Here is a 55616-nt window from a genome sequence, read left to right on the forward strand (position 1 = left end):
CGCCCAACGCCCAACGCCCAACGCCCAACGCCCAACGCCCAACGCCCAACGCCCAACGCCCAACGCCCAACGCCCAACGCCGACCAAGGGTGGCACGGCGGAGCCGTGCAAGGCCGAGCGCCGGACCGCGTCAGGCCGCTGCTGGGGAGGGGTGGCGCAGGTCGACGTCGTAGCGGTTGCCTCGGGGTGAGTGGCAGGTGACGGTGTCGCCGACGTGCAGGCGCGGGTCGGTGGCGTAGAGGAGGGCCAGGCGGTCCTCGGGTGAGGAGTCACCAGCGTCGGATGCGACGAGCAACGAGGCGATCTCGTCGATCAGGGTGACGTCGCCGGAGTCCCAGGAGGGCAGGTCGGACCACGCTTCGGTGAGGGGGCGCCCGTCCAGGTCGGCGAGCATGGCGCGGTCGGCTCCCCAGAAATCCCACAGCAGGGTTTCGTCGCCCATCCGGTGGGCCAGCTCGGTGACGACATACTTCCGGATGAACAAGGGGCCGCCGAGGGGGATGCCGGGGCCCACACCGTACGTCTCGGGGTCGATCTCGCCGCGCCGGAAGGCGAGCCAGGACTGGGCCGCGGTGCGCAACCCGCCGGGGCCGAGAGGAACGTCGGCGGCGTCGACCGGGAAGCCGGCCGCCGGGTCGAGCTGGGTGTCGGTGGCGATCCAGCGGCTGCCGTCGTGGTACTCGGTGATGACGTGGTCGCAGTGGAAGCCGGGATGGAAGTAGTCGGCGAAGCCGACCCGGCTGCGGGCGGGAACACCTCCGGCCCGTAACGCCGCGACGGTGAGCAGGGTGAAGTCACGACAGCAGCCGACGATCCGCTGGTCGGCCGGGCGTGGCTCGTCGAGGGGCACGCCGGGCGGCAGAGTGTCGAGCATGGTCTCCACCCAGCGGCTGTCGATCTCGGCGAGCCGGTCAGGCGGGAAGTCGAGGCCGGACGCGCGGTAGTGCACGACAAGATTCCGGACAGCGGCACCGACCACGGCGACAACATCGGAACACCCGGCAGCTCCGGAAAGACCGGCACCCACAGAAGCGACACCGCCAGAAAGACCGGCACCCGCAGAGGCAGCACCGCCGAAAAGACCGGCACCCACAGAGGCAGCACCGCCGAAAAGACCGGCACCCACAGAGGGAGCGCCGCCGAAAAGACCGGCACCCACAGAAGTGGCACCGCCGGACGGAGCGGCATCCGACGGGGCAGCGCCACCGGGAAGAGCGGCATCCGGAAGGGCGGCGGTGCCGGAAAGGGCGGCAAGGCGGCCGAGGTGACGGCCGGGATCGGAGAAGCGGGTCTGTCGTGTGTAGTCCATCGGTCTCACCCTTCGAAAGGCTGGGCCACGTGCACGAACGGGTCGGTCGCGGCGAGTCTGTCCCAGCTGTCCAGATAGATCTCGCGCGGTGGCGCGGTGTGGATCAGGCCCGCGGCGCGGACGTGCTGGAAGACCGCCTCGTAGGCCTGGGTGATGCGGGGATAGAAGCAGTCATCGCGGGTGACCTCCGCATACGCCACCAGGCGGGCCGGCTCGATCCGGATGGTGATCCGGCCGGACGGCTCGATCGGGCCGGTGAACGGGACACAGACCTCGACCTGGGCCTCGCTGTCGGGGGTCACCTGGCCGTGGTAGATCACCCAGTGCTCACCGGTCGCCGCGGCGTCCTGATCCTCCAGGTGGCGGCGGATCTCCCACTCGGCGGCGCCGATCTCCGGCACGAGGTGCTCCTGGTCGACCTCGATGTGCAGGGTCGCGACCTTCCGCGCCGGGCGGGCGTCGATGTGGACGGCATATCGCCGTGGTGGCTCGTCGCCGTGTGCGAGCCGGGTGCGCAGCCAGGTGTAGCTCTCGCGCCGGGCCGCGGCCGCCGCCTCCTCGGCGGCCCACCACCGGTCGAGCCGGCGCACCGCTTCGGCATCGGGCAGGTCGAGTGTCTCGGCGATGACGGCGAGGGGCATGCCGAGCCGGCGCAGCAGGCTGATCCGGCTCGCCCGGTCGAGTTGACCGGCGGTGTATCGCCGGTAGCCGCTGGGATCCACCTCGGCCGGTGGCAGCAGACCGGACCCCTCGTAGAGCCGCAGCGCCTTGACGGAGAGCCCGGCCCGCCGGCCGAACTCCCCGATGGTCATGGCTCGACCCTCCACAGAACCGCTGTTCATGGATTCGATGGTGGAGCCTGCCCCAGGGGCCGAGTAAAGGGGGCACACTGATCGAATGCAGCTCCCGCTGAACCCACCGGTCAAGCCGATGCTCGCCAAACCCGTCGCGGACATCCCGCCCGGCCAGGTCTACGAGCCGAAATGGGATGGATTCCGGTCGATCGTCTTCCGGGACGGCGACGAGGTGGAGATCGGCAGCCGCAACGAGAAACCGATGACCCGGTACTTCCCCGAGGTGGTCGAGGCGATCCTCGCCGAGTTCCCGGAGCGCGCGGTGATCGACGGCGAGGTGATCGTCGCCGACACCGAGCGCAACACGCTCGACTTCGAGGCTCTCCAGCAGCGCATTCATCCGGCGGCGAGCCGCGTCAGACTGCTCTCCGAGCAGACCCCGGCCAGTTTCGTGGCGTTCGACCTGCTCGCGCTCGGCGACGAGGACCTGACCGAACTGCCGTTCCAGAGAAGACGCGAGATGCTGGTGAAGTGCCTGGAGAACGCCAAACCTCCGGTGTACGTGACACCCGCGACCGACGATCTGGAGACGGCCCGCCGCTGGTTCGCCGAGTTCGAGGGCGCCGGGCTGGACGGCCTGATCGCGAAGGCCCGTGATCTCACCTATCAGCCGGACAAGCGGGTGATGGCGAAGGTCAAGCACAAACGCACCGCGGACTGTGTGGTGGCCGGTTACCGGGTGCACAAGTCGGCGGAGAACCGGATCGGCTCGCTGCTGCTGGGCCTGCACGACGAGCGCGGCGTCCTGGTGAGCGTCGGGGTGATCGGCTCGTTCTCGATGAAGATCCGGGAGGAGCTGTTCGAGGAGTTGCAGCCGCTGGTCACCACGTTCGAGGGACACCCGTGGAACTGGGCGGCGCACGAGCAGGGTGAGCGGACCCCCCGGAAGAACGAGGTGAGCAGGTGGAACGCGGGCAAGGACCTGTCGTTCACGCCGCTGCGCCCCGAACGGGTGGTCGAGGTCCGCTACGACTACATGGAGGGCGTCCGGTTTCGGCACACCGCCCAGTTCGAACGGTGGCGCCCCGATCGCGACCCGCTGACCTGCACATATGAGCAGCTGGAGCGGCCGGTGCGGTTCGATCTGGCCGAGGTGCTGACCAGCCGCTGACGGAGCGCCGGGCGCGGACCGGATAGGGTCGTTGCGTGGATCGTCGCTCACGCCTGGCTGTCGCAGTCCTCTCCGTGCTGGTTCTGACGGCGGGGTGCACGCTGCCCGCGTTCGCCCCGGACGGCTCCGATCAGCCGGCGCGCCAGGGCGGCGCGAGCACTCCCGCCCCGGCCGAATCCGGCTCGGCGATCCGGTGGAAACCGTGCCCCGAGGTGCCTCGCGGGCTGGTCGGCCGGACGGCGGCGGGCATGACCTACGACTGCGCCACGGTTCCGGTGCCGAAGGACTGGGCGGCGCCGGTCGCCGGGGAGACGTACGGCATCGACATGATCCGCATCCGGTCGGACCGGCAGAAGGACCGGATCGGTTCGCTGCTGCTGAACCCGGGCGGCCCGGGTGGTTCCGGCATCGACGTGGCGGTCTACCTGTCCTTCGGGCAGGCGCTGGGTGGCCTGCCCACCGAGGTCACCGACCGGTTCGACATCGTCGGGTTCGATCCGCGTGGTGTCGGCGAGTCCGACCCGGTGAAGTGCATCTCCACGAAGGATCAGGACGCGAGTTTCGCCGCCGACCCGGATCCGGCCGAGCAGGCCGCGTTCGACGAGATCGCGGCGCTGAACAAGCGGATCGCCGACGGCTGCGCGAAGGAGTACGGGCCGAGCCTGCGCACGTACTCGACCGAGCAGGCGGCCCGTGACCTGGACGCGCTGCGTGCCGCGGTCGGCGACGAGAAACTGACATACCTGGGTTTCTCGTACGGGACGCTGCTCGGCGCGACGTATGCCCAGCTGTTTCCGAAGAACGTGCGGGCCCTGGTGCTGGACGGCGCGGTGGACCCGACCGAGAACTACGTGTCCGGCTCGGAGCAGCAGGCGAAAGGCTTCGAGCGGGCGTTCACCAACTTCACGAAATGGTGTACGCAGAACGCCGCCAAGTGCCCGATCGCGCCGGACGCCCGCGGTGCGGTGACCGACGCTCTGGCGAAGGCGGAGACGTCACCGGTGCCCGGAGCAGACGGGCGGGAGGCCACGCCGGGCTGGATCTTCCTGAGCGTGATCTCGTCGCTCTACACCGAGTCCGGCTGGACCAGCCTGGCCGAGGCGATCGACGCGCTGGCGGCCGGCGACGCCGAGGGTGTCTTCGAACTGGCCGACCAGTACGCGGAGCGCGAGGACGGCAAGTACTCCAACCTGTTCGACGCCAACCTGGCGGTGAACTGCGCGGACACCGACAAGGCGCCGACCGTGGCGGAGGTGCGGCGGCTACAGGGCGAGTGGCGCACGAAGTACCCGATGTTCGGCCCGGCGCTGGCGATCGGGATGCTGCCGTGCACCTACTGGGGCGGCCAGCGTGACCCGTACCCGGTGGGCAAGGCGGAGGGTGCGCCGCCGATCGTGGTGGTGGGCACCACCGGTGACCCGGCGACGCCGTACGAGAACACCGCCGACCTGGCGAACATGCTGGGTGTCGGGCACGTGCTGACGTGGGAGGGCGAGGGGCACACCGCCTACCCGTCGACCGCCTGCATCCGGGACGCCGTCGACGCGTACCTCATCGATCTGAAGGTCCCGCAGGAGGGTCTGCGCTGTCCGCCGAAGTGACGGTGATGCCCTGGCGGGCGGCCATCTCCTCGAGCAGGGCCCGGGTGACCCGCAGATTCTCCTTGAGTTCCTCCTGCTCCTCGTGACGGAACGCGTCGTTGTTCACGATGAGCTTGCTGGAGAAGTGGGCGGTGATCAGCGGGATCACCAGCAGCACCATGACCGAGATGAGGATCCCGGCCATCACGCGGCCCTGCCACGACTTGGGTGAGATGTCGCCGTATCCGACGGTGGAGGCGGTGACGACCGCCCACCAGACCGAGTCGCCGAACGACATGCCCTTCTCGAAACGGTCGTAGAGGGTCCCGCAGACGACGATCAGGATCGAGTACGCGAGCAGCAACTTCTTCGGTGAGTTGGCCAGCCAGACGAGCCCGGCGTAGAAGAGTCGTGGCAGCGTGAGCAGCGCATGCATGTCGTCATCGTGCCCGACGTGAAGGGTCCATGACAGCCCGTGACAAGCTTCCGATCATGCAGATCCGGATCGCCACCCGTGCCGACGTCCCCGCCGTCCTCAGCCTGCTCGCCGACGATCACATCAGCCGCGACCGGGGTTTCGGTGTCGTTCCCGAGTCGGTCGACGCCGCCGTGTGGGCCGCCTTCGAGGCGATCGACGCGGACGACCGTAACGAGCTGATCGTCGCCGTCGACGGCGACGAGGTGATCGGCACGTGCCAGCTCACCTTCATCCCGGGGCTGAGCCGCAACGGGGCCGAGCGGATGCTGATCGAGGCGGTCCGGATCGACGTGGGCCGGCGCGGGCAGGGGCTCGGCGGGGAGCTGATCCGGTGGACGATCGAGCGGGCCCGCGAACGTGGCTGCGCGATCGTCCAGCTGACCACCGACAAACGGCGCACCGACGCACACCGCTTCTACACCGCACTCGGCTTCGAGGCCTCCCATGAGGGCATGAAGCTGCTGCTCCGCGACACGAACCGATAGGACTACTTCAGGTCGCGGTCCTTGGAGGGCTGCACCCGCTTGGGCTCGCCCGGCATCTTCGGGTGGTCCGGCGGGTAGGGCAGGTCGCCGAGACCGTCGCGTTCGTCGCGCTTCACCCACTCCAGCAGCGGGGTGAGGTCGTGGGCGACGTCGTCGATGCCGGCGTGCGGGTCGCCGACGGCGGCGAACCGGGGCGGCATGGTCCGCAGATCGAAGTCGTCGGGTTCGGCGGAGGCCAGCTCGTCCCAGGTGACCGGGGCGGAGACGGTGGCGCGGGCGTTGGCCCGCAGCGAGTAGGCGCAGGCGATGGTCCGGTCCCGGGCCATCTGGTTGTAGTCGAGGAAGACCCGCTCGCCGCGCTCCTCCTTCCACCAGGAGGTGGTGATGCCGGCCGGGTTGCGGCGCTCCACCTCCCGGGCCAGGGCGATGGCGGCACGGCGCACGTCCACGAACGACCACTGCGGGGCGATCCGCACGTAGACGTGGACGCCACGGCCGCCGGACGTCTTCGGGTAACCGGTCCAGCCCAGGTCGGCGAGGACCGCACGGACCACTTCGGCGGTGGCGATCACGTCGGCGAAGCCGGTGCCCGGCTGGGGATCGAGGTCGATGCGTAGTTCGTCGGGCTCGTCGGGGGCGCCGGCGCGCACCGGCCAGGGGTGGAAGACCACGGTGCCCATCTGGGCGGCCCAGGCGACGTGCGCCAGGTCGGCCGGGCTGAGTTCGTCGGCCGTACGCATGCTGGGGAATCTGATCGTCGCGGTCCTGATCCAGTCGGGGACGCCGCGGGTGGGGATGCGTTTCTGGTAGAACGCCTCGCCCTCGATGCCGTCGGGGAAGCGCTGGAGGGTGGTGGGGCGGTCGCGCAGCGCCCGCAGGATGCCGTCACCGACCGCCAGGTAATACTCGAAGACGTCCCGTTTGGTGAATCCGCGCCCCGGAAAGACGATCTTGTCGGGGCTGCTCAGGCGCACGGTGTGCCCGGCGATCTGATGCTCTTCAGCAGCGGCTTTCGGCATGGCCCGAGCCTACGGCCCGGAACGCCGTAGGGCCGCCCGGCGCGGCCACAGCCGGAGAGCCGGAGGCCCGGAACGCCGTAGGGCCGCCCGGCCACAGCCGGAGAGCCGGAGGCCGGAACGCCGTAGGGCCGCCCGGCGAACCGGGCGGCCGTTGCGGGAATCAGGCGTTGCGACGGCGGCGCGTGTACCAGATGGCCGTGACGCCACCGGCCAGCATCAGGCCGCCGAGGGCCAGGATGCCGCCGAGCGGGGCGCCGGTGACCGCCAGCGTCGTGCCGACGCTGACGCCTTGGCCGTGGGCGCTGGTGGAGGGCCGGGGCCCGGCGGTCGCCGAGTTGACGCCGGTGCCCGGGGTGCCCGCGATGGTGCCGGTCGGCAGGCTCTGCGTCACGGACGGGGTCACGGACGGGCTCAGGCCCTGCGACGGCGTGTACCCGGGACGGCCGCGGGTGGGGCCGGTGGGTGCGGCGGTCGTCGTCTTGACGGCGGGTGCGGCCGGGGTGGTGGCCGTCGTCGCCGGGGTCGTCACTACCGGCGTTCCGGGCACCTGCTGGACGGTGCCGCCGTAACCCGGGTTGCCCCGCTGATCACCGGTGTCGGGACTCGGCGTCATGATCGCGTGAGCGGCCTTCTGCTGGACGTCAGCCGCCGTTGCGGGGGCTCCGCCGAGGGCCAGAGCAGCGAGAACAGTGGCACCGACCGTGGCGAGTCCAGCGGCCGGACGGCGCGAAAAGCTCATGAGGAGTATCCGTTCTGTTGCGGAAGGTACGTTCCATGGTCGCACGGGAGCTTAACGGTAATTGCCCGTTTTACCCGGAAACACCCCGGGGCGGGTCTTCAGCCCGGAAGACCACCGAAACGGTGACTCCGCCACAAATGGGACAGCGCGCACACCTTGAGCTCGAACTGGGGATCCGCGGCGAACAACCCACCGCTGTAGGGAGCGTGCAACCGCACGGTGGCGCCGGAGTCGAGATAGACCGAGACCACCGTCCGGCGCCCGCGCCGCTCCGCCCGCAGGTCCACGACGTGACTCCAGGGGGCCACCCCCTCTTCGAAGACCGAGGAGGTACGGATCCCGCCGTCACCCACCTCGATTCCGGTGCGGCGCCCGGCCAGCAGACCGGCGACGGCCCCGACCAGCAGCGGTGCCGCGATCAGCGCCGCCCACATCCAGGCGGGTGGCCGGGACCACAGCAACGCGGCCAGCACCCCCGTCGTGACACTCACCGCGGCGCCGAACACACCGAGATAGAGACCGTGGCCGACACCCTGCTGCCAGGTCGGCCGGAACGTCGCGGGAGATGCACCTTCCATGACCGCTCAACTCCGGGTGAACATCACTCCTGGCGGACCGGGCGTGCGACGTACGGTTGACAGCATGACGACCGATCTGCCTACCACTCAGGACGAGTGGCGCATCCGCCTGTCCCCGGAGGAGTTCTACGTGCTCCGCGAGGCCGGTACGGAGCCGCCCTGGAGTGGTGAGTACGTGGAGACGAAAACCGAGGGCGTCTACAACTGCCGGGCCTGTGGCGCGGCGCTGTACGAGAGCGGGAGCAAGTTCGACAGCCACTGCGGGTGGCCGTCCTACGACGACGCCCTCCCGGGCGCGGTCCGCGAGATCGAGGACCGTGGCCTCGGGATGGTCCGGACCGAGATCCGGTGCGCCAACTGTGATTCACACCTGGGTCACGTTTTCCGGGGCGAGGGTTTCACCCCGAAGAACACGCGGCACTGCGTGAACAGTCTGTCGATCAGGCTGGATCCCGCCGCCTGAGATCCTCGATCACGTAGGAGACACCGTTCTCCGCGGTGATCGTGCCGCTGGACCCGGTGACGACCCAGTCGTCACCGAGTTCCGGGGCCCAGGTGTCGCCGGCCACGTCGAGATCGATCCTGGTCCGCACGATGTGGCCGGCCCGCGGAAGGAAGGCGGCGTAGACGTCGCCGCCGCCCATCACCCAGAAGTCGTCCGCCGGCACGTCGTCGAGTGACCGCGCGACGGTCGCGCCGGGCGCCGCCCAGTCCGGCGAGCGGGTGAGCACGATGTTCTCCCGGCCGGGCAGCGGGCGGCGGGGCAGCGACTCCCAGGTGGCGCGGCCCATCACGACCGCGGCGCCCAGGGTCCGTTCCTTGAACGTCTTCTGCTCGCCGGGGACGTGCCACGGGATGGTGTTGCCGGCGCCGATCACCCGCCCACGGGCCTCGGCCCAGATCATGTGGACGCTCATACCGCGACGGGTGCCTTGATCAGCGGGTGGTGCCGGTAGTCCACCACGGTGAAGTCCTCGAACTCGTGCTCGAAGAGACTCTCCCGCGGCTTGATCTCGAGTGTGGGGAAGGGGTACGGCTCCCGGGTGAGCTGCTCCTTCACCTGCTCGATGTGGTTGGTGTAGATGTGCACGTCGCCGCCGACCCAGATGAAGTCGCCGGGCTCCAGGCCCACGTGGGCGGCGATCAGCTGGGTGAGCAGGGCGTAGCTGGCGATGTTGAACGGCACGCCCAGGAACAGGTCGGCGCTGCGCTGGTAGAGCTGGCAGGAGAGCCGGCCGTCGGCCACGTAGAACTGGAACAGCGCGTGGCACGGCGCCAGCGCCATGTCCGGGATGTCGGAGACGTTCCACGCCGAGACGATCATGCGCCGTGAGTCCGGGTTCGCCCGGATCGTCTCCACCACCTCGGCCAGCTGGTCGACATCACCCCGCGACGTCGGCCAGGACCGCCACTGCTTGCCGTAGACCGGCCCCAGAGAGCCGTCCGGAGCGGCCCACTCGTCCCAGATCGTCACGCCCTGCTCGCGCAGCCACCGGACGTTGGTGTCGCCCCGGAGGAACCACAGCAGCTCCACGGCGAGCGACTTGAAGTGCACCCGCTTCGTGGTGATCAGCGGGAAGCCCTGGGACAGGTCGTACCGGAGACGCTCACCGAAGAGGCTGAGCGTCCCCGTACCGGTGCGGTCGCTCTTGGGAGTGCCGGACTCCAGGACGCGCCGCAGGAGAGCTTCGTATTGGGTGTCGACAGCCATGCCGGTAAAACTAGCGGAGCTTCCCGCCGATGCTGACGATCCGCCGGGCGAGGTGATCCAGAGCGGCGTGCTGTGCGTCACCCAGGGGGGCGTCGTTGCTGCCACCGGTGACGTGCGAGACGCCGTACGGGTTGCCGTCGGCGAACTTCAGCGGATCGGTGTAACCGGGTGCCACCACCACACCACCGAAGTGGTAGATGGTGTTGTAGAGCGCCAGCAGCGTGGACTCCTGCCCGCCGTGCTGGGTCATCGAGGCGGTGAACCCGGCGTACGCCTTGTTCGCCAGCTGACCCTGCGACCACTGCGGGCCGAGCGTGTCCAGGAACTGCTTGAGCTGGCTGGCCACGTTGCCGTACCGGGTCGGTGTGCCGAACAGCACGGCGTCGGCCCAGACCACGTCGTCGGCGGCGGCCTTCGGCTCGTTCTTGGTCCGGTCGAAGTGCTGGCTCCACGCCGCGTTGGAGGCGATCGCCTCCGCGGGGGCCAGCTCGGCGACCTGGCGCAGCCGCACCTCGGCGCCGGCCTTCTCGGCGGCCTCGGCCAGTCGCTGAGCCATGGAGTGGATCGTGCCGGTCGACGAGTAATAGACGATCGCAAGTTTGACATCAGCCATGACTCAAGGAGATCTCCCCCGGGACCCGGCCGAAACGTTTATAGATGAATTTCACTGCCGTCCTCGTCGTCCAGCCAGACGCCGTCGGTGGCCAGGTAGCGGAACTTGTAGTCACCCGGGTCCAGCGACACGCTGACCGTCCGGGTGCCGTTGCGCCGCACCTGCAACTCGTGCCTCCCCGGCTCCCAGCCGTTGAAGTCGCCGACCACGCTGACGGTCCCGGCCGGCTCGTCGGCCGGCAGGGAGAAGGTCACCCTGGTCTTGGTACCGAACAGCTTGCTCTTCTTGATCATGACGTCCTCCAGCCTTCACCGGTACAACGTCGCACTGCCGCGTATGTTGTGCCGATGCATCCCGAACCTCACGACGAGCTGCGAGTGGCGTCCTTCCGCGACCTGGACACCACCACCCTCTACGAAATTCTCAAGCTTCGCAGCGAGGTCTTCGTGGTCGAGCAGGAATGTGCCTACCTTGATCCGGACGGACGGGACACCGAGCCCGGAACCCGGCATGTCTGGTTCGCCCAGGGCAAGAAGGTCCGGGCCTACCTGCGGATTCTCAGTGACCACGGGGTGGAGCGGATCGGCCGGGTGGTGACCGCCCCGGAGGCCCGCGGAGCCGGGCTGGCCGGGCGCCTGATCACCGAGGCGATCACCGTGATCGGCAATCGCCCCAGTGTGCTGGACGCCCAGGCCCACCTGGCCGGCTTCTACGGCAGGTTCGGGTACGTCGTGGACGGCCCGGAATTCCTGGAGGACGGCATCCCGCACGTGCCGATGGCCCGCGGCGCGGCGCAGCGGGAGCCGGCCGGCTAGGGAAGGTCGGCGATCAGCTCGGTGACCGATCGGCGGCGCCCGGTGTAGAACGGCACCTCCTCGCGGACGTGCAGCCGCGCCTTCGAGGCCCGCAGGTCACGCATCAGGTCGACGATCCGGTGCAACTCGTCGGCCTCGAACGCGAGCATCCACTCGTAGTCACCGAGCGCGAAGGACGCGACCGTGTTGGCGCGCACGTCCGGGTACGGCCGGGCCATCCGGCCGTGCTCGGCGAGCATCGCGCGGCGCTCCTCGTCGGGCAGCACATACCACTCGTAGGAGCGGACGAACGGGTAGACGCACAGGTAGGCGCGGGGGTCCTCACCGGCGAGGAAGGCCGGCAGGTGGCTGCGGTTGAACTCGGCCGGGCGGTGCAGCGCCATCTGCGACCAGACGGGCGCCAGGTGGCGGCCCAGCGCGGTGCGGCGGAACATCCCGTAGGCGTCCTGGAGCGCGTCCGGCGAGCCGGAGTGCCACCACACCATGATGTCGGCGTCGGCGCGCAGGCCGGACACGTCGTAGGTGCCGCGGATCGTCACGTCCTTGCCCGCGAGCTGCTCGAACAGCCCGTCGACCTCACCGGCCATCTCGTCGCGCAACGCCGGCAGGGGCGACGACACCCGGTACACCGACCACATCGTGTAACGGATCGTCGCGTTCAGCTCATTGATGCGGGAAGCATTGGTCTGCTCGGTCATCGATTTCCCTCCAGGTACTTGCTCACATCGTCCGCCGCACGCTCGCCACTGGCCACACACACCGGGATGCCGACACCGTCGAACGCCGCCCCGGCCAGGGCCAGACCCTCCGGCAGCCCGGCCCGCACCCGTGCCACCCGGCCGGCGTGACCGGGCGCATACTGCGGGAGGCCGCCACCCCAGCGCTGCACCCAGGAATCCACCGGGGTGGGCAGCGCGGTGCCGATCAGCTCGCCCAGCTCCCGGCGGGCCACGGCCAGCAGCGACGCGTCGTCGAGCTGCAGCCGATCCTCCTCGCCGGCGCGCCCCAGCGACACCCGCACGACCACCGGGCCGGGCTCCCGCGCCAGATGCGGCCACTTCGTGGTGAAGAACGTGGCCGCCTTGACCAGCGTGCCCTCCCCCGGCGGAACCAGGAAGCCGGACAGATCGGGCAGGGACGTCCCCGCGGGCAGAGCCAGCGCGGCGAGCGCGACGCTCGCATAATCCAGGGCCGCGATCTCCACCCCGGCGTCACCGAGCAGCCGCGCCGCCGGTTTCGCCGGGACCGCGAGGATCACCGCGTCCACCTCGTCCACCTGCGGCGCCGGCGTCGGCCCGAAGATCAACTTCCAACGGCCCCCGGTGGTACGGAGAAGCTCGCGCACCGGCAGCCCCAGCACCACGCGCGCGCCGGAGGCCGACACGGCGGCGCTGATCAGACGGCTCATCCCGCCGTCGACAGCCGCGAAGACCGGCCGGCCCGGTGTCCGCCGGCTGCGTGCCTGCGCGGCCCGGACCGCCCCGGCCAGGGTGTGCTCGGTCTCCGCCGTGGCCGCCAGCTGCGGCATCGTCACGCGCAACGACAGCCGGTCGGCCCGCCCCGCGTAGACCCCGCCCAGCATCGGGTCGACCAGCCGGTCCACCACCTCGTCGCCATACCGCTCGCGCACCAGCTCACCGACCGCCACGTCCGCGCCGGGGGCCAGCAGCGGAACGCCGCGGTCCACATCGGCGCCGTCGGCCGGCAGGGCCACGCCGTCCAGGGCGGACAGATCGCCGGGCACACCGACCAGGGTGCCACCGGGGATCGGGGTGAGCCGGCCGCCGATCGCCAGCGCGGCCGGACGCGCGGCCGGGTGCACCAGGGCGTCGCCGAGGCCGAGCCGGTGGGCCAGCGCGACGGCCGCGGACCCGCCGCCGTCCGGCCCGCTGTTCAGGAAGGACTCGGCACCCCGCTCGACCCGGCGCCCGCCCAGCTGACCGGTGTGGAGCTTGCCGCCCAGGGCGCTGCCCCGCTCATACACGACGATGTCGGCGCCGGAAGGGTGGAGATCCCGCAGCCGCACCGCCGCCGCAAGGCCCGCGATGCCGCCGCCGATGACCGCGATCCGCTTCCGCACGCTCTTCACACTCCCAGGTCGCGCCCGGCTCCGGCCACCGGGGGTCGGCCGCTGTGACGTCCGGCCGGCTGCATCGTCGCGCCGGCCGGGAGCGCCTTCCAGGGCCTTACGACCCGGAAACCTCGTGCACCAACGCGACCAGGCGGGTCAGGATCTCCGGGTCGGTCTCCGGCATGACGCCGTGGCCCAGGTTGAAGACGTGCCCCGGAGCGGCCCTGCCCTGCGCCAGGACGCGGCGGGTCTCCCGCTCGACGGTCTCCCAGCCGGCGAAGAGGATCGCCGGGTCCAGGTTGCCCTGCACCGCGCGGTCCGGGCCGATCCGCCGGGTCGCCTCGTCCAGCGGGGTCCGCCAGTCCACCCCGACCACGTCGGCGCCGGCCTCGCCCATCGCCTCCAGCAGCACGCCGGTGCCGACACCGAAGTGGATCCGCGGGACGCCGGCGTCGATCAGGCCGGTCAGCACCTTCGCCGAGTGCGGCATCACATGACGCCGGTAGTCGGCCTCGGAGAGCGCACCGGCCCACGAGTCGAACAGCTGGACCGCGCTGACCCCGGCGTCCACCTGAACGCGCAGGAACGTCAGCGTGATGTCGGCGAGGCGGGCGAGCAGGGCGTTCCACAGGTCGGGCGCCCCGTACATCATCGCCTTGGTCTTGAGGTAGGTCCGTGACGGACCGCCCTCGATGAGGTAACTGGCCAGCGTGAACGGCGCGCCGGCGAAGCCGATCAGCGGGGTCGCGCCGAGCTCGGCGACCAGCAGCCGGATCGCCTCGGTGACGAAGTCGACGTCGGCCGGGACGAGCGGGCGCAGCCGGGCCAGATCGGACTCGGCACGGATCGGCTCGGCCACCACCGGACCGGTGCCGGCCACGATGTCCAGATCGATGCCGGCCGCCGCGATCGGCACCACGATGTCACTGAAGAAGATCGCCGCGTCGACGTCGTGCCGCCGCACCGGCTGCAGGGTGATCTCGGTGACCAGGTCCGGTCGCCGGCACGACTCCAGCATGCCGACACCCTCCCGGATCTTGCGGTATTCCGGCAGCGAGCGCCCGGCCTGCCGCATGAACCAGACCGGGGTGTGCGTAACCGGCAGACCACGACACGCCCGGACAAAGGGGGAATCCTCAAGAACCGTCACCGAAACATCGTGCCACGCGAGCGATTCGTCCCGGCGGCGCGCCGAGCACGGGACGGCGGCGAGATCGGCATAGGCTGCCCCCATGGCGTCCCCCTCCGCTGCCCCCGAGGCGTTCACCCGCGCCGTCGCCGGGTTGCGCGCGGAGTCGCCGCGGCCGGAGATCCTGCTCGAGGAGATCGCCGCGCCCCAGCGGCTCGCGCCGTTCTCGTTCGCTCTCAGCGCCACCGTGCTCCGCGCCGGTGACGAGGTGGCGAGCGGCCGGCTCATCCTGCTGCACGACCCGGCCGGGCACGACGCCTGGCGCGGCGACCTGCGGCTGGTCACGCTGATCACCGCCGAGCTGGAGGACGATCTGGCCTCCGACCCGCTGCTGCCCGCGGTGGCCTGGACCTGGCTGACCGACGGGCTGGACCAGCACGCGGCGGCCTACACGGCGATCGGCGGCACGGTCACGCAGACCGCGTCCACCCGGTTCGGCGAGCTGGCCGGCCCGGACCCGACCGCCGACCTGGAGGTGCGGGCGTCCTGGACGCCCACCTCCGACGACTTCGGCGCGCACCTGCTCGGCTGGCTGGCGATGCTCGCCTCGACGGCCGGCCTGCCGCCGCCCGGAGTGGCCTCCATCAGCGACCGCCAGATGCGCGTCTAGCGAAGCCGGTCCGACCGAAGCCGGGCCGGTCTAGCCGTTGCCGCAGGCGCCCAGGGTCTCGCAGGCGACCTCGATCGGGATGGCCAGGCCGATGCCCTCGGCGTCGCGGGCCTTGGCCGTGGCGATGCCGACCACCTGACGGCTGGAGTTGACCACCGGACCGCCCGAGTTGCCCGGGTTGATCGGGGCGTCGAACTGGATCGTCGGCCCGTCCTCGGTGTTCCGGAACGCGCTGATCACGCCGGTGGTGACCGAGTCCTCCAGGCCGAGCGGCGCGCCCGCCACGAGCACCTGCTGGCCGGACTTCACCTCGCCGCCGGCGATCCCGAGCGCCTTGATCTCCCGGTTGGCCCGCAGCAGCGCCAGGTCCTTCTCCTGGTCCACCTTGACGATCGTCGCGTTGATCCGGGTGTTGCCGCGTTCCAGCGTCACCTGCCGGTCGCCGCCCTCGAACGTCTCCTCCACCACGTGGAAGTTGGTGAACAGGCTGGTCCGCCCGTTGGCCTCGCTGACCGCGAAGGCCGTGCCGGTGAACTCGCCGGCACGCACCCGGAAGACGCTGGGCAGCACGTCCTCGGCGATGCCCTCCGAATCGAAGGCGACCGAGGTCCGCTGCTTCTCCAGCTCGTCGACGCGGCCCTGCGACGTGTTGACCGCCTCGGTGAGGTCGTTGCTGCTCTGAATGATGGTCTCCACCCGGAACGCCTGCCAGCCCGAGACCAGGACCAGCGCGGCGACCAGGCCGAAGAGGATCGGCTTGGACCTGCTCCTGCGCGCCCGCGGCTCCGGCGGGGCGTAGGCCGGCTGCGAAGGCTGGTACTGCTGCGGCTGCTGGTACGTCTCGTAGACCGGCTGCCGGTACTGGGGCTCCTGGTACTGGGGCTCCTGGTACTGCGGTTCCTGGTACTGCGGCTGTTGGTACTGCGGCCGCTGGTACTGCGGCTCCTGCTGAGCCCACGGGTCCTGCGCCTGGTACTGCTCCTCCTGCCAGTTCCACTCCTGGGCACGGCGCCCACCGTCGGCTGGCGTGAAGGGCTGGAACGGGCTGGACATACGGCGCGGCCTCCCGGTGGTCTCGGCGCTGCGACAGGTGGTACGGACCGGAGCGGCAAACGGATGAACCCCCCGGAAGATCGAGAATCGACGCGCCGGGAGCCCTGCTGCGCACGGCGGGGGTGCTACCCCCGTACGGTTACGGAGTGACCGACGAAGCACCCCTGCGCCGTCGGGACTCGCCGGACACGGCAGGGGACGGACCGCACCTTGTGCCGCCCGACCCGACATCTGGCGGTCCCGAGGATTCCCGCCCCGCGACACCCCTGACCGCCCCACGTGACGGCACGCCCGCCCCGGTGGAGACCCCGGCCGAGTTGGCCGAGGTGGTCTCCCGGATGGCGGGCGGCACCGGCCCGATCGCCGTGGACGCCGAGCGCGCCTCCGGATACCGCTACACCCAGCGGGCCTACCTGGTGCAACTGCGCCGCGCCGGGTCCGGCACCGTGCTGATCGACCCGCTGCCGCTGGACGATCTGCGCACCCTGGACACGGCGCTCGCCGACACCGAGTGGGTGCTGCACGCCGCCAGCCAGGACCTGCCGTGCCTGGCCGAGCTGGGCATGCGCCCGCGGCGGCTGTTCGACACCGAGCTGGCCGCCCGCCTGGCCGGGTTCGAGCGGGTCGGCCTGGCCGCGCTCACCGAGCAGCTGCTCGGCTACTCGCTGGAGAAACACCATTCGGCGGCGGACTGGTCGACCCGTCCGCTGCCCGATTCGTGGCTCACCTATGCGGCGCTCGACGTGGAGATGCTCACCGATCTGCGTGACGTGCTCGCCGACGAGCTGGACCGGCAGGACAAGACGGCGTGGGCGGCCGAGGAGTTCGCCGCTCTGGTCGCCGGCGCCGACCGCCCGCCGCGGGTGCGGCCCGATCCGTGGCGCCGCACGTCCGGTATCCACCGGGTCCGTGGTGCCCGCGCCCAGTCCCGGGTCCGTGCGCTCTGGTATGCGCGGGACGGCGTCGCCGCCCGCCGCGACTCGGCGCCGGGCCGGGTCCTGCCCGATTCGGCGATCGTCGCGGCCGCCGAGGCCGATCCGAAGGACGAGCGCACGCTGCTGGGCATCCCGGGGTTCGGGGGCCGCTCGGTGCGGCGCCTGGCCCGGATCTGGCTGGACGCGCTCGATCAGGCGCGGGCCCTGCCGGACGACGCCCTCCCGGTGAACCAGCCGGTCGAGGGCCCACCGCCACCGCACCGCTGGGCCGAGCGCGACCCGGTCGCCGCGGCCCGGCTGGCCCGCTGCCGGCAGGTCGTCGTCGCCACCGCCGAGCAGCACAACCTGCCGCCGGAGAATCTGATCAGCCCGGACTTCATCAGGCGCCTGGCGTGGTCGCCCCCGGACGAGATCTCCGGACGGACGGTCGGTGACACGCTGCGCGGTTTCGGCGCCCGTAACTGGCAGGTGGGCCTGCTGGCCGACCAGCTCGCCGAGATCCTTCCCGAGCCGGCGTGACCTGACGACGGGAGCCCGGCTCGTGCGGGCCGGGCTCCGTTCGTACTGACGAAGGTCAGCTCTTGGTCTCGATCTGGGCCCGCAGCTTCGGGAACTCGGCCCGCACCTGCCTGGCCTTCTTGAAGTGCCACATGATCATGCCGATGCTGCCCTCGTCGGCCCAGCTGCAGACGGCCACCGCGACGCCGTCGGCGTCGGCGTCGCCGCATTTGGCGGCGCCCCCGAGTCGCCCGGTGCCGGCGTCGGTCAGGTTGGTCACCTTCAGGCCGCCGTTGCCGATGCCGGTGAAGATCCCGGAGAGTGCCACGCCGGGCAGCGGGACCTCGGTCTCGACGGCGATCGCGACGACGATGTTCTCCTTCTCGATGTCGCCGTAGAACGCGCCGAACGAGTCGCCGGCGCCGAAGTCGGCGGCGATGCTCCGCTGGAACTCCTCGGTGATGTCGGCGAACTCCTCGCCGGTGAGTTTGGGGCGGCCGCCGAGCCTGGCCGGCTCGGTGATCCGGACGGTGACCCGCGGCGCGTCGGTGGTCGGCTCGACCGCGGGCTCGGAGGTGGGCCCGGCCGTGGACCCGGTGCGCGGGCCCGCGGTACCGGCAGCGTCGACGGTCTCCTGGTCGGCGGCGTTCTTGCCGATCAGGTAGAGGGAGGTGAGGACGCCGACGCAGAGCACCAGCACGAGCGCCACCACGCTGACCACGATCGGCGTGTTCTTCGACTTCCGCGGCGGCGGGGGCGGCGGCGGGAAACCGGGCACGCCGTACTGCGGGACCGCACCGTACGGCTGGTGCGGGTCGTAGGCCGGCGGCGCGGGGTACGGCCGGGTGGGATCGGGCTGCTGCGGGTACGGCGGTGGCTGGGGTGGGCCCCAACCGGCGGGCTGCCCGCTCGTCGGATAGGCGGGGTTGTGCTCACCGGGGTGCGGCGGGTACGTCATCGACGCTCCAGGAATCGTGAAGTCGATGGATCTTATCGGTGCTCAGGGCCCCTGCACGGTCCCCCGACCGGTGACATCACACACCGCCGCGACCGGTCACCGGCATTTCCGTTCAGTCCCGGCCCGCGGCGCCGATCATGACGTACGAGCCGCGAATGTGACCTTTTCTCGGTGCCCCTGGCCGCTACTAGTTACTGGCGAGTAGCATTGCCGACACATTTGGGTTCACGCCCGCAAGGAGGCTTGCTGTGCCCCGTGAAGTACGCGAGGTCGTCTTCGTCGACGGCGTCCGCACCCCGTTCGGCAAGGCGGGCGGCATGTATGCCGAGACCCGCGCCGACGACCTGGTGATCCGCTGCATGCGCGAACTGCTCAAGCGGAATCCCAACCTCCCGCCCGAGCGGGTGGAGGAGGTCGCGATCGCGGCCACCACCCAGATCGGCGATCAGGGCCTGACCCTCGGCCGGACCGCCGCCCTGCTCTCCGGACTGCCGAAGACCACACCCGGCTACTCCGTCGACCGGATGTGCGCGGGCGCCATGACCGCCGTGACCAATGTCGCCGGCGGTATCGCGATGGGCGCGTACGACATCGCCATCGCCGGTGGCGTCGAGCACATGGGCCGGCACCCGATGGGTGAGGGCGTCGACCCCAACCCGCGGATCCTCGCCGAGAAACTGGTCGACCCGTCCGCCCTGGTGATGGGCTCGACCGCGGAGAACCTGCACGACCGGCTCCCGCACATCACCAAGGAGCGGGCCGACGCCTACGGCCTCAACAGCCAGATCAAGACCGCCAAGGCGTACGCCGACGGCAAGATCCAGCCGGACCTGGTGCCGGTCGCGATCCGCAGCGCCGAGCTGGGCTGGGGTCTGGCCACCGTCGACGAGGCCCCGCGCCAGACGTCGCTGGAGAAGCTGGCCACCCTGAAGACCCCGTTCCGCCCGCACGGCCGGGTCACCGCCGGTAACGCGGCCGGCCTGAACGACGGTGCCACCGCGGCGATCCTGGCCGACGAGGCCACCGCCCGGGAGCTGGGCCTGCCGGTCGCCATGCGGCTGGTGTCCTACGCGTTCGTCGGCGTCGAGCCGGAGATCATGGGTTACGGCCCGATCCCGTCGACCGAGAAGGCGCTGAAGAAGGCCGGTCTCACCATCGACGACATCGGCCTGTTCGAGCTGAACGAGGCCTTCGCGGTGCAGGTGCTGGCCTTCCTGGACCACTACGGCATCGCCGACGACGACCCGCGGGTCAACCCGTGGGGCGGCGCGATCGCCATCGGCCACCCGCTCGCGTCCTCGGCGATCCGCCTGATGACGCAGCTCGCCCGGCAGTTCGCCGAGCGCCCCGACGTCCGCTACGGCATCAACGCCATGTGCATCGGCATCGGCATGGGTGGCACCACCATCTGGGAGAACCCGTACTGGGAAGGCGCGGCCAAGTGATCGAGAACCCGAACGAGGTAGTCACCAAGGCGATCGTCCGCCTGGTCGCGGTACCGGGGCTGGACAAGCCGGCGGCGCTGATCACCCTCGACAACGGCTTCGACTACAAGAAGCCGAACAGCTTCGGGCCGGGCGGCCTGAAGTCGCTGGACGAGGCGATCACCACGGCCACCGCGGCGGAGCCGGCGTTCATCGCGATCACCGGTAAGCCGTACATCTTCTGTGTGGGCGCCGACATCACCGGCATGCCGCTGATCAACTCCCGCGAGCAGGCCGTCGCGCTCGGCGAGCTGGGCCACCGGGTCTTCGCGCGCCTCCGGTCCTCCACGATCCCGACCTTCGCGTTCGTCAACGGCGCGGCGATGGGCGGCGGCCTCGAGGTGGCGCTGCACTGCCACTACCGGACCGTCTCCACCGGCGCGGCCGCGCTGGCGCTGCCCGAGGTCGCGATCGGCCTGATCCCCGGCTGGGGCGGCTCGCAGATCCTGCCGAACCTGATCGGCATCGTCAACGCCGCCACGGTCATCCTGCAGAACCCGCTGACCCAGAAGCAGCTGCGGCCGAAGCAGGCCAAGGAGATGGGTGTCGCCGACGCCCTCTTCGAGGCCGCCGACTTCCTGGAGGACTCGCTGGCCTGGGCCGCCGGTGTGGTCAAGGGCGACGTCACCGTGGAGCGCCCGGAGGTCGAGCGCAAGGACTGGGACGGCGTCCTGGAGTTCGTCAAGGCGATGCTGGACGAGAAGCTGCACGGCGCCGTCCCGGCCGCCAACAAAGCCGTCGAACTGCTGGCCCTCGCCAAGACCGCCTCCTTCGAGGATGGCACCGCGGCCGAGACCGAGGCCCTCGCCGACCTCATCCTCGGTGACGAGTCGCGGGCCAGCCTGTACTCGTTCGACCTGGTGCAGCGCCGGGCCAAGCGCCCGGTCGGCGTGCCGGACAAGTCGCTGGCCCGCAAGGTCACCAAGGTCGGCATCATCGGCGCCGGCCTGATGGCCTCACAGCTGGCCCTGCTGTTCCTGCGCCGCCTCCAGGTGCCGGTCGTGCTGACCGACCTCGACCAGGAGCGGGTCGACAAGGGCGTGGGCTACGTGCACGCCGAGATCGACAAGCTGGTCGCCAAGCGCCGGATGGACGAGGGCACCGCCGCCAAGCTGCGCCAGCTCGTCAGCGGCTCGGTCGACAAGTCCGTCTTCGCCGACGCCGACTTCGTGATCGAGGCGGTCTTCGAGAACCTCGACCTCAAGAAGCAGATCTGGGCCGAGTTCGAGAAGATCGTCAAGCCCGAGGCGATCCTCGCGACCAACACCAGCTCGCTGTCGATCACCGAGATGGCGGCCGATCTGGAGCACCCGGAGCGGCTGGTCGGCTTCCACTTCTTCAACCCGGTCGCGGTCCTGCCGCTCCTGGAGATCATCCGGGGCGAGAAGACCGACGACGCCACGCTGGCCACCGCGTTCGAGGTCGGCAAGACCCTGAAGAAGTCGTCGGTGCTGGTCAAGGACGCCCCGGCGTTCGTGGTCAACCGGCTGCTCACCCGGGTCACCAGCGAGATCTTCCAGGCCGTCGACGCGGGCACCCCGCTGGACGTGGTGAACGTGGCGATGGACCCGCTGGGCCTGCCGATGCGCCCGATCGCCCTGCTCCAGCTGGTCGGCCCGGCCGTGGCGTACCACGTGGGCGAGACGCTGCACGCCGCGTTCCCGGACCGGTACGTGGACTCGCCGAACCTCAAGCGGATCGTCGACTCCAAGCTGCCGGTCATGGTGGACAAGGAGATCAACCCCGAGGTGGTGGCGCTTCTCCAGGTCGGCGACGCCCCGCTGACCGCCGACGAGGTACGCCAGAAGGCGCTCGACGGCCTGGCCGAGGAGATCCGGATCATGCTCGACGAGGGCGTGGTCGCGGAGGCACAGGACATCGACCTGTGCATGATCCTCGGCGCCGGTTACCCGTTCCACCTGGGTGGCGTCACGCCGTACCTGGACCGCAGCGGCACCGCGGAGAAGGTCACCGGCAAGCGGTTCCTGGCCGACGGGGTGGCGAACGTCCGCTCCTGATTCACATGGTGCACAACGAGTGCCCCCGCGCCCACTGAGGTGCGGGGGCACTCGTTTTCACCCGGTCAGCGGTCATCTCCCCCGCCGGTTCGTCGGTAGGATCCTCCGACATCTCAAGTTCTGGAGCATCGATGACGTACCCTCCTCACCCCGGTGAGCCGAACCCTTCCGAATACCCGCCGCCTCAGCCCCCGCAGTACGGCCAGCCGCATCAGCCCCCGCAGTACGGCCAGCAGCCCCCGCAGCCGCCGCAGTACGGCCAGCCCCAGTACGGTCAGGAGCAGCCGCCGTACGGCCAGCAGCCGCAGTTCGGCGCGCCTCCGCCGCCCGGGTTCGGCCCCGGCCCGGGTGGGTACCCGCCGGCCCCGTTCCCGCCGAAGCGCAAGTCGCGGGTCCTGCCGATCGTGCTGATCTCGCTGGGTATCGTCGCGGTCCTCTGCATCGGCGGTTTCACCGCGCTCTACCTGGTCGGCAAGAACGCGGTCGACGACGCGGCGGCGGTCACCATCACCGAGCCGTCGACGCTCGGCGGCCGGCCGAAGCTGGAGAGCCAGGAGTTCGCCGCGATCACCGCGGACATGGAGAAGAGCCTCGCCGAGTACCCGGGGGCGCAGAGCTCGTTCGGCGCCATCTACGGCGCGCCGGAGGAGGAGGACATGGTCGCCGCCCTGGCCACCAAGGCCGTGATCGCGAGCCCGCAGAAGGAGCTCGACGCCTCGTTCGAGACGTTCGGCAAGGACGCGCCGGTCAGCGGGCTGACCCAGGCCGACACGGGCACGCTGGGCGGGGTCGCGAAGTGCGGCACCAGCTCGGTCTCCGGCATCGACGTCGCGGTGTGCGGCTGGGCGGACGAGGGCAGTGTCGGCATGGTCATGTGGTTCTTCAAGAAGGCCCCGGACGTGCAGGCCGAGTTCCCCAAGGTTCGCGCCGAGATCGAGAGCAAGAAGACCAGCTGAGCGGAGGTGGGCGTTCCCCTCACCGGGTGCGGGGGACGCTCGCCGACGCCGCCACCACCGGCGTGGTGTCGGCGGCCGGCAGGGTCACCGTGACCTCCAGGCCGCCGCCGTCCTGGGCGACCGCCGAGACCGTGCCGCCGTGCGCGTCGCAGACCGCCCGCACGATCGACAGTCCCAGCCCTGAGCCGCGCGACCCGGTCCGCTCCCAGCCGCCCCGGCGAAACGGCTCGAACAGGCCCGGCACGTCGGCGGGCTCCACCTCGTACCCGGTGTTGCCGACGATCAGGCGGGCCCGGCCACCCGACGACTCGGTGCGCAACCACAGCCGGCCGAGCAGGTGGTTGTAGCGGATCGCGTTCTCGATCAGATTGCCGGCGAGCCGGTCCAGCAGGCTCGGGTCACCGACCACCGGAGCCGCCGACAGGTCCGTGGTGACCTCCAGCTTCAGCCGCTCCGCCTCGGCCTTCACCGCGGACAGCGCGTTCTGCACGCTGAGCGACAGGTCGGCGGGCACCTTACGGACCAGCCGGCGGCCGGACTGGGCCTCCGACCGGGCCAGCACCAGCAGCGCGTCGACCAGCCCGTTGGCCCGTTCCGAGGCGTTACGGACCACCTTGGCCATCCGCCGGAACTCGGCCACATCCGCCTCGTCGTCACTGAGCGTGACGTCGATCTCGGTTCGCATCACCGCGAGCGGGGTCCGCAGCTCGTGCGACGCGTTCGCCACGAATCTCTTCTGCGCCTCGAAGGCGGCTGCCAGCCGGTCCAGCATCGCGTCGAACGTCCGGGCCAGCTCGGCCACCTCGCCGTCCGATCCGGAGTAGCGGATCCGCTGGTCCAGCGTCTCCTCGCCGAGCCGCTGCGCGGTCTGGGTGACGTCACGCAGCGGGCGCAGAGCCCGGCCGGTCACCGCGTACGCCAGCGCGATCCCGACGATGCCGACCGCGGCCAGCGCGCTGAACCCCTTGATCAGCAGCTCCCGGGAGGCCTGCGCGACCATGTCGCTCTGCCACTTCCCCGCGTCCCGGGTGGTCCCGTCCTGGAGGGTCACGGTCGACCGCTGCTGCAACTCGTCGACCGGATGCAGCGACTCGCTGACCAGCAGCCAGGCCAGCAGCACCAGCACCGCCCCGGCGCCGACCAGCAGGATCCCGTTGAGCAGGGTCAGCCGCAACCGCAGGGTGGGCCGCACGTCGAACCGGAGGCCGCGGCTGCGGAGTCCGGGATAGACCGTCACGAGGCCACGACCGGCTCGGGCACCCGGTAGCCAGCCCCCACCACGGTCTCGATCAACGGTGGATCGCCGATCTTCTTGCGCAGCGTGTTGATGGTGACCCGGACGGTCGTGGTGAACGGGTCGGTGTTGGCATCCCAGACCCGCTCCAGCAGCTCCTCGCTGGAGACCACCCCGCCCTTGGCCTTGAGCAGCTCCTCGAGGACGCAGAACTCCTTGTTGGTCAGCTCCAGCGTCACCCCGCCCCGGGTCACCACCCGGCGCGACTGGTCCAGCACCAGGTTGCCGACACTCAGCACCGGCGGCGCGACCGGGGTGGCCCGCCGGCCCAGCGCCTGCACCCGGGCCACCAGCTCCTTGAAGTCGAACGGCTTGGCCAGGTAGTCGTCGGCGCCCAGCTCCAGGCCCTCCACCTTGTCCTCGACCGAGGAGCTGGCGGTCAGCATCAGCACCCGGGTCAGCGCACCCGACTCGACGAGGGCCGCGCAGATCTCGTCGCCGTGCATGCCGGGCAGGTCACGGTCGAGCACGACCACGTCGTACCGCGTCACATACGCCAGCTCGTGGCCCTGGAGGCCGTCGTAGGCGACGTCCACCGCCATCCCCTTGCGGCGCAGCCCCCGCGCGATGGCGTCGGCCATGTCACGCTCGTCTTCCACCACCAGCACCCGCACCGCGACCTCCATGCTCGTAGGTGCAGGCTACGTCAGAGGCGCCAGATCGCGATCGACGAGTCCAGCTGCCGGCAGATCAGGGTCTGCGCCGTGAACTGGCAGTCTCCGGCGATCCGCTCGGCCCGGCCGCGCACGCGCACGGTGCCCTCGGCGAGGTCGAGGACCCCGTACCGGAGGGAGTATCCGACCGCCTGATGCCGGTAGACCCAGGCGGTGCCGGGCTCGGGTCCGGGCCCGCCGCTGGTCCAGGAGCCGGCGACCGTGGTGGTCCGGCCGGTCCGCGGTTCCAGCACGGCCAGGACGGGCTCGGCCTGGCTGGTGCGGGCGGCCAGCACCCGGCCGTCGATCACCTCGGTCGAGTCGTACTCGTCGGCGTGCCAGAGGTCACGCCCGGTGGCCGGGTCGAGGATGGTGAGGCCCTCCTGGAAGTTGATCCCCACCAGGCAGATCATCGGCTTGCAGTCCTGCGGATAACCGCCCTCGGGCAACACCGGGCCGGCACGCCGCCAGCGCTCGGTCAGGGTCGCCTCGTCGTAGGCGATCGTCTCGTCCTTGCCGTACCCGGCCATCAGCAGGTCGGCCGTCGCCCAGGCCACGAAGTCCGCGCCGGGCGGCCGCGGGAGCCGGACGGTCGCGGTGGCCGCGCCGGTGTGCCCGTCGCGCGCCTCCGCCAGCCCGTCGCCGCGCACCGTGTAGATCAGCTTCGGGTAGCCCGTCCAGTAGAAGCCGGTCGACATCGTCACGTGGCCGCCGGGCGGCTGCTCGATCGACCAGCGCACCGTCCCGGTCCGTGGGTCGAGGGCCCGCCACACCGTTCGGCTGTCGGCCCGGCCCGGCGCGGTCTCCTCCTGCACCAGGAGCAGGTCATGGTCCGGGGAGACGCCGTACATGTTCGCCGTCCGCCGCCAGAGCGGCTCGCCACCACCGGGCCGGGCCGCCAGCAGCCCGGGCACGGAGGTCTGGACGTCGTTGTAGCCGAGGAGCAGCACGTCGTCGTCGAGGCCGGCGATGGCGTAGATGTCCCCCGACACCGTGACCCGGTATTCGGCCAGCATGGTCACCTCGGGCAGGTGGTAGGCCCGGATCAGATAGGTGCGCTGCACCGCGCCGATCGGCTCGGCCTCCCCGACCACGTAGAGCCGGTCCCCCTCGGCCTGGATGCGGTCACCCAGGGAGATCGGGAGCACGACCGGGCCGGGGCGGGGCTGCGGCGGTGGCCCACCGCCGCCGAGCAGCGCCACCAGGACGACGGTGAGAAGACCGAGGATCCAGCGGTACGGCAGCGGCGGCCGTGGCAGCGCGATCTCCGGCTCCCCCGGCCCACCGGGGGCCACCTCACCGAGATCGATCAGGGCATTCCGCAACGACTGCCCCCAGGTGTACGTGTAGCGGTCTCAAACCCGGTAGGCCCATACCCGCAGCCCCCGGACGTCCCGACAGACTACGTACCGGTCGTCGCCGCCGCAGTCCCCGCCCAGCCCGGCGGCGGCCCCGAGATACCGGACCTCCGTCGACCCGGGCAGCACCGCCCCGAACGCCCGTCCGCCGCCCGCCTCGTGCCGCCACAGCAGCACGGCGTGCGCGTCGAAGCCCTCCACCTCGCCGGTCCAGCCGGTGAGGTCGGCACGCGGCATCCCGGTCCCGGCATCGACGAGCAGCTCCGGCCCGTCGCCCTCGGGGCCGCTCATCAGCACCGACCCGGCCCGGTACGCCAGCTGGACCGTGGCCGGCGCCGACCAGGTGACCTGCCCGGTGTGCCGGTCCAGCACCCGGACCTCCCGGTCACCGCCGGTGCAGAGCAGGCCCGTGCAGTTGTCCGGTTCGCCGTCGGTGTGCAGATCGCGGGTCCAGAGCCGGCGCAGGGTCCGGACGTCGTAGCCGGCCTGCAACCCGGCGTCCGGATAGCCGATCAGGGCCACGTCGTCGAGCACGTCGCTGGTGCCCGGCCCGGAACCGGCCTCCTCGGGCAGTTCGGTCTCGCGCAGCACCTCGCCGGTCCGGGCGTCGCGCAGGCTCAGCCGGTCGGAGGCGGTGATCACGACGGCGGCCGGGCCGTCGCCGCCGGCCGCCTCGGCGGTCACCGAGCCGGCCGGAGCGGCCGTCCACAGCACCGCGCCGGTGGCCAGGTCGAGGCCGCGCACCTCGGTACGGACCGGCGGCTCCACGTGCGGCTGTCCGTCGGACGAGAAGTAGAGCATCCCCGGGTCGCCGGACTCCTGGTCGTAGAGGGTGCCGGGCCGGAAGATCCGGTCGGCGAGCACGGCGAGACCGTCGCCCACCGGGGTGATCCGGTTCGGGGTGGTCCACCGGATCCGCCCGGTCTCCGGGTCGAGGACCGTGCTGGATAGTCCGGCGCCGACCAGCAGCAGGTCGCCGACCCGCTGCACCCGGACCGCCCCGAAGATGCCGTTGACCGGGTCGTAGGTGGCGCTGACCGGCACCTCGACACTCCACAGCGGGTGCGGGGACGGCTGCGGCTCCCAGGCGGTGAGGGTGCGGCTCTGCCCCACGGTCGGGATGGTGAACACCCGGCCACCGGCCATCTGCAGCGACAGCTCGGCACCGGCGCCGGTGGGGATCAGGCCGAGCGGGCGCCAGAACGTGCTGCCCGGCGGGGCCGCGCCGGCGACGGCCAGCAGCAGGAGCACGGCCAGCGCCAGGCCGACCGGGCGGTAGCGCCACGGGGGCGGGGTCCGGCGCCCGGTGAGCCGCTCGGGCGGGGCGTCCCGATCCAGTTCGATCAGCGCCACGCCACAACCTTCCTGAGCGGTCACGCCGTCTCGGACCGGTAGGCCCAGACGACCAGTTCGCCGTACATCGACCGGCAGATCAGCCGCTCCGGGGCGGACTGGCACTCCCCGGTACCGGCGGGCAGCGCGGCGAGTACGCGCGGCCGGGACTGGCGCGGGGCCGCGACCGCGACCATGGTACGCGGATCCGCCCCGACCTCCCGGGTGACCAGCACCTCCCCGCCCACCGCGGTGCCGCCGAGGGGCCGCCAGCCGGTCAGGTCGACCAGCACCCGGCCGGTCTCCGGGTCGACCAGGGCGGTCGGTGAACCGGGGCCGTCGGCGTACGCGATCAGCCGCTCGCCGATCGTCTCGATGGACCGCCAGCCGGGCCGGTGCCAGCGCAGGTCACCGGTCGCCGGGTCGATGGCCCGCACCCCGTCGAGGCCGCTCAGGCAGGCGAGCGCGCCGCACGGCTGGACCTCGCCGGTGCTGCCGATCGCCCCGGTCCACAGCGGCCGCAGCGTCGCCGGGTCGAACGCGGACAGCTCGATACCGGAGGGCCCCGGGTGCCGCAGCAGGATGACTTCCCCGGCCACCAGCGGGTTGTCCGGGTCGTAGTTGGCGGCGGGCACCTTCCGCTCGGCGAGCAGGGCGCCGGTCCGGCCGTCGTACAGCTGGGCGGTCAGGTCGTCGCGGACCATCAGCATCCGGGCCGTCTCGCCGGGTGGGCCGGGCACGCTGAGCAGCACCGCGGTCGACGGCACCTCGACCCGCCAGCGGGCCCGCCCGGCGACCGGGTCGAGCGCCTCGACGGTCCGTTCCACACGGCGGCCGGTGCCGGAGGACTGGCTGCGCACCCCTTCGACCGAGAAGACCAGGCCGGTGCCCTCGAAGCTGATCACACTGCGGGTGTTGTGCCAGTGCTGGGCGCCGGTCGACAGCGAGACCGCGGTGGTGCCCGGCTCGGTGCTGCCGGCACCCCACGGGCGCAGGAGCAGCAGCCCGTCGCCGGAGCGCAGCCGGTAGACCGGGATCTGCTGGCTCACCTGCCACTGCGGGGCGCCGGTCGCCAGGTCGTAGGAGGTGAGCCGGCCGGTCGACTGGACGATCAGCTGGCCGGTCCCGGTCACCAGGTAGGGGTCGCCGGATCCGAGCTCGACCCGGGTCAGCGCCGACAGCAGCGGGGGCGGCGGCGGGCCGGAGGCGGTCAGGCCGAAGAGCATCATGGCCACGACCACGGACGGGACCAGCCAGGACGGCAGTGCGCGCCCTCCCGGCCGGTCGTACGTGATCGGCTCACCACGGTCGTAGCCGAGGTCGATGACCAGTGGCCCGCTGACGGTGTCCGCACCCATCCGCCAACGGTAACTTTTCCGTAACGAAGATGCCCAGGGGCTCAGACCCGGACTTCAGGCTCCGCGAGACGGGACACGAACTCGGTCACCTCGCGGGCCACATCCTGGGAGGTGAGCCCGAGCTCGATGAGGATCTCGGCGCGGGTGCCGTGCGGGTGGAAACCCACCGGAACGCCGAAGTCGCGCAGCGGGGTGGACACGCCCGCGTCACGCAGGGCACTCGCCACCGCGTCGCCGACACCGCCGGCCCGCACGCCATCCTCCAGCGTGACGACGGCCCGGTGCTGGGCGGCCAGACCGGTCAGCTCGATCGGCACGGGACGCACCCAGCGCGGGTCGACGACCGTCACCCCATACCCCTGCTCGGTGATCCGCTCCGCGGCCTCCAGCGCGAGGCCCACGAACGAGCCCACCGCGACCAGCAGGATGTCCGGCCGCTCGCCCTCGCGCAGCACGTCCACCTGACCGACCCGGCGGATCGCCGGGGTGTCCGGCGCGACCGAACCGGTCGGGAAGCGCACGATGGTCGGGCCGTCCTCGACCGCGACCGCCTCGCGCAGCTCCTCCCGCAGCGTCGCGGCGTCCCGCGGGGCGGCGATCCGCAGCCCCGGGACCACCCCGAAGACGCTCATGTCCCACATGCCGTAGTGGCTCGGCCCGTCCGGCCCGGTGATACCGGCCCGGTCCAGCACGAACGTCACCGGAAGACGGTGCATCGCGACATCGAGCAGGACCTGGTCGAAGGCGCGGTTGAGGAAGGTGGCGTAGACCGCCACGACCGGGTGCAGCCCGCCCATCGCCAGACCGGCCGCGGACGTCGCCGCGTGCTGCTCGGCGATGCCGACGTCGTAGGTGCGCTCCGGGTATTTGCGGGCCAGCTCGGCGATCCCGGTCGGCTCGGCCATCGCGGCGGTGATGCCCACCACGTCCAGCCGCTCGTCGGCGATCCGGACCAGCTCCTCGGCGAAGACCGCCGTCCACTTCAGCGACGGCTTGGCGGTCAGCGCGCCGGTCTGCGGGTCGAACGCGCCGGGGCCGTGCAGACAGTCCGCCTCGTCCTGCTCGGCGGGGCGGTAGCCGTAGCCCTTGCGGGTCACCGCGTGCACGATGACCGGCGCGTTGAAGCCCTTGGCCCGCCGCAGCGCCGACTCCATGGCCTGCTGGTCGTGGCCGTCGACCGGGCCGATGTACTTCAGGCCGAGGTCCTCGAACATCGGCTGCGGGCTGACCGCGTCCTTGATGCCCTTCTTGACCGCGTGCAGCACCTCGAAGACCGGCTTGCCGACCAGCGGGGTCTGCCCCAGCGCGTCCTTGACCAGGTCGAGCACCTTCTCGTAGCCCGGGTTGAGGCGCAACGTGGACAGGTGGTCGGCGAGACCGCCGATGGTCGGCGCGTAGGAGCGGCCGTTGTCGTTGACCACGATCACCAGACGGTTCCTGGTGGCCGCGATGTTGTTGAGCGCCTCCCAGCACATGCCACCGGTCAGCGCGCCGTCACCGACGACCGCGACCACGTGCCGGTCCTCGCCGCGCAGCGCGAACGCCTTGGCCAGCCCGTCGGCGTAGGACAGGGCGGTGGAGGCGTGCGAGTTCTCGATCAGGTCGTGCTCGCTCTCCGCCCGGCTCGGGTAGCCGGTCAGGCCGCCCCGCTGGCGCAGCAGGTCGAAGCCGTCCTGCCGGCCGGTCACGATCTTGTGGACATACGACTGGTGACCGGTGTCGAAGAGGATCTTGTCGCGCGGGGAGTCGAAGACCCGGTGCATGGCCAGGGTCATCTCGACCACACCGAGGTTGGGCCCCAGGTGGCCCCCGGTCCGCGAGACCTTGGCGACGAGGAAGTCACGGATCTCCGCCGCGAGCAGGGTCAGCTGCTCCGCGGTCAGTCGCTTCAGATCACCCGGATTGGTGATGCTGGACAGCAGGCCGGCCGGGGTCGAGGGGGAGTCGCTCATGAGGTTGGAGTCTATCCGCGTGAGGCGAGGACGCGACTTGAGCGAACGGACCGTCACCATTCCTCCACACAATTGGGACCTCCTCCGACCGGCGTACCGCCACACCCCGGGTGGGCGGCGGGAGGAGCCGTCCGGCATCCTGGAAGGCACGCAGCGACTGGCGGCACAGGGATGGTCGAACCATCGGGGAGCTCGTCACGGGAGTCGACCGCCTGGGCTCCCGGCTGAGGAGTCACACATGTCCACTGCTCGTCTCCTGCCCGGCGCGCCCGTCGCCGAGGCGGTCCTCGACGACGTCAAGGCCCGCGTCGCCAAGCTGAAGGACCGCGGCATCCGGCCCAGCCTCGCCACCATCCTGGTCGGCGACGACGACGCCTCCGCGGGCTACATCCGGATCAAGCAGAAACAGGCCGCCGAGCTCGGCTTCGAATCCCCGCACCAGCACCTGCCCGGCGACATCGCCCAGGCCGACCTGCACCGGGTGATCGCCGAGCTCAACGACGACAAGGGTGTGCACGGCGTCCTCATCCAGTACCCGATCCCCGGCCACCTGGACTACGACGCGGCTCTGCAGACCCTCGACCCCGACAAGGACGTCGACGGCATGCACCCGCTCAACATGGGCCGCCTCGCCGTCGGCCTGCCCGGCCCGCTCCCCTGCACCCCGGCCGGCATCGAGGCGCTCCTCGCCCACCACGGCATCCCGGTGTCCGGCCGCGAGGTCGTCATCCTCGGCCGCGGTGCCACCCTCGGCCGCCCGCTCGCCATGCTCCTCGCCCAGAAACGCCCGACCGCCAACGCCGCCGTCACGGTCGTCCACACCGGCGTCAAGGACTGGCCGCGGTACGCCCAGCGCGCCGACATCCTGATCGCCGCGGTCGGCGTCCCCGGCATCGTCAAGCCCGAGCACGTCAAGCCCGGCTCGGTGGTGATCGGCGCCGGCGTCCGCTACGAGGGCCGCCGCCTCCTGCCCGACGTCGAGGAGAGCTGCGCCGAGGTGGCCGGCGCCATCACCCCGCGGGTCGGCGGCGTGGGCCCGACGACGGTCGCGATGCTCTTCCGCAACGCGGTGGCCGCCGCCGAGAGAGCCAACCCCTGACCCCATCCGGTACGCCGTGGGCGGCCCCCTGACACACCGGGACCGTCCCGCGGCGCCGCCTCCCCCGGTCGCCGCGCGCCGGCCGGGCAGGTGCCGGCCCCCGGCCCACCGCACCCCCGGCCCACCGGCCCACCGGCTCGGATTCCGCCCGTCCGGGCGGTCAGGCCGGGACCAGGTGGGCGATGCACTCGACGTGCTGGGTCATCGGGAAGCAGTCGAAGGCGCGCAGCCTCTCCACGCGCCAGCCCAGCGAGCCGAACGTCTTCAGGTCCCGGGCGAGCGCCGCCGGATCGCACGCCACGTAGGCGATCGCACGGGGCCGGGCGGCGGCCAGGGCCCGGACCACCCGGGCGCCCGCCCCGGCCCGCGGCGGGTCGAGGACCACCAGGTCGACCGGACCGGTCACCCGGCGCCGGGCCAGGGCGACGTCCACCCGGGCCTCGACGATCTCGGCACGCGGGAGGTCGGCCAGGTTGGCGCGGGCCGCGGCCACCCCGGTCGGCGACGACTCGACGACGGTGACCCGGCCGCCGGTGCGTTCCGCGACGGCCGCGGCGAACAGGCCGGCGCCCCCGTAGAGGTCCCAGGCGGTCTCCCCCGCGGCCGGTTGCAGCATCTCCAGGACCGCGTCGACGAGCGTGTCCGCGGCCGCCGGGTGGACCTGCCAGAAGCCTTGCGGCGGGATCCGCCACGCACGGCCGGCGGCCAACTCGATCACCTCGGCCGGGCCGGCGAGACGGAACAGCGGGCCGGCCTCCGGAGCCTCGGCGAGATCGTCGCCGGGTGCGGTGCCGGATGATCCGGACGGGCGGCCGAGCACGGTGACGTCGCCACCGGTGGACGCGACCGCCTGGAGGGCGTCGACGTTGGGCCAGTCGTTGGCGAGCACGTCCAGGTCCTGGATCGCGGGATGGGCGATCCGGCACCGGTCGATCGGCACCACCTGGTGCGAGCGGTGCTGGAGCAGCCCGGGACGGCCGGCCGCGTCGATCGCGTACCGGATCCGGCTGCGCCATCCGAGCAGCCGCTCCGGGTCGTCGGCGCCGGCCCGGTCCGGGCCCGCCGGGAGCGCCTCCACCCGTACCGCGAGGTCATCGGGGTCGAGGCCGGCCAGACGGGTGAGCTGTTCCCGGACCACCTCGGTCTTCCACCGCAGCTGCGCCTCGCCGGAGGCGTGCTGGAGATCGCAGCCGCCGCAGGCGCCGGGCCGGGCGTGCGGGCACGGCGGGGTGACCCGGTCCGGGGAGGCCTCGTGGATCTCCACGGCGTCGGCCCGCAGGTACCCGCGGTGGATCTCGGTGATCTCGGCGGTGACGCGTTCGCCGGGCAGCGCGTGGCGGACGAAGACGACGCGGCCGTGCGGCCCGCCGATCCGGGCGACGCAGTGGCCGCCGTGCGCGGGCGCACCCACCACGACCTCGACCCGGTCGCCCTCGATCGGTTCCCCGGCGGACAGCCGGTCGTCGGCGACGGTCACGATTGATCACCGTCCTCCGGTTCGTCTCCGGGCTGGGCACGCGGGCCACGGGCCGGGGCCTGGCTCAGCACCCGGTCGAGGCGGTCGAGGTTGCGGTCCTGGCTGGACCGCAGCTGCCAGGGCACGCTGACGACCATGACGCCCTGTTCGAAGAGCAGCCGGCCCTTGATCCGCAGGGCGCTCTGGTTGTGCAGCAGGTTCTCCCACCAGCGGCCGACCACGTACTCCGGGACGAAGACGGTGACCACGTCGCGCGGCGAGGCCCGGCGGGTGTTCTTCACGTAGTCGATGATCGGTTTGGTGATCTCCCGGTACGGCGAGTCGACCACGGTGAGCGGTACGGGCAACTGTCGGCGCTCCCACTCGGCCTGGATGGTGCGGGTGTCGTTGTCGTCGACGTTCACGGTGACCGCGGTGAGGGTGTCCGGCCGGGTCGCCTGCGCGTAGGCGAGCGCCCGCAGAGTCGGCTGGTGCACCTTGCTGACCAGGACGATCGCGTGGTTACGGGACGGCAGGACGGGCCGCTCGTCGGTCGGCTGGAGCTCCTCGGCGACCCGGGTGTAGTGCCGGTGGATGGCCACCATCAGCGTGTAGATCACGATCATGGCGGCGATCGCGATCCACGCGCCCAGCAGGAACTTGGTGATCAGCACGACGATCAGGACCGCGGCGGTGAGGATCATGCCGAACGTGTTGATCGCCCGGGAGCGGATCATCCGGCGCCGGCGCAGCGGGTCCCGCTGGGTGCGCAGCAGCCGGTTCCAGTGCCGGATCATGCCCAGCTGGGACAGGGTGAACGACACGAACACACCCACGATGTAGAGCTGAATCAGGCGGGTGACCTCGGCCTCGAAGGCCACGATCAGCACGATCGCGGCGACCGCCAGGAAGAGGATGCCGTTGCTGAACGCCAGCCGGTCGCCGCGGGTGTGCAGCTGGCGGGGCAGGTACCGGTCCTGGGCGAGGATCGAGCCGAGCACGGGGAAGCCGTTGAAGGCGGTGTTCGCGGCCAGGAAGAGGATCAGGGCGGTGACCGCGCCGACCACGTAGAGCAGGATCGACCCGCCACCGAACACGGTCTCGGCCAGCTGGGTGGTGACGGTCTTCTGGACGTACCCCTCGGAGGCATCGTTCACGATGATCTGGAGCGTCGGGTTCTCCACGAACTTCAGGTGGGTCGCCTGCGCCAGCAGGATGATGCCGTAGAGCATCACGATCGACAGGCCACCGAGCAGCAGCAGCGTGGTCGCCGCGTTCCGGCTCTTCGGCTTCTTGAAGGCCGGCACCCCGTTGGAGATCGCCTCCACACCGGTCAGCGCCGCACAGCCCGAGGAGAACGTCCGCAACAGCAGGAAGGCGAAGGCGAACTGGCTGAGATGGTCCTCCTCCGCCACGATCGTCAGGTCCGCGCTGGGCGCCCGCAGATCGTCGCCCAGGATGAAGACCCGGACCAGCCCGGTGCCGATCATCCCGACGATGACCAGGATGAACAGATAGGTGGGTACGGCGAAGGCCACCCCCGACTCCCGCAGGCCCCGCAGGTTGAGCGCGCTGAGCAGGAAGATCGCCGCCATCGCGATGATCACCTTGTGCTCGGCCACCCACGGGATCACCGAGCCGAGGTTCGTCACCCCGGAGGAGATCGACACCGCGACCGTGAGGATGTAGTCGACGAGCAGCGCGCTGGCCACCCCCAGCCCGGCCTTCGGCCCGAGGTTGACCGTGGCCACCTCGTAGTCGCCGCCGCCGGACGGGTAGGCGTGCACGTTCTGCCGGTAGCTGGCGACCACCGTCACCATGACCACTGCCACGGCGAGGGTCACCCAGGGCGAATACATGTACGCGGCCGCGCCGGCGATCGAGAGCGTCAGCAGGATCTCGTCGGGTGCGTACGCCACGCTGGAGAGCGCGTCGCTCGCGAAGACGGGAAGGGCGATCCGCTTGGGCAGCAGCGTGTGCTGAAGCTTGTCCGAGCGGAACGGTCGTCCCAGGAGCAGCCGTTTGGCTAGAGAGGTGGTACTCGCCACGAGTGCCAAGCGTACGGGCGGACCTTCGGGCGCGTGGCCCGCCCCGGACAGCGTCCCTGTGCGGGGCATGGGAGGCTCACACTGGTCCGTAGAGATTCGGGAGGGCACGAACCGTGCACGTGGTCATCATGGGGTGCGGCCGGCTCGGTTCGACGCTGGCCCAGAAGCTCGACGCCCAGGGCCATCAGGTCGTCGTGATCGACCGCGACGCGGAGGCGTTCCGCCGCCTCGGTGACGGCTTCGGTGGTGTCACCGTGACCGGCATCGGCTTCGACCGGGACGTGCTGCGGACCGCCGGCGTCGAGCGGGCCGACGCGTTCGCCGCCGTCTCCAGCGGCGACAACTCCAACATCATCTCGGCCCGGCTGGCCCGCGAGACGTTCGGCGTCTCCCGCGTGGTGGCCCGGATCTACGACTCCCGGCGCGCGCAGGTCTACGAGCGCCTCGGCATCCCGACCATCGCCACGATCCGCTGGGCCGCCGACCGGATGTACCGGTTCCTCGTGCCGGACCAGCGGGTCGAGGTGTTCCGCGACCCGACCAGCGTGATCAGCATCGTGGAGACCCCGCTGCACCGCGACTGGATCGGCCGCACCGTCAAGGCGCTGGAGGACCGGACCGGCGCGCGGGTCGCCTACCTGGCCCGGTTCGGCGTGGGCACCCTGGCGCAGCCGTCCACCGTCCTGCAAGACGGTGACCAGGTCTACATGCTGGTCACCGACGAGACCGTGGATCAGGTGCTGGACATCGCCCAGGGTGCCGACAAGGAAGGGAACTGACCGTGCGCATCGCCATCGCCGGAGCCGGCAACGTGGGCCGGTCCATCGCCCAGGAGCTGATCGGCAACGGGCACGAGGTCATGCTGATCGAGCGGCACCCCCGGCAGCTCTGCCCGGAGCGGGTGCCGCAGGCACGGTGGGTGCTCGCCGACGCCTGTGAGCTGAGCAGCCTGGAGGAGGCGGACCTCGCCGGCTGCGACGTGGTGGTCGCCGCCACCGGTGACGACAAGGCCAACCTGGTGGTGTCGCTGCTGGCCAAGACCGAGTTCGCGGTGCCCCGGGTGGTCGCCCGGGTCAATCGGGCCGAGAACGAGTGGCTCTTCACCGAGCAGTGGGGCGTCGACGTCGCGGTGAGCAAGCCCCGCCTGATGGCCGCCCTGGTCGAGGAGGCGGTGACGGTCGGCGACCTGGTCCGGCTGATGACCTTCCGGCAGGGCGAGGCGAACCTCGTCGAGATCACCCTGCCGAAGGACGCGCCCTACGAGGGCCAGCCGGTGCGGTCGGTGCCGATGCCACGAGACTCCGCCCTGGTCGCGATCCTGCGTGGCAAGCGGGTGCTGGTGCCGACGCCGGACGACCCGCTGGAGTCCGGCGACGAGCTGATCTTCGTGTGCACCAGCGAGGTCGAGGACCAGGTCCGCGCCGTGGTGCTAGGCGACCGGGGTCTCCCGCCGCTGGGCTGACGTCACCCGGTGGATCGCCCAGATGGTGAAGGCGAAGGTCGCGGCGTAGATCGGCCAGCTCACCAGGATCCGGACGACGCCGATCGCGTTCGCCTCACCCATCAGGTAGAGCACGAACTGGATGCCGGCCCGCACGGTCAGGGAGACGGCCCAGAGCACGGTCAGCCACTGGAAGGTACGGAACAGCCGGGAGTTGCCGAACCAGTCCTGCCGGCCCTTGTTGGCCATGATGCCCCAGGCGTACCCGATGAGGGGTTTGCGGAAGGCCACCGAGACCAGCAGCGCCGCGGCCTGGCCGAAGGTGAGCAGGATGCCGGGCAGGTAGAAGTTCTTCGCGTCGCCGGTACGCCAGGCGAGCCACGCGCCGAGCGCGATGCCGAAGAGACCGTTCACCGCGTGCCGGATCGGCTGCCGGCGGACCAGCCGGACACCGCCGATGGCGAGTGCCGAGCCGACCGAGCCGATGATCGCCCAGAGCAGCGCCTGGCGTTTCTCCAGGCCCACCACCTCCAGGCTGAGCAGCACGTTGAGCAGCACGAAGGTGAGCACCGGGACGCTCGACTCGATCAGGCCGCGCACACCGCCGAGCTGCTCGGCGATCTGCTCGCTCATCGACGGGAAGGGCTCCTCGTCGCCGGGCCGCCCCTTGGTGACCGGGTGCAGATCCTGCTCCGCGATGATCTCCGCGGCCAGTTTCTCCTCGGCGTCCCCGACGAGCTCGGCGATCCGCTCCTCGACCGACTCGTGCGCGGCGTGACGCGGGTCGCTTCCGGGTGTCACCGGGGCGCCTCCAGCTCGTAGTAGGGGTTGTAGATCACCTTGCGGTCGTCCCGGATCGCGATCCGGCCTCGCGCGGTGAGCTGCCGCCCCGGTTCGATGCCGGCGATGGACCGGCGCCCCAGGAAGACCAGCGTGACCACGTCGCTGCCGTCGTAGAGGTCGGCTTCCAGCGTAGGCAGATTGGTGCGTGGAGTGTACGCCACCGTGCGCAGCCGCCCCGACACCGAAACGACCTGCCCACGGCGGCAGTCACCGGCCGGGACGGCGCCGCACTTGGCGCTGTCCCGCTGGAGCTCCTCCGCGTCCAGCTCCGAGTCGGTCGCCGTCAGCCGGCTCAGGAACCTGCGGAATCCGGTGCGCTCTTCGGTCGTCATGACTTCGCTGTCACCCTTCGTCGACGCGACGCAGTGTGCGCGTGTGCTCGACGACCACGCTACGCCCGAAACGCCGTGGTGATCTAGGTCACTGGAGGGGATTGCCGTTGGCACCCTGCTGGGCCGCGGCCTGGCCCTGCTCGGCCATCTCCTTCGGCAGACGCATCGGCAGCGGCTCGCGCACCGGCCGGGGCTCGTTGTCGCGGACCACGACCAGCCCGGACAGCACCTCGCCGAGAGCACCCTCGCGCCCCGGGTCGGAGGCGGCCGCACCCTGGTAGAGCGCCCGGACCATCCACCGCGGCCCGTCCACGCCGACGAACCGCACTTCGGCCGGCCCCTCCGGGGTGTTCACCCGGGCCACCAGCTCCACGCCGTACCGCCCGTCGACCTCGCGCGGGGTGACACCGTCGGCGGCCATCGCGCCGGCGATCTCCTCGCGGACCTCGCCCCAGATGCCCTCGGTCTTCGGCGCGGCGAAGACGCCCAGTTGCAGGGCACTCTCCCCGTCGACCAGGACGACCTGCTCCACGCCGCCGTCCGGGTTGGCCTGCACCCGGACCTCGACGCCCTCGATCGCGGGGATCTGGAGGCTGCCCAGGTCGAGCCGCTGCACGCCGTCCGGCGCGTGCCGGGCGTCCCAGGGGCCGAACTCGGGCGCCGGCGGCTCACCGTCGGAGGCGAGGCTGTCGGCGAGCGCCTTGGAGGGCGGCGCGTCAGCCGACCGGACGTGCTTCGCGGCACCGCGCTTACGGGAGAACATCTACTGCCAGCCTTTCCTTTTCGCAAAGCTCAGAGGGCCTGATGGCCGCCGGTCGAACCGTGGCCGCCCGTGCCGCGCACGGTGTCGGCGAGGGTGTCCACGACGTGGAACGCCGCCCGCTCCACCCGCTGGATCACGAGCTGGGCGATCCGGTCGCCCCGCGAGATCTTGACGGTGTTCGCCCGATCGTGATTGATCAGATTCACCAGAATCTCGCCACGGTAACCGGCGTCGACCGTACCGGGCGCGTTGAGGACCGTCACCCCCAGTCGCGCCGCCAACCCGGAGCGCGGGTGCACCAGCCCCACGTAGCCGTCCGGGAGCGCGATCGCGACACCGGTGCGGACCTTGACGCGGGCACCCGGCGCGATCTCCGCCTCCTCGGCCGCCACCAGGTCGGCACCGGCGTCGCCGGGATGCGCGTAGGCCGGCAGGGGCAGATCCGGGTCGATCCGGAGGACCTGCACGATCACATCGGTCACGGCGGGGGTTCCTTCACTGGGGTACTGCGGGCGGCACCTACCCTGCCATCCTGCCGCGTCCGGCCTCGGAGGCGCGCCGTACTCTTCGAAGGGTGACACCCGAGTCCCCGGCCCGCACGGTGGCGGCCCATCAGGAACGGCTGAGCCTCCCGTGGTGGGCCTGGCCGGCCACGCTCGCGGCCGGTGCGATCCTGGCGACCGAGCTGACGCTGGGGCTCCCCGAGGTGCCCATCTGGCTGCCCTACGTGGTGGTGCTCCCGCTCAGCCTGCTGATCCTGGTCCCGATGGACCGGCTGCGTGTCGAGGTGACCGCCGACGAGTTCCGGGCCGACGACGCCCGGCTGCCGGTGCGGTTCGTCTCCGGGGTGGTGGCGCTGGACGCCGCGGGCAAGCGTGAGGCGCTGGGCGTCGGCTCGCACCCGCTGGCCTTCGTGGTGCAGCGCGCCTGGATCGGCCCGGCCGTGCAGGTGCTGCTCGACGATCCGGACGACCCGACCCCGTTCTGGGTGGTGAGCACCCGCCGGCCGGTCGAGCTGGCGACCGCCCTGCTCGAGGTCAGTCGCCGAGCGCGCGCCGAGCGGGCGTGACCGCCGGGGGTCCCGACTTGCGCAGATCGGCGTGCACGCTCTCGCCGACCTGCCGGGTGGCCCGGCCGTTGAGGTAACTGGCGACCGCCGCACCGGTCAGCATCGGGCCGAACGTGGTGAGGTTGCGCCCGAACCGCTTCATCAGCGACTTCTGCAACTCCTTGCGCGCCGCCGTGCCGAGCACCGTGGCCACCCCGACCCCGGGGACCAGCGGGTTCACCCCCCGCCGGCCGGACCAGGCCTCGACCAGCTTCAGCGCCCGCTCGCCGACGGTGCCGGTGATCGGGCGGCCGTAGATCTCGTGGAGCTCGCCGATGAGCTTGATCTCGATCGCCACCACCGCCACCGTCTCGGTGGCCAGTAGCACGGGCGCCGAGAGCAGCGTCGGGGCGGCGACCCACTGGACCGAGGCGATGCCGCCCCCGGCCGCACCCACCCCCGCCGTGGCGCGGGTGGCGTTCCGGATCAGGCGCTCGGCCAGCTCCGTGTCGTCCAGGCCGGGGAAGTGCCGGAGCAGGGTCGCCCGGTCCCGGACCGGGACGTGCGGGGCCACCTCGGTGACCCGATCGGTGATCCAGCGCAGAGCCGTCTTCGGCCGGAACAGGCGTCCCACGTCGCGGCCGCGGACCTGCCCGGCGAGCCGGCCGAGCAGCCGGCGCCGGCCTCCGGGCTCCAGGTCGTCCGCGGTGAGGGCCGCCACGGTGCGGCCCACGTCCTCCGGTGTACCGGTGGTTGCGGAAACGGTCTCGGCACCGGGCTCGGTGGCACGATCCGGCTGGCTCATCGTCGTCCTTCCCGTCGTCGTCACCGGCATCTGTGCCCGGTCACGCCCCTGGGTCAAACCCCCCTGTCAAACCCCCTGTCGAACCCCCGTGAACGCCGTACGCCCGACCGCGGCCGCCGCGATCGGGTGATGTGGCGCGCTGCGCGCGAGTGCGCTCAGGCGCACTCGCGGCAGATCAGCTCCCCGTTTCGTTCCACCGCGAGCTGGCTGCGGTGGTGCACGAGGAAACAGCGGGAGCAGCGGAACTCGTCGGTCTGCATCGGCAGCACCTTGACGGTGAGCTCCTCGTCGGCGAGGTCGGCGCCGGGCAGCTCGAAGCTCTCCGCAACCTCGACCTCGTCGACGTCCACTGCGCCCGACTGCGAGTCGGCGCGGCGGGCCTTGAGCTCCTCCAGGCTGTCCTCGCCGAGGTCGACCTCATCGCGACGCGGGGCGTCGTAGTCGGTGGCCATCGGTCTTCACTCTCCTGTATCGATGTGTCACTTGGCGTTTGTAACGCCATTGGCAGGGTTTCGGTTCCCGGTTCCGCTGGACGATTTCTGACACCCGTTCGGACATCGGAAAACCGCCCCCGGTGGGCGCGGAACATTACCGCTGACGCGGCAGGCTTGTACGCACTCCGGCGGCACATTGTTCCTGATGTGACCGAGGCGACATCAAAGTAGGGGCCCCAGCCACTGGATCATCGTCAACGCGCCGGAAGCATTCCCTGTTTCCGCGCACCTGGCGGACAGACGTTAACCTCTCGACAGGCCCGGGCACGTTACCCGGGTCCGTCCCCCGATCCTGGAGCCGACCCATGAGCTTTGCCCGCGTCCGAGCGCTGGTAGTCGTCGGTGTGCTCGCCGTGGCCGCAGTGGTCTTCGTCGTCGTCACCCTCTTCCGGGACACGCAGCGCGGCAGCACCAACGGCAGCGACTGCCCGGCCGGGGCACCGCTGGCCGACATCCGGCTCCCGAACGACCCGGCGGTCGTCAAGATCAAGGTGTACAACGGCACCAGCAAGGCCGATCTCGCCGAGCAGGTCACCAACGAGTTCGCGAACCGCCGCTTCGTGGTCGAGAAGCCGGGCAAGAGCAAGACCAAGGTCGACGGCGTGGCCGAGATCCGGTACGGGCCGGACACCGTCGGCAAGGCGCAGCTGCTCCGGGCGTACTTCCTGGCCCAGTCGACGATGGTCTACAACGCCAAGCGCAAGGGCGACGTCATCGACATCATCATCGGCGACAAGTTCCAGGCCCTGGCCACCACGACCGAGGTGAACCAGTCGCTGGGCGCCGAGGGCGAGCCCACCCTGCCGCCGGGCGCCTGCCGCAAGCCGGTCACCGAGACCACCGAGCCCGAGACCGAGTGACACGGTCGTGGCCGGCGCGCTCACGGGCCGCCGGCCGCGTCCAGCTCGACCAGTGCGTCGTGCAGGGCCGGGAAGATCGCCGGCGGGGCGGCCACCAGCATCCGCCCGTCGGCCGGCTCCCCGGAGAGCCCGGCGACGATCAGGCCCGCCTCGGCCGCGATCAGCCCGCCGGCGGCGTGGTCCCACAGGTTCAGCCCCTTCTCGAAGTACGCGTCCAGTGAACCCTCCGCGGCCAGGCAGAGGTCCAGGGACGCCGCGCCGAACCGGCGGATGTCACGCACCCGGGTGATCAATCGGGCCAGCACCGCCCCCTGATGGGCCCGTCGTCGCGCGTCGTAGCCGAACCCGGTACCGACCAGGGTCTGGTCCAGAGTGGTCCGCTGTGAGCCGCTCAGACGCCGTCCGGCCCGCCAGGCGCCGCCGCCCAGGGTCGCCGTCCACTCGTCACCGGTGGCCGCGTTCACCACCACCCCGGCCACCACCTCGCCGTCGCGCTCGGCGGCCAGCGACACCGCGTACTGCGGCAGGCCGTAGAGGTAGTTCACGGTGCCGTCGATCGGGTCGAGGATCCACCGGACCGCGCCGGGTTCCACGCTCAGCGAGTCGCCGTACTCCTCCCCGAGGACGCCGTCGCCGGGTCTCTCCGCCTTCAGCGCCTCCACCACCTGGCGTTCGACCGCCTTGTCCGCCGCCGTGACGACGTCGGTGTCGGTGCTCTTGGTCTGGACGTCGCCGATCGCCTCGTCCCGCATCCTGCGGGCCGTCACGGCCGCCTCCCGGGCGATCCGCAGCGCCACGGACAGCAGCTCGCCGGGTGTCGATACCATCGGAATCTCGCTCACGTATGGGTCCTTTCCGCCGATACCATTCTGGCGTCAGGCGTCTCTGACGAGGTCGTCGGGCCCCGGCGGCGTGCTGTGGGCGGAGGATCTCGGCAAGCGGCGCTACAATTCACCCCTGCCCACCGCTTCACGGACACGCCACCGGTACGGTCCGTGACCCGGGGGCCCCCACAAACCGACTCCGGCGACGCCCGCCCCCGCGTGCTGCGCTGGACCGTGGCCGTGCCCAACCTCATCGCCTCCGGAAGGTCATTCGTGACAGAAGCCCACCAGAACGGTGCCGACGTTCGCTCTCTCACCGAGGCCTTGATCACCCATGCCCAGGGTGCGGGCGGGCAACTCACATCGGCCCAGGTCGCGCATACGCTAGAGTCCGCCGCGGTGAACCCGGCGCAGGCCAAGAAGATCCTGCGCGGGCTGGTGGACGCCGGCATCACCGTCGTGGTCGACGGCTCCGCCAGCACGCGCCGGCCCAAGGTCGCCGCAGCCCGGTCCACCACACCGGCATCCCGGGCGACCACCGCCAAGACCGCGCCGGCCAAGAAGGCGGCGCCCGCACCCAAGCAGGCCGCGCCGGCCCTCGGCGGCGACGCCACGCCGGCCAAGAAGGCCGCACCGGTCCGTAAGGCCACCGCCGCCAAGGCCACCGCGCCGGCGAAGAAGGCCGCGCCGGGGAAGGCCGCACAGCCCGGCGAGGAGGTCCCCGGCGAGGAGATCGATCCCGAGGAGCTCGCCGCCGCGGTCGAGGACGTGGTGATCGAGGAGCCGGCAGCCCTGGTCGTGGCCGCCGCCACCGACGCCGCCAGCTCGGCCACCGACGGCGACTTCGAGTGGGACGACGAGGAGTCCGAGGCTCTCAAGCAGGCCCGCCGTGACGCGGAGCTGACCGCCTCGGCCGACTCGGTCCGTGCCTACCTCAAGCAGATCGGCAAGGTCCCGCTGCTCAACGCGGAGCAGGAGGTCGAGCTCGCCAAGCGGATCGAGGCCGGCCTCTACGCCGCCGAGCGGCTGCGGGCGGCCGACGAGGGCGAGGAGGCGCTCGAGCGCAACTTCGAGCGTGACCTCAAGTGGATCAACCGGGACGGCGAGCGGGCCAAGAACCACCTGCTCGAGGCCAACCTCCGTCTCGTGGTGTCGCTGGCCAAGCGCTACACCGGTCGCGGCATGGCCTTCCTCGACCTGATCCAGGAGGGCAACCTCGGCCTGATCCGCGCGGTCGAGAAGTTCGACTACACCAAGGGTTACAAGTTCTCCACGTACGCCACGTGGTGGATCCGGCAGGCCATCACCCGCGCCATGGCCGACCAGGCCCGCACCATCCGGATACCGGTGCACATGGTCGAGGTCATCAACAAGCTCGGGCGCATCCAGCGCGAGCTGCTCCAGGATCTGGGCCGTGAGCCCACCCCGGAGGAGCTGGCCAAGGAGATGGACATCACGCCGGAGAAGGTGCTGGAGATCCAGCAGTACGCTCGTGAGCCGATCTCGCTGGACCAGACGATCGGCGACGAGGGCGACAGCCAGCTCGGTGACTTCATCGAGGACTCCGAGGCGGTCGTCGCCGTCGACGCGGTCTCCTTCTCGCTCCTGCAGGACCAGCTCCAGCAGGTTCTGCAGACGCTTTCCGAGCGTGAGGCGGGTGTGGTCCGGCTGCGGTTCGGCCTGACCGACGGGCAGCCGCGCACGCTGGACGAGATCGGCCAGGTCTACGGGGTGACCCGGGAGCGGATCCGGCAGATCGAGTCGAAGACCATGTCCAAACTGCGGCACCCGTCGCGGTCCCAGGTCCTGCGCGACTACCTCGACTAGGACCTTTGGTCAACATTCAGTGTCTGAATGGTCACCACCCGTACATCAACGGGTGGTGATCAGACCGTTGTGCAGAAGTGATCGTTGACGTGGCACCCTTGGATCACGGCACACTAGCCGGAACCAACGTGTGATCCCGGTCCCCCCGGGGCATTTTGGGAAGGCTGCAACGGTGCAGGGTGTTGCACGATGTGTGAGCAGTAGCCGAGGAACATGTTCATCGGTGACGAACAGAGGAGGAAGGCGATGACCCCGACTCTCACGCCGTCGGCAGGAAGTCTGGCCGGCCCCGCAGCCGATGAACGGTGCGACCGCTGCAATGCAGCCGGGAAGCTCCGTTTGACCCTGGCGGGTGGCAGTGAACTCGTTTTCTGTGGCCACCACGCCAACCGGTACGCCGAGGACCTGGTGAAGATCGCGGTTCAGTACACGGCTGAGCCCGAATTCACCTGGCGCGGCGCGGACATGATGTCGAACTCCAGCAACTAGCGGCGGTCCCCAACCGATACGTGTGACAAGAACGGGCGTTCCCCCTGCAGGGATCGCCCGTTCTGCGTGTCAGGCCGCGAGAGCCGCCTCGTCCTCGTCACACAGCCGCACACCGTCGCCGCCGGCCCGCTTGACGGCGTACATGGCCTCGTCGGCCCGTTCCAGGGCGGCCTGGAGTCCACCGGCGGACGCCACCGCGACCCCGATGCTCAGGGTGGCCGGGCAGTCCGGGAGCTCCCGGACCGCCTGGACCATGCGCACGGCGACGTCGGCGGCCGCGGCCTCGTCCCGGTCGCTGAGCAGCGCCGCGAACTCGTCGCCACCCAGACGGGCGACCAGGTCGCCCGGGCCCGCCTGCGCGCTCAGGGCGGCGGCGATGGACCGCAGCGCGGTATCGCCGGCCGCGTGGCCGTACGTGTCGTTGATCTGTTTGAACCGGTCCGTGTCGATCAGCAGCACGGCGATCCGCCGCCGGGCCGCGTCCGGGGCCGTCCGGGCGCATTCCAGGGCATGGTCGAAGGCGCGCCGGTTCGCGATGCCGGTCAGGGCGTCCAGGTCGGCCGCCCGGGCCATCTGCTCGTGCTGCAGGCGCAGCGCATCCAGGTCGTGCAGGCTGCGGGCGGCGTGCAGCGTGTTGAGCCGCTGGCGCCAGAGTGCGGCGGCGAGCGAGTCCCCGTAGGCCAGGGTCGCCTGCGCGTCCTCGGAGCCGAGTTGGGCCATCAGCACCGCGCGGGTGCGGTGGGTGCTCGCCACCATCAGCCAGTCGGCGTCGGCCGGCAGGTCACGGACGGCGTCCGCCATCACCCGCAGGGCCTCCTCCGGGCGCCCTGAGCGGCTCAGCGCGACCGCGTAGAACGGCTTGCTGATGGTCATCGCGTCGGGCATGAAACCGCGGGTCTCCAGCCGCTCGATGTAGGCCTCGATGTCGGTCGCGGCGCCCGCCGGGTCGTCCCGGTCCGCCCGTGAGCAGGCGGCGAAGAGAAGCGCGTTCTCCCTCCAGGCACCCGCGTCGTCGCCGGAGACCTCGGCGGCGGCCCACAGGGCGTACCGTTCGGCCTCGGCGGTGTGGGATTCGGCCTCGTCGACCTGAGAGATCTGGTACAGCTCCAGGGCCCAGTGCAGGTGCAGCTCGGCCAGGTTGAGCAGCCACATGGCCTGGTTGCCGTTCTGCCGGTCGTCGGCCCGGCTCATCTCGTGGGCCAGCAGGAACTGCGGGGCCGCCAGCTCGTAGAGCCGCAGCTCCCAGTAGCCGATCGCCACGGCCACCAGTGAGTTGACCGCGGCGATCGGCTCTCGCTCCTCGGCGGCCAGCGACTCGGCGGTCACCAGGTCCCGGAGCACCCGTTCCACGTCGTTGTCCGCCTGACCGAGCCGGGATCGCTGCCAGGCACGGCTGGCCAGGGCGCAGGCACGCCACCCGGCGCTGCCCTCCCGCTCGGCGGCCGGCAGCATCAGGTCCGCGGCCTCGACGGCGGCCGCCGGCTCGGCCTGCGCGATGAACGAGACAACCCGGACGAAATGCATGCAGGCCGGGCCGTCGGCGAGGTCGCCGGAGACCGACCGCAGCACCGACTCCGCGCGGTCCCGGGCAGCGACGGCCTCACCGATCTGCGCGTGCTCCAGCAGGCTTGCCGCCTCGAGTGTGATCTCCCGCATCCGCTCCCCTTTCCGGCGCCCTATCGGCGCCGGGGAGCCGGATCGGAGCGAACCGGGTGGCCTCAGAAGGACTGGATCGTGGCGATCCGTTCCTCGAGCTGCTCGATCGTGGCCTGCGCACTGGGCGGGCCGCCGCAGAGCCGGCGCAACTCGGCGTGGATCTTGCCGTGCGGCAGGTTGGTCCGGTGGTGGTGGGCCGCGACCAGGGTGTTCAGCTGGCGGCGCAGGCTGTTGCGCCGCTCCCCCGCGCTCATCGGCACGACCGGCTCCAGGCGGGCGGGCTCCTCCGGCGGTGCCTCCTCCGCCTGCCGCCGTTTCTGGGCCGCGATCTGGTCGGCCTGGCGCTTGTTCAGCAGGGTGGTCACCTGATCGGGGGTGAGCAGGCCGGGCAGGCCCAGATAGTCGGCCTCCTCGGCGGTCCCGGTCCGGGCGCCGGTGCCGAACGACGTGCCCTCGTAGATGACCTGGTCCAGCTCGGCCGTGGCGGACAGCGCCTCGAACATCTTGTCCAGGTCGCCCAGCGCGTCCTCGGTCTTCTGCGCACGTTCCAGGACGTCGTCGTCGAGCCCGTCCTTCTCCTTCGGCGCGCCGATCACGTGGTTGCGCTGCGCCTCCATCTCGCTGGCCAGCCCGAGCAGGTGCGGGACGCTGGGCAGGAACACGGTGGCGGTCTCGCCCGGCACCCGGGACCGGACGAACCGGCCGATCGCCTGCGCGAAGTAGAGCGGGGTGGAGGCGCTGGTGGCGTAGACGCCGACGGCCAAGCGGGGGATGTCGACGCCCTCGGACACCATCCGGACCGCGACCATCCAGCGCTTCTCCGAGGCGGCGAACTCGGCGATCCGGCCGGAGGCGCCCTCGTCGTCGGAGAGCACCACGGTGGCCGGCTCACCGGTCAGGTCGTGCAGGAGCTTCGCGTACGCCCGGGCGGACTGCTGGTCACTCGCGATGACCAGGCCGCCCGCGTCGGGCATGCCGTGCTCACGGATCTTGGTGAGCCGTGCGTCGGCAGCCCGCATCACCTGCGGCATCCACTCGCCCCGATGGTCCAGGGCGGTCCGCCAGGCCTGCGCGATCAGGTCCTTGGTCATCGGCTCGCCGAGGCGGGCGGCGAGTTCGTCACCGGCGTTGGTCCGCCAGCGGGTCTCACCCGAGTACGCCATGAACAGCACCGGCCGCACGACCTGGTCGCGGAGAGCGTCGGCGTAGCCGTACACCGAATCGGCCTTGGATCGTTGAATGCCGTCCTGACCACGCTCGTAGGAGACGAACGGGATCGGGTTCTCGTCGGAGCGGAACGGTGTCCCGGTGAGCAGCAGGCGCCGCTCGGCCGGCTCGAAGGCGTCCTTGACCCCGTCGCCCCAGGTGCGCGAGTCACCGGCGTGGTGGATCTCGTCGAGGATGACGAACGTGCGGCGCGACAGGGTGCGCCGCTTGTGCACGGCCGGCGCCATGCCGACCTGGGCGTAGGTGAGCACCGCCCCGTGGAAGTCACGTGAGGAGTGCACGTCCGAGTTGCGGAACTTCGGGTCGAGCTGAATGCCGACCCGGGCCGCCGCGAGCGACCACTGCGTCTTCAGGTGCTCGGTCGGGCAGACCACGGTGACCGCGTCGCAGGTGCCGTCGGCGAGCAGCTCGGCGGCGATCCGGAGCGCGAACGTGGTCTTGCCGGCACCGGGCGTCGCCACGGCCATGAAGTCCTCGGAACGGCGACGAAGGTACGTCACCATCGCCTTACGCTGCCAGTCCCGCAGCGGCGGAAAGATCTCCAGGTTCGGCACAGGCGGGCTCAAGCTGCGGTGATCCCTTCTCCCAAGGAAAAACCCCCGCGGTGAAGGGTCGCGGAGGCGGGGTCCAGCATAGCCATGCAATGTTGCCGGGCGGGTTCACGGCACCGCCACCGGAGCCGACCAGCGACGGTACAGCGCGATCAGCCGGACAGCGGTCATCACGACCGCCGCGGTCGCGAACGGGATCACGCCGGTCTGGCCGAGCCCGTGCAGCACGGTCACCAGCACGGCGCCGCCGAGGGCGACCACCGCGTAGATGTCTTTTTGCAGCACCACCGGGATCTCACGGGTGAGCAGGTCGCGGGTCACGCCTCCGCCGATCGCTGTGAGCATCCCCACCAGGCAGGCACCGACCGGCGGCACACCGGCTTCGAGCGCCTTCAGCGTGCCGGTCACGGTGAACAGCCCGAGACCGGCGGCGTCCAGCACCAGCACGGTACGCCGCACCCGGTGCAATGCCGGGTGCAGCCAGAACGCCGCGATCGAGGCGACCACCGCGGTCACCGCGTAACGCCAGTCGGCGAACGCCAGCGGGGGCGGGGCGCCGATCACCAGGTCACGCAGGATGCCACCGCCGAGCGCGGCCGCGAAGCCGACGAACGCGACACCGAACAGGTCGAGTCGTTTCGCGACGCCGGCCGAGGCGCCGGAGGCGGCGAACACCGCCACACCGATCAGATCCGCGACGAGCAGCGGATATCCGCCCGTCACGCCCCGATCAGGCCTTCATGGCTTCGTAGATCTCCTTGCACTGCGGGCAGACCGGCGATCCGGGCTTCGGCGTCTTGGTCACCGGGAACGTCTCTCCGCAGAGAGCCACCACGAAGTTGCCCATGACGGCGCTCTCGGCGATCTTCTCCTTGCGGACGTAGTGGAACATCTCAGGACCGGTGTCGGCGTCCTTGGTCTCCGGACGCTCCAGGATCTGGGTGCTCACGGTTATCTGCCCTTCTGAAGTAAGCCAAGCTCCAGCCGACAAGTCTGACACCTCACGCCGGGCCGGTCCAACGACAACGCGAGTGGTGAGAGCCGTACGGTTTACCCGTGACTGACTTCGCGATTCGATACGGCGAGCACGTGACCCGTGCCCGGCGGGACGGCCGGCCGGTGGTGGCCCTGGAGAGCACGATCATCTCGCACGGCCTGCCGCACCCCGACAACATCCGGGTGGCGGGTGAGATCGAGCAGGCCGTCCGGGACAACGGGGCGGTGCCGGCGACCATCGGCATGATCGACGGTGAGGTGATCGTCGGCCTGGAGGACGCCCAGGTGGCGCGCCTGGCGTCGGCCGATGCGGTGGCCAAGCTCTCGGTGCGTGACCTGGCGATCGCCGCGGCCCGGCGCGCCGACGGGGCGACCACGGTCGCGGCCACCAGCGCGATCGCCGCGGCGGCCGGCATCGGCGTGTTCGCCACCGGCGGGCTGGGCGGGGTGCACCGGGAGGCGAACGTCACGTATGACGAGTCCGCCGACCTGACCGCGCTGGCCCGTACCCCGATCGTCGTGGTCTGTGCCGGAGTCAAGTCGATCCTGGACGTCGGGGCCACCCTGGAGCGCCTGGAGACCCTCGGCGTGCCGGTGGCCGGCTACCGGACCCGCCGTTTCCCCGGCTTCTTCATCACCGACGGCGGTTTCGACCTGGACTGGCAGCTCGACTCGCCGGAGCAGGTGGCCGACTTCATCAAGGCCCGCGCCGACCAGGGAGTCACCGAAAGCGCGCTGGTGCTGGCCAACCCGCTGCCGGCCGACGAGCAGCTGGAGCCGGGCCTGCACGACCGGACCCTGGCGACCGGGCTGAACCTGCTGGCCGAGCAGAACATCACCGGCAAGGCGGTCACCCCGTTCCTGCTGGGCCACTTCCACTCCAGCACCGAGGGCCGGAGCCTGGCGGTCAACATCCGGATCATCCTGCGCAACGCGGCTCTGGCCGCCAAGATCGCCGTGGCCGCGACCGACGGCTCGCCGGCTCCGGTCGGCTTCGCCGTCCCGGCATGAGGACCTGCGCATGATCTACGTCGCCGGTGATCTGGTCACCGACGTCCTGGTCGAGCACGACGGAGACATCCGGATCGGGTCGGACACGGACGCGGCGATCCGGGTCGCCGGTGGCGGCCAGGGCGCGAACACGGCGGCCTGGCTGGCCTCGACCGGGCACGAGGTGACGCTGATCGCGGCGGTCGGCGACGACCAGGCCGGCCGCGACCGGGTGGCCGAGCTCACCGCGGCCGGGGTGCACTGCGCGGTGCAGGTCCTGCCGGGTGCCACCACGGGCAGCGTGGTGGTGCTCACCGGCCCGGGCGAACGCACCATGATCACCGACCGGGGCGCCTCGCTGCGGCTCGATCCGGGCCACGTCACGGCCACCCTCGCCGCCGCCGCGGCCACCGGGCACCTGCACCTGTCCGCCTACCCGCTGCTGCACGCCGGTTCCCGTCCGGCGGGCCTGGCGGCCCTCACCGCCGCCGCACGGCGGGGGCTCAGCGTGAGCGTCGACGCGGCGTCCGCGGCCCCGTTGCGCACCGTCGGGGCCGGGATCTTCCTGGATTGGGTACGCGACACCGACCTGCTCCTGTGCAACGCCGACGAGGCCGACGTGCTGGCCGGCCCGGGCAGTGCGGCCGAGCAGGCGGTGCGGCTGGCGGCGCACGTGCGCAACGCCGTGGTGAAGCAGGGCCCGGCCGGTGCGGTGTGGGCCGGCCCGGACGGTGTGTGGCCGCTCGCCGTGGAGCCCGTGCCGGTGACCGATCCCACCGGTGCCGGGGACGCCTTCGCGGCCGGACTGCTGCGGGCCTGGTGCTCGGGCGCCACCCCGGAGGAGGCGTTACGGGCCGGTGCCGCTCTGGGCGCGAAGGCGGTCTCCCGCGTCGGCGCACGGCCCGCCCCGCACTGATCCGGTAGCGGTGGAGGCCTCTTGCGTGATCGCCGGGGCGCCCGGACCGTACCCCCGGAGGCTTTTGATCGTGGGTCTTCGTCAGTCGGTGCGGCGGCGCGCCTCGTCGACCACCTCGGAGTCGATGGTGATGTAGTCGGGCTCCTCGACCGGCGGGGTGAGGGCACGCCGCACGTCCTCGCGGGCCGCCGCGTCGGCCGCCCGCTCCTCCTTGGTCTTGGGTGGCCGATCGTTCGCGATCAGCACCGCCATCCAGGGCAGCAGGACCATGCCGAGGGCGCAGAGGACGAGCCACACGGGCAGGAGCGGAACCTGGGCACTGATCAGAACGCCACCGAGGATCAGGCACAGGGCCCGAACGCTCATCATCGAGACATAGCGGATCTGGCGGCTGCGGAGTTGATCGTCCTGGCTGCGTGCGGCGTCGGTGATCAGCACCGGGCGCTCCGGATGTTTCTTCACGCGGGGTCTCCGATCGACCTCGCCATCCTCCCACCGGCCGGGCCGTTCCGCCCAGCCGGGCCGCGACTCAGGCCTCCTTAGCCGCCTTCGCCTCCGCCTTGACCTGCTTCTTGTAGGCCCGCACCTGTGCCAGCGACGCGGCGTCGACGATGTCGGCCACCGACTTGTGGGAGCCCTCCTCGCCGTAGCCGCCGGCCGCCTCGCGCCAGCCGTCCGGCCGCACGTCGTAGAGCTTGCCGAGCAGCGCGACGAAGATCTGCGCCTTCTGCCGGCCGAAGCCGGGCAGCGCGAAGATCCGCCGGTAGAGCTCGGCGCCGTCGGCCACACCACGCCAGAGGCCGGCGGCGTCCCCCTCGTACTCATCGGCGATCACCCGGCACACCTCCTGCACCCGGGCGGCCATCGCCTTCGGGAAACGGTGCAGGGCGGGCGGCTCGGAGAAGATCGCGACCAGCGCCTCCGGGTCGAAGTCGGCCAGCTCGGCGGCGGTGGGCTCGTGCCCGAGCCGCTGCGCCAGCACCCACGGCGAGGTGAACGCCTTCTCCAGAGTGATCTGCTGGTCGAGCACGATCCCGAGGGTCACCGCGAGCGGGTCGCGGTTGAGCAGATCGTTGGCTTCGGGCGGCACCGGCAGGGAGAACGTCACGGTTCCATGATGTCAGGTTCGGCCCGGGCCTCGATCCGGCGGACCACCTCGTCCGCGAGATCACGCATCAGATCCAGCTCCGCCGGGTCGAACTCCCGCGGGCGCACGTCCAGCGCGCACAGCCCGCCGAGGACGGCCCCGGATCCGGAGATCAACGGCGCTCCGATGTACGACCGCACCCCCTCGATCGTGACCAGCGGGTTGTCCCGGAACTCCGGGTCGGTGGTGAGATCGCTGACGGATCGGGTGGTTCGGGAGCGCAGCATCGGGAGACAGAACGCCCACTCGATCGGTGTCCCGCCGACCTCGCCGACCCACTCCGGGATCGGCCCGCGGCCGGCGAGGAAGACCTGCGCACCGTCGAGCAGGCTGTCGACGATCGCGAACGGCATGCCCAGCCGGTCGGTGACGGATTCCACGATCTCGTCCAGGTAGGGGCGCGCCACCTGGACGTCCATGCCGAGGCGGGCCACATCGAGCAGGCGCCCCCGGTCGCGCAGCTCGGGATATCTCTCCAGGATCACGCCTGGACCGTCCTCGCCAGAGCTTCGTAGGTGATGATCCGGACCTTGAGCGATCGGCCGGCGACCCGGCTCAGCTCACCGACCTCCATCACGTGCTCGGCCACCTTGCGCAGGTCGGCCGACGTGCTGACCGGCCGCCGCAGGCCGAGCGCCTGCACCGACAGACTCCACAGGCCCTCGGCCATCTGCGGCCCGATGAGGTCGGCCAGAGCCTTCACGGCGTCCTGCTCGGTCGGCCGGTCGTGGCCGTAGTTCTCGGCTCTGGCCATGGCGCTACCTCTCGCTGGGCTGGTCATCACGGGTCAGAACAGTTCGATGAGGGGTTCGGCGTCGTCGTGCGAGGCACCGCCGGTCTGCGACGCGTGGGTGGTCCGCTGCCGGGACATCACATGCTTGGCCCGCAGGTCCTCCACGCTGATCACCCGTGCCATCAGCTCCTCCTCGGTGAGGTCGCCGCGGGCGTAGGCGACGACGTCCTCGGTCTGCTGCCGGATGTCGCCGACCGCGCCCGCGACGTGCTCCAGCATCTGCCGGCTGATGTCCTGGAACTGCACGTGCCCGACCGCACCGGTGGTCTCCGAGGTGAGCGCGGACGAGCTGCGCTGCACCTGTTCCGCGGCGTTGACGGTGTCCTTGAGGATGCCCGAGACCATCTCCGACATCTCCCGCTGGGCGCTGGCGATGCCGCCGAGCCGGCGGGTCATCGCGGTCTCCTCGCTGGACGGCGGCAGCTCCTGTTCCCGGTCGAACTGGCTGTCGTCGGAGAGCACGGCGTCCAGCTTGGCGGTCAGGTCACCGATGTTCGTGCCGATGCCGTGCGCGGCCTCGGCCGACCGGTGGGCGAGCTTGCGGACCTCGTCGGCGACGACCGAGAACCCCTCACCGGCCTCGCCGGCCCGGACCGCCTCGATCATCGCGTTCAGCGCGAGGATGTTGGTGGCCCGGCTGACCTGCTCGATCTGCTTGACGTGCTGGTCGAGCTCGCGCATCTGGTCGACCAGCGCCCGGATCTGGTGGTCCCGGTGCAGGAAGTACGAGATCAGGCGGCCCACCAGCTGGTCGTTGCCGGCACTCACCTGGCTCAGCTCGCTCTCGGTCCGGCTGAGGGTGCCGGCGAGCTGCGCCACGTCGCCGGCCATCACCTCCGCCAGCGAGTCGACCTTCACGAGTTGCTGGATGATCGCGTGCGCGGCCTCGCCGGTCTGCTCGATGACGTCACGCACGTGCCCGTCGACCACGTCGCAGTACGCCGGGACCGGGTCCAGGGCGCCGGCCACCACATCGGGGCGCAGGTCGGACTCCTCGGGCTCGGCCGTGGTCATCGAGAGCTTGCGGAGAACACTAGGCATGCGATACCTCCGTTTCGCCGGTCAGTCGCTCAGGCTCCGGGCAGAACCTGCTTGATCACACCGAGGAGCTGGTCCGGGCCGACCGGCTTGACCAGCCAGCCGGTGGCCCCGGCGGCCTTCGCCTCGGCCCGCTTCGTCTGCTCCGACTCGGTGGTCAGCATGAGGATCGGGGTGAAGCGCATGCCCGGGGCCTTGCGGGCCTCGCGGGCGAAGGTGATCCCGTCCATCTGCGGCATGTTCACGTCGCTGATGATCAGGTTCGGCTTGACGCCCTTGCCGAGCTTGTCGAGCGCCTCCTTGCCGTGCCCGGCGGTCTCGACCGCGTATCCCGCCTTCGTCAGGATGGACTTCAGGCTCATGAGCATGGTGGCGGAGTCGTCGACGAGCATCACAGTGGTCATGGAGGATCGCTTCCCTGCTTGTTGGCCGGGCCACTGCTCCCGGTGAGCAGCGGCAGCACCTGCGTCGCCAGGAAGGCGTCATTCGGTGCTGAAGAAATCTTCGGCTTGAAAAGAAGCAGCGCCTGGAGTGCGCCGGTGTGCAGATGGTTGCAACGGCGCAGGGACACCTTCGGCCGCCGGGCGGTCCGCAGCCAGCCGGTCAGCTGCTCCACCTCGTCGACGGTCACGACACCGACCAGGTTGGCGGTCTCCTCATGCAACTCGAGCGGCAAGACCGAGCACCTCCTTCATGTTGAGCACCAGCAGCACCAGCCCGTCACCGAGCAGGGCGGTGCCGGAGAACTCGTCGGCGTACGCCAGCAGGCCCTCCATCGGCTTGAGGATCACGTCGACCTCGCGGTGGAACTGTTCGACCAGCAGGCCGATCCGCTGGCTGTTCACGCTCACCACGAGGATCCGCCGGTCCTCGCCGGGCGTGGGGGCCCACGGCATGTCGAGGGCCCGGGCGAGGTCGATCACCGGGACCACCTCGCCGCGCATCATCACCACGTCCTGGTG

General features: G+C 71.2%; 61 protein-coding genes and 1 riboswitch (1 of these 62 running past the window's edge). Of the genes, 19 read left to right on the top strand and 42 right to left on the bottom strand.

Annotated features, from left to right (window positions below; genetic code table 11):
- Positions 1–130: 130 nt before the first annotated feature.
- Both BC793_RS06920 and BC793_RS06925 read right to left on the bottom strand, forming a co-directional pair.
- Positions 131–979, bottom strand: coding sequence for a transglutaminase-like domain-containing protein (locus BC793_RS06920; RefSeq protein WP_249037378.1), 849 nt, complete (start codon positions 977–979; stop codon positions 131–133).
- Between the two features lie 335 nt (positions 980–1314).
- The gene (locus BC793_RS06925; RefSeq protein WP_239169681.1) at positions 1315–2121 is read right to left on the bottom strand and encodes a MerR family transcriptional regulator; all 807 of its coding nucleotides are present in this window, start codon (positions 2119–2121) and stop codon (positions 1315–1317) included.
- An 85-nt stretch (positions 2122–2206) separates the two neighbouring features.
- On the opposite strand from BC793_RS06925, the gene BC793_RS06930 reads away from it, so the two are divergent.
- The gene (locus BC793_RS06930; RefSeq protein ID WP_109590449.1) at positions 2207–3274 is read left to right on the top strand and encodes an ATP-dependent DNA ligase; all 1068 of its coding nucleotides are present in this window, start codon (positions 2207–2209) and stop codon (positions 3272–3274) included.
- Positions 3275–3309: 35 nt separating this feature from the next.
- Positions 3310–4875: an alpha/beta hydrolase gene (locus BC793_RS06935; protein WP_109590451.1), complete on the top strand. Its 1566-nt coding sequence runs from the start codon at positions 3310–3312 to the stop codon at positions 4873–4875.
- Here the strand turns inward: BC793_RS06935 and BC793_RS06940 are convergent.
- Complete coding sequence (locus BC793_RS06940; protein WP_109590453.1) at positions 4826–5290, bottom strand: potassium channel family protein; 465 nt, start codon at positions 5288–5290, stop codon at positions 4826–4828. The two genes, BC793_RS06935 and BC793_RS06940, sit on opposite strands and share 50 nt — an antisense overlap.
- Positions 5291–5346: 56 nt before the next feature.
- Here BC793_RS06940 and BC793_RS06945 point away from each other — a divergent pair, with 56 nt between their 5' ends.
- Positions 5347–5817, top strand: a complete 471-nt coding sequence (locus BC793_RS06945) for a GNAT family N-acetyltransferase (RefSeq protein WP_109591426.1) — start codon at positions 5347–5349, stop codon at positions 5815–5817.
- A gap of 2 nt (positions 5818–5819) precedes the next feature.
- Here BC793_RS06945 and ligD read toward each other — a convergent pair whose 3' ends face one another.
- From ligD to BC793_RS06960, 3 genes are all read right to left on the bottom strand, one after another.
- Positions 5820–6836 (bottom strand): non-homologous end-joining DNA ligase, encoded by a 1017-nt coding sequence (gene ligD, locus BC793_RS06950; RefSeq protein ID WP_109590455.1) that lies wholly within the window; start codon positions 6834–6836, stop codon positions 5820–5822.
- 160 nt (positions 6837–6996) lie between these two features.
- Positions 6997–7575, bottom strand: a complete 579-nt coding sequence (locus tag BC793_RS06955; protein ID WP_146246199.1) for a hypothetical protein — start codon at positions 7573–7575, stop codon at positions 6997–6999.
- Between the two features lie 98 nt (positions 7576–7673).
- Positions 7674–8153 (bottom strand): hypothetical protein, encoded by a 480-nt coding sequence (locus BC793_RS06960; RefSeq protein WP_109590459.1) that lies wholly within the window; start codon positions 8151–8153, stop codon positions 7674–7676.
- A gap of 64 nt (positions 8154–8217) precedes the next feature.
- Between BC793_RS06960 and msrB the strand changes: the two genes are divergently transcribed.
- The gene (msrB, locus tag BC793_RS06965; RefSeq protein WP_109590461.1) at positions 8218–8616 is read left to right on the top strand and encodes a peptide-methionine (R)-S-oxide reductase MsrB; all 399 of its coding nucleotides are present in this window, start codon (positions 8218–8220) and stop codon (positions 8614–8616) included.
- Here the strand turns inward: msrB and BC793_RS06970 are convergent.
- From BC793_RS06970 to BC793_RS06985, 4 genes are read right to left on the bottom strand one after another with little or no spacing between them, the layout of a single operon-like run.
- A complete protein-coding gene (locus tag BC793_RS06970; protein ID WP_109590463.1) occupies positions 8594–9070 on the bottom strand; it encodes a dihydrofolate reductase in 477 nt (158 codons plus the stop codon). The two genes, msrB and BC793_RS06970, sit on opposite strands and share 23 nt — an antisense overlap.
- Complete coding sequence (locus tag BC793_RS06975; RefSeq protein WP_109590465.1) at positions 9067–9864, bottom strand: thymidylate synthase; 798 nt, start codon at positions 9862–9864, stop codon at positions 9067–9069. The genes BC793_RS06970 and BC793_RS06975 overlap by 4 nt, the downstream gene beginning before the upstream one ends.
- A 10-nt stretch (positions 9865–9874) precedes the next feature.
- Positions 9875–10477 carry an NAD(P)H:quinone oxidoreductase gene (wrbA, locus tag BC793_RS06980; protein ID WP_109590467.1) on the bottom strand — a complete coding sequence of 201 codons (603 nt, stop codon included), beginning with the start codon at positions 10475–10477 and terminating at the stop codon, positions 9875–9877.
- 38 nt (positions 10478–10515) lie between these two features.
- The gene (locus BC793_RS06985; protein ID WP_109590469.1) at positions 10516–10770 is read right to left on the bottom strand and encodes an isoamylase early set domain-containing protein; all 255 of its coding nucleotides are present in this window, start codon (positions 10768–10770) and stop codon (positions 10516–10518) included.
- Between the two features lie 54 nt (positions 10771–10824).
- On the opposite strand from BC793_RS06985, the gene BC793_RS06990 reads away from it, so the two are divergent.
- Entirely contained in the window at positions 10825–11292 is a 468-nt protein-coding gene (locus BC793_RS06990) for a GNAT family N-acetyltransferase (protein ID WP_109590471.1), read from the top strand.
- Here the strand turns inward: BC793_RS06990 and hemQ are convergent.
- From hemQ to hemE, 3 genes are all read right to left on the bottom strand, one after another.
- Entirely contained in the window at positions 11289–11990 is a 702-nt protein-coding gene (gene hemQ / locus BC793_RS06995; protein ID WP_109590473.1) for a hydrogen peroxide-dependent heme synthase, read from the bottom strand. The genes BC793_RS06990 and hemQ overlap by 4 nt on opposite strands.
- Positions 11987–13381 carry a protoporphyrinogen oxidase gene (gene hemG / locus BC793_RS07000; protein WP_109590475.1) on the bottom strand — a complete coding sequence of 465 codons (1395 nt, stop codon included), beginning with the start codon at positions 13379–13381 and terminating at the stop codon, positions 11987–11989. Before hemG ends, hemQ begins: the two co-directional genes overlap by 4 nt.
- A gap of 97 nt (positions 13382–13478) precedes the next feature.
- Entirely contained in the window at positions 13479–14513 is a 1035-nt protein-coding gene (gene hemE / locus BC793_RS07005) for a uroporphyrinogen decarboxylase (protein ID WP_239169684.1), read from the bottom strand.
- A gap of 82 nt (positions 14514–14595) precedes the next feature.
- Between hemE and BC793_RS07010 the strand changes: the two genes are divergently transcribed.
- Entirely contained in the window at positions 14596–15162 is a 567-nt protein-coding gene (locus tag BC793_RS07010; RefSeq protein WP_109590479.1) for a DUF3000 domain-containing protein, read from the top strand.
- Between the two features lie 30 nt (positions 15163–15192).
- Here the strand turns inward: BC793_RS07010 and BC793_RS07015 are convergent, their stop codons facing one another.
- Positions 15193–16215 carry a S1C family serine protease gene (locus BC793_RS07015; protein ID WP_109590480.1) on the bottom strand — a complete coding sequence of 341 codons (1023 nt, stop codon included), beginning with the start codon at positions 16213–16215 and terminating at the stop codon, positions 15193–15195.
- 146 nt (positions 16216–16361) lie between these two features.
- Between BC793_RS07015 and BC793_RS07020 the strand changes: the two genes are divergently transcribed.
- A complete protein-coding gene (locus BC793_RS07020; RefSeq protein ID WP_109590482.1) occupies positions 16362–17669 on the top strand; it encodes a ribonuclease D in 1308 nt (435 codons plus the stop codon).
- Positions 17670–17724: 55 nt separating this feature from the next.
- Here BC793_RS07020 and BC793_RS07025 read toward each other — a convergent pair whose 3' ends face one another.
- A complete protein-coding gene (locus BC793_RS07025) occupies positions 17725–18606 on the bottom strand; it encodes a hypothetical protein (RefSeq protein ID WP_109590484.1) in 882 nt (293 codons plus the stop codon).
- A 248-nt stretch (positions 18607–18854) separates the two neighbouring features.
- Here BC793_RS07025 and BC793_RS07030 point away from each other — a divergent pair, with 248 nt between their 5' ends.
- From BC793_RS07030 to BC793_RS07040, 3 genes are all read left to right on the top strand, one after another.
- Positions 18855–20051, top strand: a complete 1197-nt coding sequence (locus BC793_RS07030; protein ID WP_109590486.1) for a thiolase family protein — start codon at positions 18855–18857, stop codon at positions 20049–20051.
- On the top strand, positions 20048–22108 hold the full coding sequence (locus BC793_RS07035; protein ID WP_109590488.1) for a 3-hydroxyacyl-CoA dehydrogenase NAD-binding domain-containing protein: 2061 nt from the start codon (positions 20048–20050) through the stop codon (positions 22106–22108). The genes BC793_RS07030 and BC793_RS07035 overlap by 4 nt, the downstream gene beginning before the upstream one ends.
- A 131-nt stretch (positions 22109–22239) precedes the next feature.
- Entirely contained in the window at positions 22240–23064 is an 825-nt protein-coding gene (locus BC793_RS07040; protein WP_109590490.1) for a hypothetical protein, read from the top strand.
- Positions 23065–23083: 19 nt separating this feature from the next.
- Here BC793_RS07040 and BC793_RS07045 read toward each other — a convergent pair whose 3' ends face one another.
- The 6 genes from BC793_RS07045 to dxs are packed head-to-tail and all read right to left on the bottom strand — an operon-like array spanning position 23084 to position 31011.
- Positions 23084–24301 (bottom strand): sensor histidine kinase, encoded by a 1218-nt coding sequence (locus BC793_RS07045; RefSeq protein ID WP_203896029.1) that lies wholly within the window; start codon positions 24299–24301, stop codon positions 23084–23086.
- Positions 24298–24972, bottom strand: coding sequence for a response regulator transcription factor (locus BC793_RS07050; RefSeq protein WP_109591430.1), 675 nt, complete (start codon positions 24970–24972; stop codon positions 24298–24300). Before BC793_RS07050 ends, BC793_RS07045 begins: the two co-directional genes overlap by 4 nt.
- A gap of 32 nt (positions 24973–25004) precedes the next feature.
- Positions 25005–26336 carry a PQQ-binding-like beta-propeller repeat protein gene (locus BC793_RS07055; protein ID WP_109590492.1) on the bottom strand — a complete coding sequence of 444 codons (1332 nt, stop codon included), beginning with the start codon at positions 26334–26336 and terminating at the stop codon, positions 25005–25007.
- A gap of 30 nt (positions 26337–26366) precedes the next feature.
- Positions 26367–27722: an outer membrane protein assembly factor BamB family protein gene (locus tag BC793_RS07060; RefSeq protein WP_109590494.1), complete on the bottom strand. Its 1356-nt coding sequence runs from the start codon at positions 27720–27722 to the stop codon at positions 26367–26369.
- Between the two features lie 20 nt (positions 27723–27742).
- Positions 27743–29059: an outer membrane protein assembly factor BamB family protein gene (locus BC793_RS07065; protein WP_109590496.1), complete on the bottom strand. Its 1317-nt coding sequence runs from the start codon at positions 29057–29059 to the stop codon at positions 27743–27745.
- Positions 29060–29100: 41 nt separating this feature from the next.
- Positions 29101–31011 carry a 1-deoxy-D-xylulose-5-phosphate synthase gene (gene dxs, locus BC793_RS07070; RefSeq protein ID WP_109590498.1) on the bottom strand — a complete coding sequence of 637 codons (1911 nt, stop codon included), beginning with the start codon at positions 31009–31011 and terminating at the stop codon, positions 29101–29103.
- 143 nt (positions 31012–31154) lie between these two features.
- A riboswitch (ZMP/ZTP riboswitch) is annotated at positions 31155–31236 on the top strand.
- Positions 31237–31249: 13 nt separating this feature from the next.
- Between dxs and BC793_RS07075 the strand changes: the two genes are divergently transcribed.
- Positions 31250–32110, top strand: coding sequence for a bifunctional 5,10-methylenetetrahydrofolate dehydrogenase/5,10-methenyltetrahydrofolate cyclohydrolase (locus BC793_RS07075; RefSeq protein WP_109590500.1), 861 nt, complete (start codon positions 31250–31252; stop codon positions 32108–32110).
- Positions 32111–32270: 160 nt separating this feature from the next.
- On the opposite strand, the gene BC793_RS07080 is transcribed toward BC793_RS07075, so the two are convergent.
- Complete coding sequence (locus BC793_RS07080) at positions 32271–33587, bottom strand: class I SAM-dependent RNA methyltransferase (RefSeq protein WP_239169685.1); 1317 nt, start codon at positions 33585–33587, stop codon at positions 32271–32273.
- Complete coding sequence (locus BC793_RS07085) at positions 33584–35614, bottom strand: APC family permease (protein ID WP_239169686.1); 2031 nt, start codon at positions 35612–35614, stop codon at positions 33584–33586. The genes BC793_RS07080 and BC793_RS07085 overlap by 4 nt, the downstream gene beginning before the upstream one ends.
- Positions 35615–35727: 113 nt before the next feature.
- Here BC793_RS07085 and BC793_RS07090 point away from each other — a divergent pair, with 113 nt between their 5' ends.
- Together BC793_RS07090 and BC793_RS07095 are read left to right on the top strand one after the other, a co-directional pair.
- Positions 35728–36393: a potassium channel family protein gene (locus BC793_RS07090; protein WP_109590504.1), complete on the top strand. Its 666-nt coding sequence runs from the start codon at positions 35728–35730 to the stop codon at positions 36391–36393.
- On the top strand, positions 36390–37076 hold the full coding sequence (locus tag BC793_RS07095) for a potassium channel family protein (protein ID WP_170167215.1): 687 nt from the start codon (positions 36390–36392) through the stop codon (positions 37074–37076). The genes BC793_RS07090 and BC793_RS07095 overlap by 4 nt, the downstream gene beginning before the upstream one ends.
- On the opposite strand, the gene BC793_RS07100 is transcribed toward BC793_RS07095, so the two are convergent.
- The 4 genes from BC793_RS07100 to dut form a co-directional block, all read right to left on the bottom strand.
- Positions 37044–37856, bottom strand: coding sequence for a DUF3159 domain-containing protein (locus BC793_RS07100; protein ID WP_109590508.1), 813 nt, complete (start codon positions 37854–37856; stop codon positions 37044–37046). The genes BC793_RS07095 and BC793_RS07100 overlap by 33 nt on opposite strands.
- Positions 37853–38230, bottom strand: coding sequence for an OB-fold nucleic acid binding domain-containing protein (locus BC793_RS07105; RefSeq protein WP_109590510.1), 378 nt, complete (start codon positions 38228–38230; stop codon positions 37853–37855). Before BC793_RS07105 ends, BC793_RS07100 begins: the two co-directional genes overlap by 4 nt.
- Before the next feature lie 88 nt (positions 38231–38318).
- Positions 38319–38993 carry a DUF3710 domain-containing protein gene (locus BC793_RS07110; protein WP_109590512.1) on the bottom strand — a complete coding sequence of 225 codons (675 nt, stop codon included), beginning with the start codon at positions 38991–38993 and terminating at the stop codon, positions 38319–38321.
- Positions 38994–39022: 29 nt separating this feature from the next.
- Complete coding sequence (gene dut, locus BC793_RS07115; protein ID WP_109590514.1) at positions 39023–39475, bottom strand: dUTP diphosphatase; 453 nt, start codon at positions 39473–39475, stop codon at positions 39023–39025.
- 92 nt (positions 39476–39567) lie between these two features.
- Here dut and BC793_RS07120 point away from each other — a divergent pair, with 92 nt between their 5' ends.
- On the top strand, positions 39568–40062 hold the full coding sequence (locus BC793_RS07120) for a DUF3093 domain-containing protein (protein ID WP_109590516.1): 495 nt from the start codon (positions 39568–39570) through the stop codon (positions 40060–40062).
- On the opposite strand, the gene BC793_RS07125 is transcribed toward BC793_RS07120, so the two are convergent.
- Both BC793_RS07125 and BC793_RS07130 read right to left on the bottom strand, forming a co-directional pair.
- On the bottom strand, positions 40031–40846 hold the full coding sequence (locus BC793_RS07125) for a hypothetical protein (protein WP_109590518.1): 816 nt from the start codon (positions 40844–40846) through the stop codon (positions 40031–40033). The genes BC793_RS07120 and BC793_RS07125 overlap by 32 nt on opposite strands.
- A gap of 155 nt (positions 40847–41001) precedes the next feature.
- Positions 41002–41298, bottom strand: a complete 297-nt coding sequence (locus BC793_RS07130; RefSeq protein ID WP_045743100.1) for a DUF4193 domain-containing protein — start codon at positions 41296–41298, stop codon at positions 41002–41004.
- 347 nt (positions 41299–41645) lie between these two features.
- Between BC793_RS07130 and BC793_RS07135 the strand changes: the two genes are divergently transcribed.
- The gene (locus tag BC793_RS07135) at positions 41646–42200 is read left to right on the top strand and encodes a LytR C-terminal domain-containing protein (RefSeq protein ID WP_109590520.1); all 555 of its coding nucleotides are present in this window, start codon (positions 41646–41648) and stop codon (positions 42198–42200) included.
- A 20-nt stretch (positions 42201–42220) separates the two neighbouring features.
- Here BC793_RS07135 and BC793_RS07140 read toward each other — a convergent pair whose 3' ends face one another.
- Entirely contained in the window at positions 42221–43027 is an 807-nt protein-coding gene (locus BC793_RS07140) for an inositol monophosphatase family protein (RefSeq protein ID WP_109591434.1), read from the bottom strand.
- A gap of 270 nt (positions 43028–43297) precedes the next feature.
- Between BC793_RS07140 and BC793_RS07145 the strand changes: the two genes are divergently transcribed.
- A complete protein-coding gene (locus BC793_RS07145; RefSeq protein ID WP_109591436.1) occupies positions 43298–44851 on the top strand; it encodes an RNA polymerase sigma factor in 1554 nt (517 codons plus the stop codon).
- Between the two features lie 246 nt (positions 44852–45097).
- Positions 45098–45340 carry a DUF7455 domain-containing protein gene (locus BC793_RS07150; protein ID WP_109591438.1) on the top strand — a complete coding sequence of 81 codons (243 nt, stop codon included), beginning with the start codon at positions 45098–45100 and terminating at the stop codon, positions 45338–45340.
- A 69-nt stretch (positions 45341–45409) separates the two neighbouring features.
- Here BC793_RS07150 and BC793_RS07155 read toward each other — a convergent pair whose 3' ends face one another.
- From BC793_RS07155 to BC793_RS07170, 4 genes are all read right to left on the bottom strand, one after another.
- Positions 45410–46996: a GGDEF domain-containing protein gene (locus tag BC793_RS07155; protein WP_109590522.1), complete on the bottom strand. Its 1587-nt coding sequence runs from the start codon at positions 46994–46996 to the stop codon at positions 45410–45412.
- 62 nt (positions 46997–47058) lie between these two features.
- Positions 47059–48789, bottom strand: a complete 1731-nt coding sequence (locus BC793_RS07160; RefSeq protein ID WP_109590524.1) for a DEAD/DEAH box helicase — start codon at positions 48787–48789, stop codon at positions 47059–47061.
- A 93-nt stretch (positions 48790–48882) separates the two neighbouring features.
- Positions 48883–49497 (bottom strand): trimeric intracellular cation channel family protein, encoded by a 615-nt coding sequence (locus tag BC793_RS07165; RefSeq protein WP_109590526.1) that lies wholly within the window; start codon positions 49495–49497, stop codon positions 48883–48885.
- 7 nt (positions 49498–49504) lie between these two features.
- Complete coding sequence (locus tag BC793_RS07170; RefSeq protein WP_203896030.1) at positions 49505–49729, bottom strand: DUF3039 domain-containing protein; 225 nt, start codon at positions 49727–49729, stop codon at positions 49505–49507.
- 101 nt (positions 49730–49830) lie between these two features.
- Between BC793_RS07170 and BC793_RS07175 the strand changes: the two genes are divergently transcribed.
- A complete protein-coding gene (locus BC793_RS07175) occupies positions 49831–50781 on the top strand; it encodes a pseudouridine-5'-phosphate glycosidase (RefSeq protein ID WP_109590530.1) in 951 nt (316 codons plus the stop codon).
- A 10-nt stretch (positions 50782–50791) separates the two neighbouring features.
- Positions 50792–51676 (top strand): carbohydrate kinase family protein, encoded by an 885-nt coding sequence (locus BC793_RS07180; protein WP_109590532.1) that lies wholly within the window; start codon positions 50792–50794, stop codon positions 51674–51676.
- An 81-nt stretch (positions 51677–51757) separates the two neighbouring features.
- Here BC793_RS07180 and BC793_RS07185 read toward each other — a convergent pair whose 3' ends face one another.
- The 8 genes from BC793_RS07185 to BC793_RS07220 all read right to left on the bottom strand — a co-directional run.
- On the bottom strand, positions 51758–52138 hold the full coding sequence (locus BC793_RS07185) for a DUF3099 domain-containing protein (RefSeq protein ID WP_109590534.1): 381 nt from the start codon (positions 52136–52138) through the stop codon (positions 51758–51760).
- Positions 52139–52205: 67 nt separating this feature from the next.
- The gene (locus BC793_RS07190) at positions 52206–52784 is read right to left on the bottom strand and encodes an HhH-GPD-type base excision DNA repair protein (protein ID WP_109590536.1); all 579 of its coding nucleotides are present in this window, start codon (positions 52782–52784) and stop codon (positions 52206–52208) included.
- Positions 52781–53308: a GAF domain-containing protein gene (locus BC793_RS07195; RefSeq protein ID WP_109590538.1), complete on the bottom strand. Its 528-nt coding sequence runs from the start codon at positions 53306–53308 to the stop codon at positions 52781–52783. Before BC793_RS07195 ends, BC793_RS07190 begins: the two co-directional genes overlap by 4 nt.
- Entirely contained in the window at positions 53305–53577 is a 273-nt protein-coding gene (locus tag BC793_RS07200; RefSeq protein WP_109590540.1) for a hypothetical protein, read from the bottom strand. The genes BC793_RS07195 and BC793_RS07200 overlap by 4 nt, the downstream gene beginning before the upstream one ends.
- A 33-nt stretch (positions 53578–53610) precedes the next feature.
- Positions 53611–54657: a methyl-accepting chemotaxis protein gene (locus tag BC793_RS07205; protein ID WP_109590542.1), complete on the bottom strand. Its 1047-nt coding sequence runs from the start codon at positions 54655–54657 to the stop codon at positions 53611–53613.
- A 29-nt stretch (positions 54658–54686) separates the two neighbouring features.
- A complete protein-coding gene (locus tag BC793_RS07210) occupies positions 54687–55058 on the bottom strand; it encodes a response regulator (protein WP_093619822.1) in 372 nt (123 codons plus the stop codon).
- On the bottom strand, positions 55055–55330 hold the full coding sequence (locus BC793_RS07215) for a hypothetical protein (RefSeq protein WP_239169687.1): 276 nt from the start codon (positions 55328–55330) through the stop codon (positions 55055–55057). Before BC793_RS07215 ends, BC793_RS07210 begins: the two co-directional genes overlap by 4 nt.
- Positions 55311–55616, bottom strand: partial view of a chemotaxis protein CheA gene (locus tag BC793_RS07220; RefSeq protein ID WP_109590544.1) — the 3' portion only. Its footprint extends 2058 nt past the window's final position; 306 of the gene's 2364 nt are visible here — the last part of the coding sequence; its start codon lies off the right edge, out of view — the gene reads right to left on this strand; the stop codon is at positions 55311–55313. Before BC793_RS07220 ends, BC793_RS07215 begins: the two co-directional genes overlap by 20 nt.

The sequence above is a fragment of the Actinoplanes xinjiangensis genome, from assembly GCF_003148685.1.
Taxonomy (GTDB): domain Bacteria; phylum Actinomycetota; class Actinomycetes; order Mycobacteriales; family Micromonosporaceae; genus Actinoplanes; species Actinoplanes xinjiangensis.

Excerpts from the sequence above, each read along its gene's own strand:
- BC793_RS06925 (WP_239169681.1), bottom strand. The coding sequence starts at position 2,121 with ATGACCATCGGGGAGTTCGGCCGGCGGGCCGGGCTCTCCGTCAAGGCG.
- BC793_RS06930 (WP_109590449.1), top strand. The coding sequence starts at position 2,207 with ATGCAGCTCCCGCTGAACCCACCGGTCAAGCCGATGCTCGCCAAACCC.
- BC793_RS06940 (WP_109590453.1), bottom strand. The coding sequence starts at position 5,290 with ATGCATGCGCTGCTCACGCTGCCACGACTCTTCTACGCCGGGCTCGTC.
- BC793_RS06945 (WP_109591426.1), top strand. The coding sequence starts at position 5,347 with ATGCAGATCCGGATCGCCACCCGTGCCGACGTCCCCGCCGTCCTCAGC.
- ligD (WP_109590455.1), bottom strand. The coding sequence starts at position 6,836 with ATGCCGAAAGCCGCTGCTGAAGAGCATCAGATCGCCGGGCACACCGTG.
- BC793_RS06955 (WP_146246199.1), bottom strand. The coding sequence starts at position 7,575 with ATGAGCTTTTCGCGCCGTCCGGCCGCTGGACTCGCCACGGTCGGTGCC.
- BC793_RS06960 (WP_109590459.1), bottom strand. The coding sequence starts at position 8,153 with ATGGAAGGTGCATCTCCCGCGACGTTCCGGCCGACCTGGCAGCAGGGT.
- msrB (WP_109590461.1), top strand. The coding sequence starts at position 8,218 with ATGACGACCGATCTGCCTACCACTCAGGACGAGTGGCGCATCCGCCTG.
- BC793_RS06970 (WP_109590463.1), bottom strand. The coding sequence starts at position 9,070 with ATGAGCGTCCACATGATCTGGGCCGAGGCCCGTGGGCGGGTGATCGGC.
- BC793_RS06975 (WP_109590465.1), bottom strand. The coding sequence starts at position 9,864 with ATGGCTGTCGACACCCAATACGAAGCTCTCCTGCGGCGCGTCCTGGAG.
- wrbA (WP_109590467.1), bottom strand. The coding sequence starts at position 10,477 with ATGGCTGATGTCAAACTTGCGATCGTCTATTACTCGTCGACCGGCACG.
- BC793_RS06985 (WP_109590469.1), bottom strand. The coding sequence starts at position 10,770 with ATGATCAAGAAGAGCAAGCTGTTCGGTACCAAGACCAGGGTGACCTTC.
- BC793_RS06990 (WP_109590471.1), top strand. The coding sequence starts at position 10,825 with ATGCATCCCGAACCTCACGACGAGCTGCGAGTGGCGTCCTTCCGCGAC.
- hemQ (WP_109590473.1), bottom strand. The coding sequence starts at position 11,990 with ATGACCGAGCAGACCAATGCTTCCCGCATCAATGAGCTGAACGCGACG.
- BC793_RS07010 (WP_109590479.1), top strand. The coding sequence starts at position 14,596 with ATGGCGTCCCCCTCCGCTGCCCCCGAGGCGTTCACCCGCGCCGTCGCC.
- BC793_RS07015 (WP_109590480.1), bottom strand. The coding sequence starts at position 16,215 with ATGTCCAGCCCGTTCCAGCCCTTCACGCCAGCCGACGGTGGGCGCCGT.
- BC793_RS07025 (WP_109590484.1), bottom strand. The coding sequence starts at position 18,606 with ATGACGTACCCGCCGCACCCCGGTGAGCACAACCCCGCCTATCCGACG.
- BC793_RS07040 (WP_109590490.1), top strand. The coding sequence starts at position 22,240 with ATGACGTACCCTCCTCACCCCGGTGAGCCGAACCCTTCCGAATACCCG.
- BC793_RS07065 (WP_109590496.1), bottom strand. The coding sequence starts at position 29,059 with ATGGGTGCGGACACCGTCAGCGGGCCACTGGTCATCGACCTCGGCTAC.
- dxs (WP_109590498.1), bottom strand. The coding sequence starts at position 31,011 with ATGAGCGACTCCCCCTCGACCCCGGCCGGCCTGCTGTCCAGCATCACC.
- BC793_RS07075 (WP_109590500.1), top strand. The coding sequence starts at position 31,250 with ATGTCCACTGCTCGTCTCCTGCCCGGCGCGCCCGTCGCCGAGGCGGTC.
- BC793_RS07105 (WP_109590510.1), bottom strand. The coding sequence starts at position 38,230 with ATGACGACCGAAGAGCGCACCGGATTCCGCAGGTTCCTGAGCCGGCTG.
- BC793_RS07110 (WP_109590512.1), bottom strand. The coding sequence starts at position 38,993 with ATGTTCTCCCGTAAGCGCGGTGCCGCGAAGCACGTCCGGTCGGCTGAC.
- BC793_RS07125 (WP_109590518.1), bottom strand. The coding sequence starts at position 40,846 with ATGAGCCAGCCGGATCGTGCCACCGAGCCCGGTGCCGAGACCGTTTCC.
- BC793_RS07130 (WP_045743100.1), bottom strand. The coding sequence starts at position 41,298 with ATGGCCACCGACTACGACGCCCCGCGTCGCGATGAGGTCGACCTCGGC.
- BC793_RS07135 (WP_109590520.1), top strand. The coding sequence starts at position 41,646 with ATGAGCTTTGCCCGCGTCCGAGCGCTGGTAGTCGTCGGTGTGCTCGCC.
- BC793_RS07140 (WP_109591434.1), bottom strand. The coding sequence starts at position 43,027 with ATGGTATCGACACCCGGCGAGCTGCTGTCCGTGGCGCTGCGGATCGCC.
- BC793_RS07150 (WP_109591438.1), top strand. The coding sequence starts at position 45,098 with ATGACCCCGACTCTCACGCCGTCGGCAGGAAGTCTGGCCGGCCCCGCA.
- BC793_RS07155 (WP_109590522.1), bottom strand. The coding sequence starts at position 46,996 with ATGCGGGAGATCACACTCGAGGCGGCAAGCCTGCTGGAGCACGCGCAG.
- BC793_RS07180 (WP_109590532.1), top strand. The coding sequence starts at position 50,792 with ATGATCTACGTCGCCGGTGATCTGGTCACCGACGTCCTGGTCGAGCAC.
- BC793_RS07200 (WP_109590540.1), bottom strand. The coding sequence starts at position 53,577 with ATGGCCAGAGCCGAGAACTACGGCCACGACCGGCCGACCGAGCAGGAC.
- BC793_RS07205 (WP_109590542.1), bottom strand. The coding sequence starts at position 54,657 with ATGCCTAGTGTTCTCCGCAAGCTCTCGATGACCACGGCCGAGCCCGAG.
- BC793_RS07210 (WP_093619822.1), bottom strand. The coding sequence starts at position 55,058 with ATGACCACTGTGATGCTCGTCGACGACTCCGCCACCATGCTCATGAGC.